Source organism: Anoxybacillus andreesenii, from assembly GCF_030813005.1.
In the GTDB taxonomy this organism is placed as follows: Bacteria; Bacillota; Bacilli; order Bacillales; family Cytobacillaceae; genus Robertmurraya; species Robertmurraya andreesenii.
Map to the genome: position 1 here is coordinate 173,015 of NZ_JAUSTU010000001.1, position 57,671 is coordinate 230,685.

Genomic DNA, 57,671 nt, shown 5'->3' on the forward strand with positions numbered 1-57,671 from the left:
TGACTTATTTATTTCCGACATATGCCCGCTGGGATGTAGAGCCTGCGTCTGCAGAAGGAAGCTATTTAACAGATGTTAATGGGAAAAAATATTTAGATTTTACCTCAGGAATTGGTGTGTGCAATCTAGGTCATAAGCCTAAAATGGTGCTAGAAGCGGTAAAAAAGCAATTGGATCAATTTTGGCATGTTTCCAACCTATTTACAATGGGGCAGCAGGAAAAAGCGGCGGAAATGCTTGCCAAGGCAGCTGGACTCGATGCTGTATTCTTTGCCAATAGTGGGGCCGAGGCAAATGAAGGTGCGATCAAGCTGGCGAGGAAGGCAACAGGGAAGGAGAAAATCATTACATTCGAACAATCCTTCCATGGTCGAACCTTTGCGACAATGGCTGCTACTGGTCAAGAAAAAATAAAACAGGGTTTTGGTCCAATGCTTGAAAAGTTTGTATATGTTCCATTCAATAACTTAGAAAGCTTAGAAGGTCAGATGGGTGAAGACGTGGCCGCTGTTATGCTTGAGATTGTGCAAGGAGAGGGCGGAGTGCATGCTGGTAACATTGAGTTCCTAAAAGGAGTAGAAAGGCTTTGCAAAAAGTGGGGAGCACTCTTCATGATTGATGAAATTCAAACCGGGATTGGAAGAACGGGAAAACCCTTTGCCTTCCAGCATTTTGATCTGCAGCCTGATATCGTCACATCAGCCAAAGGGCTGGGAAGCGGCTTACCTATTGGAGCTATGATTGGAAGGGCTGGATTGAAGCAATACTTTGGACCCGGAAGCCATGGTTCAACCTTCGGCGGCAATCCGGTTAGTATCGCAGCTGCTATTGAAACGATGGAAAATATTTTTGATCAGGGATTTCTTGAAGAGGTCTTAATTAAAAGTGAATTCTATATGTCACAGCTTTTAAAACAATTAGGTCATTTTGATGGGATCAAGGAAGTGAGGGGCCTCGGTTTAATGATCGGAATCGAATTCAGCTATCCCGTTCAAAATCTATTAGCAGAGTTGAGAAAGGAAGGTCTTCTTGCACTTCCAGCAGGGGAAAATGTCTTAAGGCTTTTGCCACCTTTAACAGTGACCATTCAGGAAATGGAGAAAAGCATTGAGATCATGAAGAAAACAATTGAAAAGATGAGTAAAATGGCCGTATAAGGCTCACATTTTTGCTCAATTATGAATAAAAATAAATCATTATTAATAAATATACACATTTTATTAAAGGAGGGACACTTCATGCCTAAGGATAGTACGATACAATCGGTCCTAGTTATTGGCTCTGGTCCCATTGTGATCGGTCAGGCGGCGGAATTTGATTATGCAGGTACACAAGCCTGTATCGCTCTCAAAGAAGAAGGATATAAAGTGATCCTCGTGAACAATAATCCAGCGACGATTATGACGGATTCAAATTTTGCAGATAGCATTTACTTTGAACCCCTTGCGGTAGATGTGCTCGAAAAGATCATTTCCAAGGAGCGCCCAGATGGAATTCTTGCAACTTTTGCAGGTCAAACCGGATTAAACCTCGCCTATCAGCTAAATGAATTAGGGATATTAAACAAATATGGCGTGAGGATTTTGGGAAGCTCCATTGAATCGATAAAGAAAGGCGAGGATCGAGAAGCATTTCGGGAGCTGATGAAGGCGTTAAATGAACCTATTCCCGAGAGTGAAATTGTTCACTCCGTTGAGGAAGCACTGGCGTTTGCTGAAAAAATTGATTTTCCTATCATCGTGAGACCGGCTTATACGCTAGGAGGAACGGGCGGTGGCATTGCGACAAACAAGCTGGAGCTCATTCAGTTAGTTCACGGAGGGCTCCAAGAAAGTCCCATTCATCAATGCCTAATTGAGAAAAGCATTGCCGGTTTAAAAGAAATTGAATTTGAAATGATGAGAGATTCAGCCAATACCTGCTTAGCGATTTGTGATATGGAAAACATCGATCCTGTCGGCATTCACACAGGAGATTCAATCGTAGTGGCACCTTCGCAAACGCTGACCATCCAGGAATATGAGATGCTAAAAGCAGCAGCAATTAAGATTATTTCTGCCCTAAATATTATCGGGGGCTGTAATATTCAATTTGCCTTGGATTCAAAAACGAAAAGCTACTATTTAATTGAGGTGAATCCAAGGGTTAGTCGCTCTTCGGCACTTGCATCAAAAGCAACGGGATATCCAATCGCAACCATCTCAGCAAAGCTAGCTGTCGGTTATAAATTAGAAGAAATTATTAATCAGAAAACCGGTGAAACATTTGCAAAGATCGAGCCCGCTTTGGATTATGTCGTGGTTAAAATGCCGAAGTGGCCCTTTGATAAATTTCCTTCCATTGAACGAAAGCTAGGTACACAGATGAAAGCAACAGGAGAAGTCATGGGGATTGATCGATGCTTGGAACGTGCCTGGCTAAAAGCAATCCATTCATTGGAAATAGAAGTATTAGACTTAAAGCTTTCCGGGATTACCCATTTCACAACGGAAACATTGATTGAGAAGCTTTTAGCTCAAGATGATGAACGTCTCTTTATCATGCTCGAGCTTCTTCGTAGAGGGGAAGGAATTGAAAAACTCCATGCTTTAACAAGTATTGACTTAGTATTTTTGTCAGCATTACAAGAGCTTATTAAGCTAGAAAAAATGATTGCCAATTCCTCACTTGAGACCGTGACAAAAGAAAGCTTGCAGCTTTTTAAGCAAAAGGGCTTTAGTGATGAATATTTAGCTGCTGAGTGGCAGACAACAGAGAAGGAAATACGTGCTAAAAGAAAGAGCCTAGGCATTATCCCTGCCTACCAAGCAGTGGATACTTTTACTGCAAACTCTAGTACAGTCTCCAATTACTTCTATTCAACATATAGTGGGCAAAACGAACAGGTCATAACGACTAAGAAAAAGGTTTTGATCATCGGTAGTGGACCAATACGAATGGGGCAAGGAATAGAATTTGATTATTGCTCTGTACACGGTGTTTTTGCATTAAAGGAAATGGGGATTGAAACGATTATGATGAATAACAATCCCGAAACGGTTAGTACGGACTTTGCCATTGCCGATAAGCTCTACTTTGAGGCACTCACCCTTGAGGATATCCTGAATGTCGCTGATGCAGAAGGGATAAAGGAATGTATCATTCAGCTGGGTGGGCAGACGGCTATCAATTTAGCAATACAACTGGAGGAAGCAGGACTTAAAATACTAGGCACAAAAGCTGATACTATCAATGTTTTAGAGGATCGAAAATTATTTTATCAATTACTAGAAGAGCTTCAAATTCCCCATCTAAAAGGGGATATGGTTAAAAATATCGAGGAGCTCCACGAGGCTGTTGAAAAAATTGGCTTTCCAGTACTTTTGAGGCCATCCTTTGTCATCGGAGGAAAAGGGATGGAAATTATTAAAAGTAAAAAAGAGCTCGAGCAATATATTGCTAAGGGTTCCGGTCGCTTCCCCTTTTTAGTGGATGAATTTCTACATGCGACAGAAGCAGAACTTGACTTGGTATCAGATGGGGAAGGTATCCTTGCACCTGCCATTATGGAACATGTGGAGAAGACGGGAGTGCACTCAGGGGATAGTATTTCCTTACTACCTGCTCAAAACCTATCCCTTTCCATACAAAATAAAATGCTCAATTTTGCGAAAAAAATATGCCGCCATCTTCAATATAAGGGACTCATGAACATCCAATTTATCGTAAAAAATGAAGGGGTATATATTTTAGAGGTGAATCCAAGAGCTAGTAGGACCGTTCCGATAGTTAGTAAAGTAACAGGCATCCCACTTGTGCAGCTTGCGACAAAAATATTGCTCGGGAAATATAAGCTGTCGAATGTTGACGATGGGAATAATTTGCTTCCTATTCCCTATGTCTGCGTGAAATACCCAGTATTTTCAAATTATGCATTAAAGGGACTGGATTCAAAAATCAGTGCTGAAATGCGGTCGACTGGAGAAGGAATTTCGATTGGCAGTACGGTTGAAGAGGCGTTAAGAAAAAGCTTCCATCAATGGGTGAAGCCTTCTGGAAGGATTGTCCTAAAAGAGCCGATTGATTTTGAACTGAAAAATAGCCATTTTGAGGTCGTATGTAGAGAGGACGAGGAAGTATTGGCTAATCCTACGATTGCTTATTACAACCCATTTGAGGAAGAAAAGGATAAAGAGCTAAGAGAATACGCGACGAAGAAAAGAATTTTGAATTTTACCGAAAAAGAAAGCCTGCAAGCCTTTTTCAAGGCATTAGAGGTGAAGGATTTTGATGTGAAAGCGATAGAGGAATGGCAACTGCTTTTAAGAAAGGATGTGTCGACGGTATGATGACCACACAAATAGAGGAGTCAATTATTGATATAAAGGGAAAGGATTTTCTGACATTAGCTGATTTTTCACCAGATGTTATTAAAGGATTATTGGAAAAGGCGCATGGGCTAAAGAAGGCGCATGTATCCGGGGAAGAAACCAATCTATTGAAGGGCAAGATTTTGGGTCTCATCTTTGAAAAGCCCTCTACTCGCACAAGGGTTTCCTTTGAAGCGGGGATGCTTCAGCTTGGCGGACAGGTCATTTACTTAAATGGTCAGGACATGCAATTGGGAAGAGGAGAGCCGATCTCAGATACAGCGAAGGTGCTTTCCCATTATGTTGATGCGATCATGATAAGAACATTTTCTCATCAGCGTGTGATGGAATTGGCGGAGCATGCTTCGATCCCCGTCATCAATGGATTAACGGATTTATTCCATCCGTGCCAAGCTTTAGCGGATCTACTCACGATTCAAGAAGTGAAGGGAAGTTTAGCAGGGATAAAAATGGCATTTGTTGGTGACGGCAATAATGTCACCCATTCGCTTATGATTGCAGCTGCCAAAACAGGGCTTCACTTAAATGTAGCAACCCCAATGGGCTATGAACCGAATGAAGAAGTGACAAAATTAGCGTTGGGCATAGCAAAAGAGACAGGGGCAGAGATCGCCATTATGAACAACCCCGTGGAAGCCGTTACAGAGGCGGATGTAATATATACGGATGTTTGGACCAGTATGGGACAGGAAGCTGAAAACGAGAAAAGGATGAAGGATTTTCAGGAATTTCAAGTAAATGATGGGTTAGTAAAAAATGCGAAAGCTGATTTTCTATTTCTCCATTGCCTTCCCGCACATAGAGGAGAAGAAGTTACATCAGATGTGATTGATGGGAAAAACTCCTATGTCTTTCAACAAGCTGGGAACCGTCTCCATGTCCAAAAGGCAATACTAGCTGAGATTTTAAAGTAAGGCTGTTTTCGCACAGATTGTGGTTCTGGAATGTAGCCTAAAGTAATTCATAGGGCTTAGATCGATTCATGAAAGCTCCTTTACTGGAAATACTAATGATACAACACAGAAAGGAGTGTAGATGAATGGGTCAGCAGCATCGTTTTCGGGCCGGACAAAAGGCACCGAATAATGGCATATATATGGAAATAGGCGAAGAAGGGGACGGGGTCATGAATCCCAAAAAGATCAAATTAAAAGCCGGTGACCGTTTCCCCGAAAACTCCAACCATAACCGACAATGGACATATAAAACAAAACCACGTGCCGCCAATAAAGGATCGTAAAAAAATCGGTACCTGGTACCGCCCGTGGACATTTATGCAAAATTGTCCGCCTGAGGTGGACAGTACACCGAAAATATACACTGTATTATTGAGCCATCCTAACCCTAGGATGGCTTTACATATGGGAAAAATAGTCTATAATAAAAGTAAAGGTCAAAAAAGGTCAAACAAGAATAGGAGGAGACAGCTCATGGATTTGAATAAAATGACAGAGCGGCTTCAAACAGCCTTTATGGAGGCTCAATCGATTGCAACAAGGAATGAGCACCAGGAGGTCGATGAGGTTCACTTGTTCCTCTCATTAATGGAGCAAGAGGATAGCCTCATTGCTAGGATTGTGGGGCAATTAAATTTCTCTACAAAGAGCTTTTTCGAAGAACTGAACCGATTGTTGCAGAAAAAACCACGGGTAACAGGAAGCGGTGCTGAGCAGGGAAGACTCTATATTACGAATCAGCTGCAGCGTTTGTTAGTTGAGGCGGAAGGTGAGATGAAGCTTTTTCACGACGAGTTTCTTTCGGTAGAGCATGTCTTGCTAGCTGCTGCAAAATTCAGACAGTCTAGCATCGGAGAAATCCTCTCTCAACGGCAAATCAGCTACGAAGCCTTATTACAGGTAATTAAAAGTATTAGGGGGAATCAGAGGGTGACGTCTCAAAATCCGGAAGCAACATATGATGCTTTGAAAAAATATGGACGAGATTTAGTAGCAGAGGTAAGAGCGGGAAAGCTTGACCCAGTGATTGGCCGCGATGCAGAAATTCGCAACGTGATTCGCATCCTTTCCCGGAAGACCAAGAATAATCCAGTCTTAATTGGTGAGCCAGGAGTGGGGAAAACAGCCATTGTTGAAGGGCTCGCCCAAAGGATCGTCAGAAGGGATGTTCCTGAAGGGCTGAAGGATAAAACAATTTTCTCCCTCGATATGAGCTCTCTCATTGCGGGAGCAAAGTTCCGAGGTGAATTTGAGGAACGGCTAAAGGCAGTCTTGAACGAAATCAAGAAAAGCGAAGGGAAAATTCTGCTCTTTATTGATGAGCTTCACACCATAGTTGGTGCCGGAAAAACGGAAGGAGCAATGGATGCAGGGAATATGCTAAAGCCCATGCTGGCACGAGGAGAGCTCCACTGTATTGGGGCAACGACCCTTGATGAGCATCGCAAGTATATCGAGAAGGATCCTGCTTTGGAACGCCGCTTTCAACAGGTGCTTGTTCAAGAGCCAAATGTAGAAGATACGATCTCCATCCTACGCGGTTTAAAGGAAAGGTTTGAAATCCATCATGGGGTTAACATTCATGATCGAGCCCTGGTCACAGCAGCTGTCCTGTCAGATCGTTATATTTCGGATCGTTTCCTGCCTGACAAAGCGATCGATCTTGTTGATGAGGCTTGTGCGATGATCCGTACGGAGATTGATTCGATGCCAACGGAGTTAGATGAAGTAACACGACGTGTCATGCAGCTGGAAATCGAAGAGGCCGCTCTTCAAAAGGAAGAGGATGAGCAAAGCAAAGCAAGGCTTGAAGCCCTGCAAAAAGAGCTAGCGGATATGCGCGATAAAGCGAACACGATGAAGGCGAAATGGCAGGCAGAAAAGGAAAGTATTCATAAGGTTCAGGAAAAGCGTGAACTGCTGGAGAAACTTCGTCGCGAGCTAGAGGAAGCCGAAAATAACTATGATCTGAACAAAGCGGCCGAGCTTCGCCATGGAAGAATCCCATCACTTGAAAAAGAACTGAGGGAATTAGAGGACGAAGTAAACAAACAGGCTGGTGAAAGATTGCTGAGGGAAGAGGTTACAGAGGAGGAGATTGCCAATATCGTCGCTAGATGGACAGGCATCCCTCTTGCCAAGCTGGTGGAAGGCGAAAGGGAGAAACTTCTGCGTCTGGAGAGCATTTTACAAGAAAGAGTCATCGGTCAGGACGAGGCGGTCGAATTAGTTGCTGATGCGGTCCTTCGAGCCCGAGCAGGAATCAAAGATCCAAACCGTCCCATTGGTTCCTTTATTTTCTTAGGTCCAACAGGAGTGGGAAAAACAGAACTGGCTAAGGCACTTTCCCAATCCCTGTTTGACAGTGAAGAGCAAATGATTCGAATTGATATGTCGGAATATATGGAAAAGCACTCTGTTTCAAGACTTGTCGGAGCCCCTCCTGGATATGTTGGGTATGAAGAAGGGGGACAATTAACGGAGGCTGTACGGAGAAAACCCTATTCCGTGATTTTGCTTGATGAAATTGAGAAGGCTCATCCAGAGGTGTTCAACATCCTTCTGCAAATGCTTGATGATGGAAGAGTAACGGATTCGCAGGGGCGGATAGTCGATTTCAAGAACACCGTCATCATTATGACCTCCAATATTGGTTCCCATTTCTTATTAGAGGGACAAGGAGAAGATGTGAGGAACAATGTCATGGCCCAGCTTCGGAATCACTTCCGACCAGAATTTTTGAATCGTGTCGATGAAATCATCATGTTCAAGCCGTTAACCCTTGATGACATTAAGGGAATTGTCATGAAGCTTATTAATGAACTTCAGGCAAGATTGAGAGAACAGCAAATTCAACTTTGCATAACAGAAGAAGCAAAGGAATATATTGCAACAAACGGGTTCGATCCCGTATATGGTGCAAGACCATTGAAGAGATTTATTCAACGCCATGTAGAAACTATGCTTGCGAGAGACATCATCGCAGGGAAAATTGGTGAAAATAGTTCTGTTCAGATCATTTTAGAGGACGATATAATCAAGCTTAGAAGCAAATAAACCCGATCAGAAACGAAAAAAAGTCATCCTAGCTATTTATAGGATGACTTTTTTCACCAGCAGTACATTACTGCAATCCTTCTTTTCCAGTCGGTTCATTTGGAATAATTGAAGATACAATCAAAATAAGAATGGTAGCAATCACTGCCAAGATACATGCAGCTGTGAAATTATACTCCGTACCAATCATAGAACTTCCAACATAGGCTGACATTTGAATTAGAGCGAATGTCCAGAAAAAAGTCCAAAAGAATTTCACCGTATTCACCTCTTACTATTTAACATCCTTTTTATTCTAACATAGCGTTTACATTTGGAAAAGAGAAACTTATTAGATAAGCTTTTCTGGAGTTTTTTCCACAAAAGAAATCTATCACAAATAGGCGAACTCCCTTACCCTTTCTAGGAAACTTCATACATTAATAGAAGATGTGCAAGTATTATCAATAAAGAGTTACAAAGCAAAAGGAGTTTTTACAATGGAGAACCGAAACTTTAAACTGGATACCGAATGGAATATGATTCATTATCCCGAAAAACCCACTGGTTTCGGTATCCTCATTATTGGTGATGAGAGAAATTTTGTCGATGAAAAAACGAGCTTCTGGTCGCAGAACGAAGGAAAGCTTTCTCTTATTAATAGTCTAAAAAAGGCTGGCTATACAGTCTTTTACTCCAATTTATATGGAAAGAACTGGGGAAGCAGCAGGGCCGTCCATCTAGCCAAAAGTTTATATGAATTTATTATTCGAACAGAAATCATCAATCAGAGAATTCATTTGTTGGCCGAAGGAATGGGGGCTTTAGTGGCACTCCAGCTCCTTAAGGAAATGAAGGGGAATATTCGCTCAGTCGTTCTAATTAATCCAGTGATGTCTTTGAGGCATCATTTAGAACAGGAGAAAGAGCATAAGTTTTTCTACAAGAAGCTTCTAAAAGAACTTTCGTCTTCTTATGAAGCAGAGAGTAATCAAATCATTGAAATCATTTGTCAAACCGAGAATGATTGGTCCAGTTTGCATTCGGATGTTCCAGTGAAAATTATCCATGTTCTCTCTGGAAATAGAGCTTATAAACAGTCTAATCTGTTAAAAGAGCTTTCAGTTAAATGGAGAAATGAAGACTCACCAATTACAATTACCTATCTTATGCCAGAAAAGAAAGTCCAACTTGGTTATTATATTATAAACTTCCTTCGAGCTCATGAAGAAATTCTGTGATGAAGGCTGTTCGTGCGGATCGTGTTTTTTATCCGATTATTTTTGTTCAATAGCGACATTGGTTGAGAAAGGATCTGTAATGAAATAATCAAGCCTCCCTTTGCATAGGATGAATTAGATCTTCTTATGCATGGGGAGGCTTTTATATGATGGAGCGAGCGGTAATTATTGGTGTCTTTGAAAATTTTGGATTCCAGCTGTGCAACCGAATTCTTGAGACAGGACTGGAGGTGGATGGAATCCATCTAGAGCAAGGAAAAGATAAGTCGAAAGCGGAAGAAAGACGCTTATACATCGGAAGGAATGCAAATTTTTCAGAGTCGGAGATGAAGAATTTTGACCTCGAATTGTTAAAAAAAGAAGGGACTTTTCTTTTTATCGATTTATGCGAACAATTTAGGGATGCGGCGAAACCAGCTACAGAGCTCGAAGCTCTAAATAATATCATTGCAAATTTTCGTAGCAAGAAGGGAAAAGTAATCTTTCTCCTTCCAATTTCACTGCTAGTTAATACCCGCATTGAGCCCCATCCTTGGCTGGAGAAGGTATTCGATCTTCTTAGGCATAAGGAGATTCCTTTCAAGCTATTTTATTTTCCTTCTTCATCCTGGGAATTTGAAGTTGAAAATGAGTCAAGCATTAGGGAAAACGAAATTACCCAAGAATATATAAACGATTTAATTCATGCAGTGATGAAGCTAGCAGATGCAACACATGGATAAACCCAATGTGGCCGATACAAGTGGTCCTCTAAAAAAGGCTTTCAAATTTTCATAGGGAAATGTAGAATAGAAGAGAACTGTGTCAATCATAATGGGAAAAAAGTAAGATGCCTTTTGAATATTTTTGGAGAGGCGGAAAAGGAATGAAAAAGCTCATAGTTCGTTTCGGTATAGTTCTTTTATGCCTTTTTACGCTGTCTGCTTGTGGACAACCTTTAAATACTGGGAAATTACAGAAAGTTGGATTGCTGGTTCCAGAGACAATAAATGATCAGGTGTGGGGGACAAAGGGTTATAAGGGCATGCTAAAAATCCAATCGCGCTTTGATGTAGATGTTTACTATAAAGAAGGTATGAACTCTCTTGCCGTTGTAGAGAGGGCTGTCAAAGAGTTTGAACAAAAGGGCGTAAATCTAATTTTTGGCCATGGTAATGAGTACGCCGAATATTTTAACCTTCTAGCCAAGGAATATCCAAAGATTCATTTTGTTTGTTTTAATGGAGATGCGGCTGAAAAAAACACAACGAGTCTAAACTTTGATGCCTATGCGATGGGTTTTTTTGGAGGGATGGTCGCAGGGCATATGACGAAGACAAACCGTGTTGGAATGATTGCCGCCTATGAATGGCAGCCGGAAATCGAAGGCTTTTATGAAGGAGCCCTTTATGAGAACGAGGATGTTAAGGTTGACATCCAGTATGTGTTGCATTGGGACGATGATAAAGGTGCATTAGCCATTTTTGAGGATATGCTTGCCGATGGTGTAGATGTTTTTTATCCAGCTGGAGATGGATATAATGTTCCAGTCATTGAGAAGGTCAAAGAAAATGGCCTATTTGCGATCGGATATATTTCCGACCAATCGGATTTAGGAGAATCGACGGTTCTTACGAGCACAATCCAGCATGTAGATACCCTTTATGAATTGGTTGCCGATGAATTTAATAGGGGGAGGCTGGAATCAGGAAATCTAACCTTCGATTTTCAAGATGATGTGATTACGCTTGGCCAATTTAGTCCACTGGTTGACAAAGCATTTGAGAAAAAAATCAACGAACTCATTAATACATATAAGAAAGATGGAAAGCTCCCAATTAAGGGCAAATAAAACGAAAACTACCGTTCAGGATTGATTGGTAGTTTTTTTGATCAAGGAAATCATTTTTTAGTAAAAAAAGCTCCAATGAAGGGCTTTGCCATTTTTAACAAAGGCTTTAATTCATTGGCAGAGGTCAATATTGTATCGACATGCTGCATGACTTCATCATAGTCAACATTTTGCAGGACCCGATCCAATGAGAAATTCTTTGGTAGGGAATGAGCTTGTTTCTTTGGCACGTGAGCTGGCACTCTTCCCCCCAATAACCAGTCCCATTCTTTTTGTTCACTGCTTTCCTCCTTAGATGTAACATCCTGTCCCTTCTCCAAATTTCGTTGCTCACCAAACATAAATTTTGAGAAGGGATCAGAATGAACTTGCTGTTTTTCCTCCATTTTTGTCACCCCACAATTTTCCACTTCCTGTTAATACAATCTATGCCTACATGAGGAAAAGGTATGGACACTAGTGGAAATAATAATGGAATCCAGCCAATTATATTGACGTCTATAGATTAGTCAGAAGATTGTTTTCAAGAAAAAAAGTTGCAGATACTGTGATCTGTTGCTAATATTATTAGTACCAAGTCATAATAATTAGTAATAGAATAAAATAGATGAAAACTTAAAGGAGATGGATATATGAACGCAGGAGTTATCGGTATTGGTAGATATCTTCCCGAAAAGGTTGTCACAAACGCTGATTTAGAAAAGATGATGGATACATCTGATGAATGGATAAGAACAAGAACAGGAATTGAAGAAAGAAGAATTGCAGAGGATGGAATGGATACCTCTGAAATGGCCTATCGCGCTGCCCAAAATGCGATTGCAAATGCAGGGATCACAGCGGAGGAAATCGGGCTTATTTTAGTAGCGACGGTGACACCGGATACACCCTTCCCATCCGTCTCTTGTATGATTCAGGAGAAATTAGGGGCAATGAATGCCGCCGCCATGGATATTAGTGCTGCATGCGCTGGTTTCATGTACGGTATGGTGACCGCCAAGCATTTCATTGAAGGTGGTGCCTATAAGTATGTGTTGGTAGTAGGTGTGGAGAAATTATCGAAAATTACGGATTGGGATGATCGCGGTACTGCTGTGCTGTTTGGAGATGGTGCTGGAGCCGTCATCATGGGTCAGGTATCTGATCATCGAGGAATCCTCGCATTTGAATTAGGTGCAGACGGAACAGGAGGAAAACACCTCTATCAGGACGAATATATTATTATGAATGGACGGGAGGTTTTTAAATTTGCCGTTCGTCAAATGGGTGAAAGCAGTGTCAATGTCTTGGAGAAAGCAGGCTTAACAAAGCAGGATGTCGATATGCTTATCCCTCACCAAGCCAATATCCGGATCATGGAAGCATCCAGACAAAGATTGGACCTTCCGCTTGAGAAGATGTCCAAAACCGTGCATAAATATGGGAATACATCCGCAGCTTCGATTCCTATCTCAATTGTTGAGGAGCTAGAGGCAGGAAGAATTAAGGATGATGATGTTCTTGTAATGGTTGGCTTCGGTGGAGGTTTAACCTGGGGGGCAATTGCCTTAAGATGGGGAAAATAAGTAGCTATTTTCAAAGGCATTGTTGTTTTTTGAAGTATGGGATTTCTAAAGTTAGGAGTTGGGTAAGATGACAAAGCGAAGAGTTGTTGTAACAGGAGTCGGTGCGGTTACACCACTTGGAAAAGATATTGAAACGACCTGGAAAAATATTAAAGAAGGGGTTTCGGGAGTCGGTTTTTTAACGAGGCTAAATCCTGATGACTATCCAGTAAAAGTAGTTGCAGAAGTAAAGGATTTTAATGTTGAAGATTTTATTGACAAGAAAGATGCTAGAAAAATGGACCGCTTCACCCATTATGCCGTCGCTGCTTCCTTGATGGCGGTAAAGGATGCAGCCTTGCAGATTACAGAAGAGAATTCGCATCGGGTAGGCGTATGGATAGGCTCTGGAATTGGCGGGATGGAAACCTTTGAAAACCAGTTTGAGACCTTTCTCAATAAAGGCTATCGCCGCGTAAGTCCATTTTTTGTCCCGATGATGATTCCCGATATGGCGACAGGCCAGGTATCGATTACATTAGGGGCAAGGGGATTTAATTCCTGTACAGTAACGGCATGTGCAACGGGCACCAATTCAATTGGTGATGCATTTAAAGTGATTCAACGTGGCGACGCCGATGCGATGATTACAGGAGGTACGGAAGCCCCGATTTCAAAAATGTCGATGGCGGGCTTTTGTGCAAATAAAGCACTTTCGACGAATCCGGATCCAGAGAAGGCGAGCCGCCCATTTGACTTAAATCGAGACGGATTTGTCATGGGGGAAGGGGCAGGAATTGTTGTCTTAGAGGAGCTTGAGCATGCACTTGCTAGAGGAGCAAAAATTTATGCGGAAATCGTCGGTTATGGGGCCACGGGAGATGCCTACCATATCACAGCACCGGCCCCTGGAGGAGAAGGTGGAGCCCGTGCCATGAAGATGGCCATTGCGGATGCTGGCCTAAAGCCAGAAGATATTGCGTATATCAATGCTCATGGGACCAGCACGGACTATAATGACAAATATGAAACCATGGCGATCAAGGAAGTGTTCGGGGATCATGCCTACAAGCTTGCTATCAGCTCAACAAAATCAATGACCGGCCATTTGCTTGGTGCTGCCGGGGGAATTGAAGCGATCTTTACTGTGCTAGCGATGAAGGAATCGATATTACCACCAACGATTAACTATGAAACACCTGATCCAGAATGTGATCTTGACTATGTACCGAACAAAGCAAGACAGCAGGAAATTAAGACGGCTATAAGCAACTCCTTAGGCTTTGGTGGACATAATGCGACCATCGCATTCCGAAAATATGAATGACTGTAAAGAACAGGGCCACCTGTTCTTTTTTTGCTTGCTAACACACTACTTCTGTTATCTCATCATAGAATGAAAAAAAATGGAGGTCGAACATTTTGGGGTAATTCGTACGGATGAATGGCTGGAAGAGGATTTTAAAGATCCAAAGAAAATATGTGGGCGTATTTCTGGTGATGCGAGCCGTTTCTATTCTTATTTACAACAATTCGGCATGTATAAGCCCAATTTGAGAAGCTGGAGCTGCTTTCAGCAGCTGAAGAAGGAAATGGTTTGGGAGCAGGTGGCACAGCTCCATGAAAAATATCAGAAGAAATGGAACGGACCAGACGTGGATATTTATATATTCCCGATTAGCAGTGGGAGCTTTCTAATGGGAACCTCACAGCAAAAAGGGGGTGTTTCCTTTAAAGGTAAATTATTTCTATTTTTGTCTCCCTTCGAGGATAAGAATGAATTAGAGGCACTGTTTATTCATGAGTATCACCATGTTTGTCGGATTCATAAGCAGAAAAAGGACATAAAGGAATTCTCCTTGCTGGATTCTATCGTATTAGAGGGGCTAGCTGAACATGCTGTAGAGTATTATTGCGGAAGTAAGTATAAGGCAGCTTGGTGTGATTCCTATTCAGAGGAGGAATTAAAAAAGTACTGGAAGAAGCTGAAGAAAGAAACTCGTCAGATTAAAAGAGAGAATCCTCTTCATGATCGAATTCTTTTTGGACGAGGAGGATATCCAAGATTATTGGGTTATGCCCTAGGTTACTATATTACGAAAGACAATTCAGAAAATAGAAACTTTTCCAGAAAAATAAATTTTTATTCGACGTCCGAAAATTTCATAAATTGAAACAATATTATATGTGAATTTTCCTTGAAAAAGCCTGCTATTAAAGGCTTTTTGCTTTTTTTAAAAAAGGGAATTTTATTAACTATTAAAAATATCTTGCTTTTTTAATAAAATTGTAATAATATTTTAATCATCCAATCGAATTAACTGAATAATTCAAATAACTTAAATTTAATAAGAAAACAAGCCTTCAAGTTATATTCTCTCAGTGTTGAATCAGCATAAAAGGATTCAGTGCATGTATGAGATTCACGCTCCGGAGGGGTTAGGAGGATTACTTTGAGTGAGCCAGTATTAAAAATAAACCATTTGAAAACTTCCTTTCGAATTAAGGACGAGTATTTTGCAGCGGTTGACGACGTTTCACTTACAGTGAATAAGAACGAGTTATTAGCGATCGTGGGAGAGTCAGGATGTGGAAAAAGCGCTCTGGCATTCTCCATTATGAATCTGCACACTCGTGCAAAAATTGAAGGGGAAATTACATTTAAGGGCCAGAATTTAGTCAATTTATCTACAGCTGAATTAAATAAGCTGCGTGGGAAGAACATGGGGATGATCTTCCAGGATCCCCTTACTGCTCTTAATCCATTGATGATTATTGGCGATCAAATTGGCGAAATTTTGTTAATTCATAACAAAAATATGGCCGTGAATGAGCGAAAGCAGCGTGTTGTTGAGTTATTAACAAAGGTTGGTATTCCTCGTCCAGAACATGTGTATACACAATATCCACATGAACTATCGGGTGGGATGAGACAACGGGTAGTTATTGCGATGGCGATTGCTAATAATCCTGAGCTGTTAATAGCGGATGAGCCAACAACCGCACTTGATGTAACGATTCAGTCACAAATTCTTGATCTTATTAAGGACTTAAAAGAGGAGTCGCATGCAGGAGTCATTCTCATTACCCATGACTTAGGGGTTGTCGCAGAAATGGCTGACCGTGTAGCGGTCATGTATGCAGGACAAATCGTTGAAATTGCTGATGTGTATACATTATTTGAGAACCCATTGCATCCTTATACAAGATCATTACTGAACTCAGTACCAACGACCAATGAGGAGCAAAGCAAGCTTCATGTGATTCAAGGGGTTGTTCCAGCACTGCAAAATTTACCAAGGGAAGGCTGTCGTTTCGGTCCGAGAATCCCTTGGATTAAGGAATCAGCGCATGAGAAGAATCCAGTCCTGCATGAAGTAAGTCCTGGACACTTCGTTCGTTGTACCTGCTACAAGGATTTTCATTTCCCTCACGAAGACAAGGAGGAAAAGCAGCATGTCATTTCTTGAAATTGATGATCTAAAGGTTCACTTTCCCATTCGAGGGGGATTTTTTGGAAGAACTCTTGCTCATGTAAAAGCTGTTGATGGGGTATCATTTTCGATTGAAAAAGGAAAAACATACGGTTTGGTTGGGGAATCCGGTTCAGGGAAAACAACAACGGGCCGTGCCATCATCGGATTAAATAAGATCACGTCAGGAAGGGTTACCTTTGAAGGAAAGGAAATTACCGACTTACGTCGAGCGAGTAAGGATTTACGCAGAGATATTCAAATGATTTTTCAGGACCCGTACTCTTCTTTGAATCCGAAGAAGCGAGTCATTGATATTATCGCTGAGCCTCTTCGAAACTATGAAAAGCTTTCAAAGGCAGAGGAAACGAAGAGAGTTCAGGAGCTCTTAGAGCTTGTTGGATTAAGTCCGGAAAGTATTCTTAAGTACCCGCATGAATTCTCAGGTGGACAGCGCCAAAGAATCGGAATTGCCCGAGCCATTGCCTTAAAACCAAAGCTAATCATTGCGGACGAGCCTGTTTCAGCACTAGATGTATCCGTACAGGCACAAGTATTGAATTTTATGCAGGAGATCCAAAAGGAATTAGGACTTACTTATCTATTTATTAGCCATGATCTTGGTGTTATCAAACATATGTGTGACCATATCGGGATTATGTATAAGGGTAGACATGTTGAATCTGGAACAACAAAGGATATTTTTGAGAACCCGCAGCATATTTACACAAAGCGACTTGTTGCAGCCATTCCAGATATCAATCCTAGAAACCGCAATGAACAGCTTAAATTCCGTCAAGATGTAAAACAAGAGTATGAGCAGGCATTTGATCAATACTTTGATGACGAGGGCTTGGCCTATCCGTTGCAGCCCGTATCTGATACACATCTAGTGGCTTTGCCTGAGAGAGGTTGATTGCAATGTGGAAATTTTCTTTACGTCGAATCATTACGATGATTCCGCAAATTATATTGCTTAGTATCGTCGTGTTTATATTAGCAAAGATGATGCCTGGGGATGCTTTAACAGGATTGATTGATCCGAATATTGACCCAAGTACCATCGAAGAAAAGCGGGAAGCCCTTGGTCTAAATGACCCGTGGTACGAGCAATATGCCAATTGGATAAGCGGTGTATTGCACGGGGATTTGGGGCAATCCTTTAAATTTAAGATGCCTGTAAGCGAGCTTGTTTGGCAAAGACTTGTTAATACGTTTTGGCTATCCGTATTGACCTTAATCATTACTTATTTAATTGCAGTTCCTCTTGGAATTACGAGTGGGCGCTTTCACGACACATGGGCAGACCGAATCATTACAGGATACACCTATATCGGTTTTGCTGCACCATTATTTATCTTTGCGCTCGTTATGCTTTGGATATTTGGTTTTTATTTAGATTGGTTCCCAACAGGTGGAAGTGTTAAGCCAGGGATAGAGCCTGGAACGCTCGATTATTTTATGAGCAAGGTTTATCACATGTTGTTACCAGCCTTGTCTATGGCATTGATTTCTACTGTATCAACAGTTCAATACTTGCGAAGTGAAATCATCGATACGAAGCAGAAGGACTTTATTTTGACTGCAAGAGCAAAAGGGGCTTCTGAATCAAGAGTTTATAATCGCCATATTTTGAGAAATTCACTGTTACCGATTGCTGCTTTTTTCGGATATGAAATTTCAGGTTTAATCGGGGGCTCGATTTTCATTGAAAATATCTTCGGTTATCCTGGGATGGGGCAACTATTCTTAAATTCGATTCTTCTTCGTGACTACAGTGTTGTGACAGCGTTAGTATTATTATTCGGAATATTTACTATTCTAGGATCTCTACTATCAGATATTGTCTTAAGTATCGTTGACCCGCGTATACGGATTAAATAAGCATCCACAGTGAGGTGATTCAAAATGGAAGAAAAGGTTCAATTAGATAAAAATATTGTAACTACGAAAGATGCACCAAAAAGTCCTCCAGGCTGGAAAATCGTGTGGCGGGAAATTGTTCGGGATAAAGTTGCATTTATCTCTTTGATTTTTCTAGTCTTATTGATTGTTTCGGTGTATGGCGTTTCTTTTTTCCTCGATCAAGAGGAAATTGTAAAGGTTGATTTATTCTCTATTCACCAGCCGCCATCAGAGGAATTTCTGCTTGGAACAGATTACGGTGGACGGGATGTATTCGGTCAATTAATTATCGGTACACGAAATTCACTCTCCATTGGTATATTAGTCACTTTGATGACCGGTGTGATTGGGATTATTTATGGATTAATCGCTGGTTACTTTGGTGGAACGATTGATAATATTATGATGCGAATCGTTGATTTCTTCATGGTATTGCCGTTCGTGATGATTGTTATCGTCTTCGTGGCGATTGTACCGAAGTATAGTATCCTATCATTTTCATTAATTATGACGGCATTTTTGTGGATGGGAAAAGCAAGGTTAATCCGTTCAAAAGCCTTACAGGAAAAGGAACTGGATTATGTACAAGCATCCAAAACACTTGGTTCTTCTAACTTGAAGATTATTTTTACCCAAGTGCTGCCAAATTTAAGTTCGATCATCATCGTCTCGATGACATTGAATTTGGCTGCAAACATTGGCTTAGAATCTGGTTTATCCTTCTTGGGCTTTGGATTCCCAGAAAGCACGCCAAGCTTAGGAACTTTAGTTTCTTATGCGAGAAACCCACAAACTCTTGAATTTAGGTGGTGGATTTGGGTACCTGCATCATTACTAATTCTAGTATTGATGTTAAGTATAAATAATGTCGGACAAGCGTTAAAGCGTGCGACCGACGCAAAACAAAGAAGAGGCTAAAAGGGAGGAATAGCAGAATGAAAAAGGCAACATTCAGCAAGCTTCTGTTGGCGTTCTTGCTTGTCTTTTCACTAGTGTTAACCGCTTGTTCTAAAGATGGGGACAAGGCGAAAGACTCTGGCGACAAAGGCGACAAGAAGACAGAAGAAAAAGAAGATGGATTATACTCCATCGAAGATTTCAGCAATACAAAGACAAACGAAGGAAAAGCCATTGAAGGCGGAAACTTCAACTATGGATTAGTATCAGATACTGCATTTGAAGGAACTCTTAACTGGAACTTCTATGATGGAAACCCTGATGCACAAATTCTTACTTGGTTTGACGAACCTCTATTAACATGGGATGTCAACTATGTGTACACAAATGATGGAGCAGCAACCTATGAAACAGATGCAGAGGTTTCACCAGCAGTTCTTGAGAAGCTTCCAGCTGACCAAGCTGCAGAAGTAAAAGAAAATGGTGTAACCATTACTTTCAAAATCAGAGACAATGTTAACTGGCACGATGGCAAGCCTGTAACGGCTGAGGACTGGGCATTTGCTCATGAAGTAATTGCTAATCCAAAGTATGATGGTGTTCGCTATGGAGATATTACAAATGTTGTCGGTGTGGAAGAATACCATGACGGAAAAGCAGATTCTATTACTGGTATTGAATTGATTGACGAGAAAACATTAAAAATCACTTACAAGCAACAATCTCCATCTCTACTAACTGGTGGAATTTGGACATATCCACTTGCTAAGCATATTTTTGGTGATATGCCTGTAGATAAAATCTCTTCTTCAAAAGAAGTTCGTGAAAAGCCAATCGGTTTTGGACCATTCATCGTTGATTCAATCGTACCTGGTGAATCTGTAGTTATGAAGAAAAACGCTGACTACTGGCGCGGTGAGCCAAAGCTTGATTCTGTAACAATTAAAGTGGTTAACCCGACTGTTGTTGTTCAAGCGCTTGAAAAAGGTGAAATTGATACGGTTAGCGAATTCCCAGTTGATCAATTTCCAGCTAATGCGAAAATGTCAAACGTGGAATACTTAGGGGCTATTGACCGTGCCTATACGTATATTGGTTTCAAATTAGGTTCATATGATAAAGAAAACAAATCGATTAAGCCAGATCCAAATGCAAAAATGGCTGATGTGAAATTACGCCAAGCAATGTGGCATGCGGTTGATAATGACACTGTTGGTAAGAAGTTCTACCATGGATTACGTTGGAATGCGACAACATTAATTCCTCCATCCCATCCAGAATTCCATGATGCAACAAACGAAGGTCGTAAGTACGATCCTGAAAAAGCAAAGCAATTGCTTGATGAAGCTGGCTACAAAGATGTTGATGGTGACGGAATCCGTGAAGATAAGAACGGTAAACCTTTCGTAATCAACTTTGCTTCTATGTCAGGTGGCGACACTGCTGAGCCATTAGCAAAATACTATATCCAAGCTTGGAAAGAAGTAGGACTTAATGTAGAATTATTAGATGGCCGTTTACAAGAGTTTAACACGTTCTACGATCGTGTTGGACAAGCTGGTGATGACGATCCTGCTGTAGATATTTACCAAGGTGCATGGGGCGTGGGAATTGACGTTGACCCAACAGGCCTATATGGTAATGTAATGTTCAACTTTACTCGTTGGCAAAATGACAAAAACGATGAGCTTCTTGCAAAAGGAATTTCAAAAGACGCATTTGATGTAGACTATCGTAAAAAAGTATACAATGAGTGGCAACAATTAATGGTAGATGAAGTTCCAGTATTCCCAACTCTATATCGTGCAATTTTAGTTCCGGTCAACAACCGTGTTCAAAACTATTCGATCGAAGAAGGATGGAATGAAAAACAAAACATCGCTGTAACTGCAGAAGAAGCTCCAAAAGCAAAATAATCATCTAAAGAAAAGACTCGTTTTTAACGGGTCTTTTCTTATGTCGTTTTCATTCAGATGGTAATAATGGAACTGGTTATGTTCAAAAACATCAATGTTTGAGAAAATCGTATTCCTTCTCCATTATTGGATATTTTGGTGGATGATGGGATTTCTGGGAATAAAATTTTTCCTCACTGACAATACTTAGTGACAAACAGGTTAATGAAGTGAGGGGTAGATTCATGTTATATCTTCATGATGTTTGGGTGAATTGGTTTGAAGGTGAAGAGAATGGATACAATGTTTGTCACTTCCACGAATGGCGTAAGGATGATGGAGTCGAACTTCTGGATCAGGTTCCTTTGTTAAAAATATCATCTGTCCTTTTCAATTACATAGAGAATGACTTATCAGAATTACCGCAGCAGCTATTAGATGACATCTATCAAAAGGCGTATTTACGGAAAAATCATGAGAGAATCCAGCTCGAATATTGTTTTGTGGCAACGGATGGGGTCGGGATCATTGTGGTCGATACAATTGGCTATAATATTCCGATTCGAAAAAGCAGACTCATTCCTCGGCAAGAGCAGCTAGTCTATGAAATGATTGAAAGTCATGATCCTATTGATTATGAGTTTAATGGTCACTCTCCTATGAAGGAATTTCATATTCTATCACCTGCACCGGAATTAATGCATGGGCTGACGAGGAAGGAGAGGCAGTTAAAGCAATTATTGTTTATGGCCTTGGACCAGCTAAGGGCCTGCAATAATGCTGCGGAGATCCGTTATTGGTATACAGAATGGAGTCCGGAGCGCTATAAGGAAATTCAGGATTTGAATTTTGACCATGCATGGCAACAGCTGTACGAGGAAACGAAATTTGGATGGTCGGGCAAGCATGAACAGTTTTGTGAGAATCTCATTAAGGGCCAGCCCTTTTTTGAAAAGCTATGGGAAATGGAGCATGGTTCGAAGGTGAATTGAACTAGGAAGAACACCTGGTTTGATTGGTACCCAGATAATAGAATAATCAAGCAAAAAGGTAACCTTGCAATGTTGGTTACCTTTTTTCCGCCGTATTATCTCTTCTTTCTGCCTAATCCCATCGCATTTTCCATCTTTTTCAACATCTTATTCGCGACGGCACTAGCTTTTTCAGCTCCACGGTCGAGAATCTCGTCTAACTCTGGTGAATCGAGCAGCTCATAATATTTCTTCTGGATTGGCTCGATCGCCTCTACAACGACCTTAGCTAAATCACCTTTGAAATCTCCGTAGCCTTTGCCCTCATATTCCTTCTCTAGTTCTGCGATGGATTTATTTGCAAAAATCGAATAGATCGTGAGTAAATTTGATATGCCTGGTTTATTTTCCTTATCATACTTCACAATCCCTTCGGAATCGGTTACGGCGCTCTTAATTTTCTTTTCAATTTGCTTTGGTTCATCAAGTAAAGAGATGAACGCCTTTTGGTTCGGATCGGATTTACTCATCTTCTTTGTCGGCTCCTGAAGGGACATAATTCGTGCCCCTTCTTTAGCGATGCGAACCTCTGGAATCGTAAAAATGTCATTGTATTTTTTATTAAATCTTTCTGCAATATCCCTTGTTAATTCTAGGTGCTGCTTTTGATCTTCCCCAACAGGCACAAGATCGGTGTTATACAAGAGGATGTCTCCAACCATTAATGGTGGATAGGTTAAAAGACCTGCCACAACAGCTTCCTTCCCAGCAGATTTATCCTTAAATTGTGTCATCCTCTCCAACTCACCAATATAGGTTACGCATTGGAGCATCCAACCGGCCTGAGCATGTGCTGGAACCTCTGATTGAATGAAAAGCGTCGCCTTGTTGGGATCAATCCCTACAGCTATGTAAAGTGCGGCCAGGCTTCTTATATTTTTTCTCAACTGAATGGGGTCTTGCGGGACGGTGATCGCATGCTCGTCCACGATGCAAAAATAGCAATTATACTCATCCTGTAACTCCACAAATTGCTTCATCGCCCCAATGTAATTTCCAAGTGTTATCGTACCACTTGGTTGAATTCCAGAAAAAATCGTTTGCATCTTATTTCCTCCTATTCTCTAATAAATTATACCATTTCCGAAATAAAATTTAAAATCCATAAATGGATAAGGCGACAAGCATAGTGAGGATAATCAGCAGCCCATTCACCAAGTAGGGAAAAATGTTAAATGAAATCATTTCAGAAGGGAGAAGCATTTCCTGCACATCTTTTTTTGCTGCATTTTTGCGTGCAAATACGTCTCGAAAGGATTTTGTCACCGCATCAAAGAACCCGCTTTTGACTGTGAAAAATAATAAAGACACAAAAATGAATAAAGAGCCTATATAGAAAGAGATATTAATATAGGAAAGCAGTGACATCTCATTGAAAAAAATAAAAGAGAAAATGATTGCCTCGGAAAAGAGAAATAGAATGAATGTTTGAATAAAATATTTTTTCAAAATATCATCTCCAAATTAAAATATTATTTCAAAATTAAATAATAAATAACGATAATTTTCAAAGAAAAAATAAATATAGAGAAACACTGATTTATCAACGTTTAAGATAGTTATCTATTTGCACAAAATAATAATACCTGACATTTCCGTAAAATAAAATTTTTTCAATAAAATAATTTACAAAATAATTATTATCTGTATAATAATCATTGTAACAATTTTTCAGAAAATAATAAGGGGGTTTACTCGTGAAAAAGTCAAAATATTTATTACTTTTGTCTTTGTCGCTCGTGGTGAGCATGTTCCTAGCAGCCTGCGGTGGAGGAGATAAAGGGAAAGATGATGACAAGGCTGCTGATAAAGGTGGAAAATCAGCGCAGGAAATTAGAATGTTGGAGTCAACAGCTATTCCAGCGATGGATTCCGTCAAGGCCTCCGATACTGTAAGCTTTACGACGATGAACAATGTAATGGAAGGACTATATCGTCTTGATCCAAATCAAGAGGTGGTCCCAGGTATGGCTGATGGAGAACCAACAGTCAGTGATGATGGCTTAACCTACACTTTTAAAATTCGCGATGCAAAATGGTCAAATGGTGATCCTGTAACAGCGAATGATTTCGTATATGCATGGAAAAAGGCGATGGACCCAGCTACTGCATCTGAATATGGTCCATACATGATGGAAGGAAAAATCAAGGGAGCTGCAGAAATCATTGCTGCTGCAGCGGAAAAAAAAGATGTTGATCTAAACACGCTAGGTGTAAAAGCTCTTGATGAGAAGACACTTGAGGTTGCTTTAGAGAAACCGATTCCTTATATTAAATCACTGATGGCATTCCCTACGTTCTATCCGCAAAATCAAAAATTTGTGGAGGAACAGGGAGATAAATATGCTCAAAAAGCTGAAAATTTGATCTTCAATGGTCCTTTCGTTTTATCCGATTGGGATGGTAGCACAGATTCTGAATGGTCCTATATAAAAAACAAAGATTATTGGGATGCGGATACCGTTAAGCTTGAAAAGGTTCAATGGAATGTCTTAAAGGATCCACAAGCTCAAGCGAATGCGTTTGAAACCGGTGAAGTTGATATCACTGGTAAGCTTTCATCCGATGTTGTACCACAGTACGAGGGTGATGAAAGATTAGTAAAATGGTTAGAGCCAACCTTGGCTTGGTTAAAAATGAATCAAAAAGATAATAAAGCATTACAAAATCCAGATATTCGTAAGGCAATTGCTCAAGCGATTAACAAGCAAGATTATGTGGATGGAGTTTTGAATAACGGTTCAATTGTGGCAAACTATGCGGTTCCAAATGAATTTGTAAAAAATGAGGAAACAGGCAAGGATTTCCGAGATATTAATGGAAACAAATTACTACCTTACAACGTAGATGCAGCAAAGAAGGCATGGAAAAAAGGCCTAGCAGCGCTTGGTACCGATACGGTTGAATTAAGATACTTAACCGATGATACTGAAACGGCGAAGAAAACGGCTGAGTATATTAAGAGCCAATTGGAAACAAACCTAAAAGGTATAAAAATTTCTGTTGAAAGTGTACCATTCAGCGTTCGTATTGACCGCCAAAACAAGCAGGATTATGACTTACAGCTCGCTCTTTGGGGGCCGGATTACCTCGACCCAATGACATTCTCTGACCTTTGGGTTACAGGTAGTGGAAATAACAAAATGAGCTATTCCAATCCAAAGTATGACAAGCTTATTAAAGATGCACAAACAACTTTAGCTCAATCTCCAGTTGAACGTTACAAGGCACTTGCAGAAGCAGAACGAATTCTTCTAGAGGAAGATGCTGCCATTGCACCAATTTATCAACGATCCTCCAACGTATTAGTAAGTGAAAAGGTCAAAAATTTCACCTACCATTTAGTTGGACCAGAATATAGCTTTAAATGGACTTCTGTAAAATAATACCTATTTAAGACATGGCTTGGTTTGACTACAATGATTAACATCGTTGTAAGGGAGAGTATATTGTTATTCAATATACTCTCTTTTCCCTTTTTAAAGAAAAACTATCTAACTTTTTCGAGATTTAGAAAAATATTAGGAGGTGCACACTGGTGGCAAAATATGTGACTCAGCGTATCATCTATATGATCATCACTCTATTCTTAATTGCCTCGTTTACCTTTTTCCTTATGAAAATTATTCCAGGTACACCTTTTACGAAAGCTGATAAGTTATCTGAAACCCAGCTTGCGATTATGAAAGAGAAGTATGGGCTAGATGATCCAGTACCTGTTCAATATGCGAACTATATGATGAATTTGGTAAAGGGAGATTTAGGTGTTTCCTTTCAGTTTGATAATGTTGGTGTAACAGAAATTATTGTCAAGAGCTTTGGCCCTTCAGCCCAGCTCGGTTTTCAGGCGATCATCTTTGGGACTATCTTTGGAATTATTCTTGGGGTTCTTGCAGCGCTGAAGCAAAACACATGGGTGGATTACGGATCGACATTTATTGCGGTTCTTGGCAAATCGATCCCATCCTTTGTCTTTGCAGGACTCATGCAATATTATCTTGGTGTGAAGCTGGGCTGGTTCCCGGTTGCGTTCTGGAGAGGACCTGAGTATACGATCCTCCCAACGATTGCACTTGCGATGTTCCCACTAGCAACTGCGGCTCGGTTTGTACGTACGGAAATGATCGAGGTATTAGAATCAGATTATATTGTGCTTGCTAAAGCGAAGGGTGCAAGCTGGTTTGATATCGCCTTTAAGCATGCGCTAAGAAATGCTCTTATTCCAGTTGTTACTGTATTGGGGCCGTTAGTCGTCAGTTTAATGACGGGATCATTAGTTATTGAAAAAATCTTTGGTATTCCCGGAATTGGAGAGCAATTTGTCAAATCCATTCAGGTCAATGATTACCCTGTTATCATGGGAACGACATTATTATTTGCTGCCTTGTTTGTAGTCGTCATTCTAATTGTCGATCTCCTCTATGGTGTGATCGATCCGAGAATTCGTTTAGCGGGAGGGAAAAAATAATGGAAAATGAAAAAATTCCACAAGAAATGTTTTCGCCCGTTGAAATGGATGCGACAAAAAGTGAGCAAATTTCAAAGCCTAGCTTGAATTATTGGCAGGACGCATGGCTTCGTGTAAGGAAGAACAAAGGTGCGATCGTGAGCATCATTATTCTTGCGATATTAATCATTATGGCTATCGTTGGACCGAATATTACAGGCCATGGCTATGCCGACCAAAATTTAAAGCATAACAATTTGCCACCGCGTATTCCTGTGTTAGAAAACATCAGCTGGCTTCCGTTTGATGGGGAATTAACAAGGAAGAATGGAGATACGTACAACGCTTACAAGGTAAAGCATGTCGATGAATATTATTGGTTAGGTACGGATAGCTTAGGTCGTGATATTTTTACACGGCTTTGGAAGGGAACTCAGGTTTCTTTATATATTGCATTTCTGGCAGCAGCCATTGATATGATTATTGGTGTTCTATACGGGGCGATCTCTGGCTTTGTCGGGGGTAGAACCGATAATTTTATGCAGCGTATTACCGAGATCTTGATAGGGATTCCGAACCTGGTGGTCGTTATCCTCATGATTATCGTCCTCAAGCCTGGGATTCTCTCCATTACCATTGCCTTAACGATAACGGGCTGGGTGGGAATGGCTAGGGTCGTGCGGGCGCAGGTTCTGAAGCTGAAGAGTCAGGAATATGTCCTCGCTGCTAGAACCCTTGGACTATCTAATGGAAAGATTATTGGCAAGCATCTTGTTCCAAACTTAGCTGGAGTGATTATTATCAATACCATGTTTACCATTCCGAATGCGATTTTCTTTGAAGCTTTCTTAAGTTTTATTGGGTTAGGATTACAGCCTCCACATGCCTCATTGGGAACATTAATTGATGATGGATTTAAGGTGCTGCAGCTATATCCTTACCAAATGATCATCCCAGCCATTGTCATCAGCTTGATTATGATCTGTTTTAACATGGTGGCTGATGGACTGAGGGATGCTCTAGATCCGAAGATGCGCGACTAGAAAAGGCAGGTGAATTGAAGTGGAAAAAATATTAGAAGTGAAGGATTTGCATATCTCCTTCCATACTTTTTCTGGAGAGGTACAAGCTATCCGTGGCGTGAATTTTGATTTGCATAAAGGGGAAACACTCGCTATTGTCGGTGAATCAGGCTCAGGGAAATCAGTCACGTCCAAAGCGATTATGCATCTGTTACCTGAATCAAACTCAGAGATTAAACAGGGACAAATCCTTTTTGAAGGGAAAGATCTCGCAAAGCTTTCTGATAAGGCGATGCAGAAGATTCGTGGCAAAGACATTTCGATGATTTTTCAGGATCCGATGACATCTTTGAATCCAACGATGAAGGTTGGAAGGCAAATTATTGAACCGATTATGAAGCATCAAAAATTAAGTAAGGGAGCCGCTAAAAAGAGAGCGATTGAAATTCTTGATCTAGTTGGAATTCCCAATCCCGAGGTACGCTTTGAGCAATATCCTCATCAATTCTCAGGCGGAATGAGGCAGCGTGTCGTCATCGCGATTGCATTGGCTTGCAACCCTAAGGTGTTAATTGCAGATGAACCGACGACCGCTCTTGATGTAACGATTCAAGCCCAAATCCTTGAACTGATGAAGGCCTTACAGAAAAAGATTGACACGTCGATTATCTTTATTACCCACGATCTAGGTGTAGTAGCCAATGTGGCGGATCGAGTAGCTGTCATGTATGGAGGAAAAATTGTTGAGGTCGGAACTGTCGATGAGGTGTTCTATAACCCACAGCACCCGTACACCTGGGGCTTGATTAGCTCGATGCCGACACTCGATACGGAAGATGAAGAGCTTTATGCGATTCCTGGGACGCCGCCAGATTTGCTTCATCCACCGAAAGGAGATGCCTTTGCACCTCGTAACCGCTATGCAATGAAAATAGACCTTGAAAAACAGCCGCCAATGTTCAAGGTTTCCGATACGCATTATGCGGCGACATGGCTCTTGCATCCAGAAGCACCAAAGGTCGAACCGCCAGAGGCTGTTCAAAAACGCAAGCGCCAATTCCTTGGCTTGAAGGAGGGGAATTAAATGGCGAGCACGGAGAAACTATTGGAGATAAAGAATTTAAAGCAATACTTCAATGTTGGAAAGGCAAATGAAGTGAGAGCCGTCGATGACATCTCCTTTGACATATTCAAAGGTGAAACCTTAGGGCTTGTTGGCGAATCAGGCTGTGGAAAATCAACGACAGGCCGGACGATCATACGCTTATACGATGCAACTGGTGGCGAAGTACTCTATAATGGCGTCAATGTCCATGGGAAAAAATCAAAGGCTGAACTAAAAGAGTTTAACCGTAAAATGCAAATGATTTTCCAGGATCCGCAAGCATCCTTAAATCCGCGAATGAAGGTGTCTGATATCATTGCGGAAGGAATTGATATTCACGGACTTGCATCTTCAAAGGAAGACAGAATGAATCGTGTCATTGAGCTACTAGAAACGGTCGGCTTAAACAAAGAGCATGCCAATCGATATCCCCATGAGTTCTCAGGGGGTCAAAGACAACGGATTGGCATTGCTCGAGCACTTGCAGTAGAGCCGGAATTCATCATTGCTGATGAACCAATTTCCGCCCTCGATGTTTCCATTCAGGCTCAGGTTGTCAATCTCATGAAAAAGCTGCAAAAGGAAAAAGGCTTAACCTACCTTTTCATCGCTCATGATCTGTCCATGGTGAAATACATCAGTGACCGGATTGGTGTCATGTACTTCGGGAAGCTAGTCGAGCTAGCACCAGCGGACGATTTGTACAATAACCCGATCCATCCATATACCCAATCCCTTTTGTCTGCGATTCCATTGCCAGATCCAAATTATGAACGTAATCGCAAGCGGAAAACCTATAATCCGAAGGTTCATAATTACAGCAGTGATGATGAGGTGAAGCTTCGTGAGATAAAGCCAGGTCACTTCGTTCAATGCTCTCAAAAAGAATTTGAACAATATAAGGCGCAATATGCAAAATAACAAAAACGATCTCAAAACCGAGATCGTTTTCTTTATTTGCCATGTAGATTATTGTCAATTTTAAGGGTAAAATGTAGAAGAATGATAATCTAATAATCTCATATACATAAGATAAAATAGAAAAGGGGGACATAATGAAATCTTTTCGTGTCGTAAGTTTGTTGGCTTTGTTTTTTTTGCTATTGTTTGGAGGAAGTATTGCTCTAGCAAAACAAAAGCAGGATGGATTAGCAAAATCATTACCAGTGCGGGAGGACCTTTTGATCAAAAATCTGCCCGATGTGCTGACACGTTTTAAGTATGATAGCGGGCTTAAATTTGACTACCCAGATGCTGTGAGAGGAATTTATGTGACCGGTCATTCCGCAGGAGGAGAAAAATTCCCCCAATTAATTCATTTAATTGAGAATACGGATCTGAATGCGATGGTCATTGATGTGAAGGATGATTGGGGCAATATTACTTACATACCTGATGAGACCTCACCCTATAAGGCAATTGGGAAGCCATATATTAAGAATCCAAAAGAAATGCTAAAAACGCTGGAACAAAAGAAGATCTATCCGATTGCTAGAGTGGTAGTATTCAAGGATACCGCATTAGCTAACATGAAGCCGGAGCTTTCCTTTAAAAATGGTTCAACCGTCTGGAAAAACGGTCGAGGAGAGTCATTTGTGAACCCTTTTCTGAAGGAAGTTTGGGATTATAATGTTGGCATAGCCATTGAGGCTGCCAAAATGGGCTTTCAGGAAATCCAGTTTGACTATGTGCGTTTTCCAGAGGGCTTCGAGAAAAGAGATAATGCTTTAACATATACCATGGGAGAATACGAGCAAATGGATATGGACAATGTTCAAAAGCGGGTGCAGGCCGTAACGGATTTTGTTGCCTATGCGAAGAAAAAGCTTGAACCATATGGAGCCAAGGTTTCAGTTGACATCTTTGGCTATACAGCAACACTTCCTGAAGCACCTGGAATTGGCCAAAATTTCTCGAAAATAAGCGAGCAGATTGATGTTATTTCATCGATGATCTACCCAAGTCATTGGACCTCCTATTTCGGAATCAGTAAGCCTGATTTGGATCCTTATCGGCTGGTGACGGAATATGCAAAGGTGGAGAATTCCATTCTCTCAAAGCTTGAGCACCGTCCAATCTCAAGACCCTGGCTTCAAGACTTCACAGCATCCTGGCTTGGTAGCGGAAATTACAAGCGCTATGGAAAGCAGGAGGTAGAAGCACAAATTAAAGCTTTAAATGAACAAGGGATTAAGGAATTCTTGCTTTGGAATGCAGGGAATAGCTATACAAAGAATGTGGACTATACCCCTTAATAGAAAAAAACTGAGACCATGCGAGTCTCAGTTTTTTTCTATTTTTTGAAGCCACCTACGCTTTTCCAGCCTGTTTGCATTCTTTCCGATTTATCTACAAATAGATTTCGATTCTTTCCGCCGAAAATTTTCGTTCCGATGCCATTTGTAATGACACCCATTGTTGCTGTGATTGCAATAATGAGCACTGCGACAATGGCCAGATCGGTTATGTAAGGTACCATGATATAACCCCCATCTTTCTATTGTTTATCCCCTACCCCTATTGTAAAAGAAGTTCAATTATTATGAAAGGGGAAAAATGAATTCAGTCTCATTAAATTCATTAATATTTTTTTTCATTTTCATGACATTAATTGAAAATGACCGCTAGAAATGACACAATAGAACAGAAGCCAGCTTTTTTAGAAACAAAATAAAAAAATGCAGAAATACATGAAACTTTTAGGTGACAAATACGTCTTATATAGAGAGAACTTTCATGAAAGCAATTTTTTGAAACAGTTGGCTGCATGCTCAAAAATCTATACCTTTTTGATTTATATTGGTGTATAATAATTAATATACATTACTTGTTTAAAGTTATTTTAATTTAAGTGATTTTTGATAAACATGGTTAATATATATTTTTGTATCTTGAATTTAAGGAGTGTGAATTGATTTGGTTACTTTATACACTTCACCTAGTTGCACATCTTGCCGCAAAGCGAAGATTTGGCTTGAAGAGCATGAAATACCTTATCAAGAGCGTAATGTTTTTTCTGATCCTTTAACAGTAGAGGAAATTAAGGAAATTCTTCGAATGACTGAGGACGGAACAGATGAGATCATTTCAACAAGATCTAAGACCTTTCAGAAACTGAATGTGAATCTTGAAACGATGCCGCTCCAGGATTTGCTTGTGCTTATTAAGGACAATCCCGGTTTGCTACGTCGTCCAATTATTATTGATGAAAAGCGCCTTCAGGTGGGTTATAACGAGGATGAAATCCGCCGTTTCCTTCCAAGAAAGGTACGTACATTCCAGCTTCAAGAAGCGAGACGTCTTGTAAACTAATGGGAAAACCTTCGATCCTTTGTATCGGGGGTTTTTTGTATTTATGGAACTTCCGAACTTGAAAAGCCCACTTCTTCAGGTGTGGGAGTATCAGGGAGAAATAATTTGTGAGTAGGAATGTTTTTTGATAAGATACTACAAATAAGATTTTGCACGAGCTTTTTTGTGTTGAGTAGGCATATAATGGTTTTTAAGAAACCGTGTTATTTTATTTCCCTTTATCTCCTTTTTATCATAAAATAAGAGTACAAGGTAATAACACTTTTTATTATTATAGTGCTTTACATCCTTCTATGTGATTAAAAGTAATGGGTAAAGGTACATGTATTTTGCATGGGGGTATTTATTCCCTTCCAAATAATGCAAGAAGGGAGAGGTTACTTGATGGATATTGAACGGATCAATGAACATACGGTAAAGTTTTACATTTCATATGTCGATATAGAAGAGCGGGGCTTTGACCGCGAGGAAATCTGGTACAACCGGGAGCGAAGTGAAGAGCTATTTTGGGAAATGATGGATGAAGTTCATCAGGAGGAGGAATTTATCCTAGAAGGACCTCTTTGGATTCAAGTACAAGCTTTGGATAAAGGGCTGGAGATCCTTGTGACAAGAGCACAAATTTCCAAGGATGGACAGAAGTTCGAGCTGCCAATTCCAGATGAAAAGCTAAAGGATTTACCTGTGGACGACAGAATAGAAGAACTGTTGGATCAACATTTTAATCCAAAAGATGGTGAAGAAATTGCTCCTGAAGGAACATTGGAATTCTTAATCGCTTTTAACGATTTTGAGGACTTAATATCGCTATCGAATCGTAATATTCTTGATTCATTGGTGACTAAGCTATATTCCTTTGAAAATAACTATTATTTATATGTGGAATTCCCTGAGGAAGAATTTGATGAAGATGAAATCGATGATTGCCTAAGTATTCTGCTTGAATACGGAGCTGAAACACAGGTAACCATCCATCGTGTGGAAGAATACGGGCATCTCATTATTTCTGAACATGTCTTTTCAGAGTTGAGGAAATATTTTCATTAACAATGATTTTTTCAAAAATATGTCCGATTTACGTAACAATGCCTTATAAAAATACCGATTTCATTGATGAAATCGGTATTTTTTAATAAGATCAATAGGGTTAAGTTCTTGTACTCTGAACAGTGCTTAGCTCCTGCGCTTTTCTAATGAACCGAGGTGATGATCGCTTGAAGAATACAGTGAGAGTCCTTTTATTTATTGGTATATTAGCTGTGCTTTATTATTTGCTTGGAGATTATATTAAAGGCGGTTTATTGGGCTATATAAGCATTATCACTACTTTGTCCGTCATCTTTATTGGGTTTATTATCTTCCTGGAAAATCGCCATCCCACTCAAACCCTAACCTGGTTGGTGGTGCTGGGGAGCTTTCCTCTTGTTGGTTTTATTTTCTATTTACTATTTGGACGGAACTATCGCAGAGAAAAGATGTTTAGGAAAAAATACATATTCGATAAACAAGCTTTCCTTCAAATTGAAGGGGATGTGGATTATCCAAGTGTTGAGCGAATTGAGGAAATGGATCCTGACCAGCGCAAGCTTTTTCACCTTGCCCATAAGCTGGGAAACAGTCCCATTTCCTTTCGAACGGAGACCAAGGTATTGAACAATGGTGACGAAACGTTCATGGAAATCATACATGCCCTAAAGGAGGCAACACATCATATTCACATTGAGTACTACATTGTTCGCAGTGATAAATTAGGTAACAAAATTAAGGATATCCTTATTACGAAAGCGAAGGAGGGTGTCAAAGTTCGATTCCTCTATGATGCTGTAGGTTCATGGATGCTTTCAAAGAAATATATCCGGGAAATGCGTGAAGCAGGGATTGAGATTATCCCGTTCGGCCCAGTAAGGCTTCCTTTCCTAAATAGTAAATTTAATTTTCGCAACCACCGAAAAATCATTGTCATCGATGGAAGCATTGGCTTTGTCGGGGGTCTAAACATTGGTGATGAATATTTGGGACGCAATGAGCACTTTGGCCATTGGAGGGACACACATCTATGGTTAAAAGGAGAGGCTGTCCGTACATTGCAGCTGATTTTTCTCCAGGATTGGTATTACATGACAAATCAAGGTTTGCTTACTGCGGAATATCTCTCACCCGTACAAATGGAAAATAGTCGTGAGGGCGTGCAGCTGATTGCTGGAGGGCCTGATAATGAATGGAGTGTGATAAAAAGTATTTTCTTTTCGATGATCACCTCCGCAAAGATGTCGGTTTGGATTGCCTCCCCATACTTCATTCCAGATGAGGATATCTTTAGTGCTTTGAAAATTGCAGCCCTGAGTGGAATTGATGTAAGGCTTCTTGTTCCGAGTAAGCCAGACAAACGGATCGTGTTTCATGCCTCTCGCTCCTATTTTCCTGATCTGCTTGAAGCAGGAGTAAAAATCTATGCCTACAAAAAAGGGTTTATGCATAGTAAAATTATTATTGTCGATGACACCCTAGCGTCGATTGGAACCTCCAATATGGATATGCGTAGCTTCCACTTGAATTTTGAAGTAAATGCGTTTCTCTATAATACGAGGAGCACGGACAAGCTTGTAAGAGAATTCATCCATGACCTAAAAGATTCAGAGGAGCTTCGTCTAGAGGATTTCAAAAAGCGCCATCTTGGATATCGACTCATGGAATCATTATCACGGCTTCTCTCCCCGTTCTTATAGAATCCTGAAGTTTCAGGGTTCTTTTTTCAAAAAAGGATTTACTACACGTTTGGAGAATAGTTAAGAAGAAAGGAGAGGATGATTTGTTAACGGCAAAATTAAGAAATGGTGAGGTTATTTCTCTAATAGACAATTACAGTCGGAGTCAGCTTCAAGAGCTCAGAAACAAGGAAAGCTTCTACTGCAGAACCTGCTCCGCAAAAGTGATTCTAAAGCTAGGTACGAAGAAAATCTTTCATTTTGCCCATGAATCCGGGACAGAATGTACCGAATATTATGAGCGTGAGTCAGAATACCATATGACGGGAAAAATTCACTTGTATGAGTGGCTCAAGAGTAAGCATGTAAATCCCGAATTAGAATACTACTTCCCCACAATCAAACAGCGAGCCGATATTGTCTTTATTTTTGAGGGAAAAACCTACTGTATCGAGTTCCAATGCTCGACGATTTCAGAAGAGACTTTCAAAAAGCGGACAGAGGGCTATCTGAAATTATCTCATATCCCCATTTGGATCTTGGGTGGCAAGAATATCAATCGCTTAGGGCCCCACAAAACAACCCTCTCAAGCTTCCACTATCTTTTCCTAAGAGAAAGCTCAGCAGGCTTAGGCTATCTTCTTTCCTATTGCCCACAAGCCCATCAGTTTATTTCATTAGAATCAATTATTCCAGTATCGGTGAAAAAGGCATACTGCCGCTTTTCTCTAAAACCTCCACATGCTCTAGCGATTCAAGATATAGTAGAGCCGAATATTAGCCTGTTAAAGAACTTGGATGATTGGCGAACGGATCTTTCTCGATTTAAGACTACCTTTTTAACTAATGCAAACCCCATTACAGACCCATTTCTCAATGAATTATACTGCTGCTCCCTCAATCCATATCTTATTCCACCCTTTGTAGGAATTCCCTTAAGAATGAATTACGCAATAGAGACGCCTCCATTTGTATGGCAAGCCTATATTTTTCTCGATCATATCTTCGGACAGAAGGAAGGAACGGAGGTTCACTTTCATCATGTGTATGTAGAGTTCCTAAGAAGGGTGAAAAGACTCGAAATCCAGATACGCAATCTGCCTTGCCTTAAAAGAAATCCATTGCCATTTGCCATTGAGGAATATTTAGCGGTTTTAACAAAGGTAGGTGTTCTAAAAAAAATGAAAAATAAGAAGTATTTAATCGATAAATCAATTAAAATTGCAAACAATATCGAGGAATGGCAGCAGCAGGAAATCGCTTGTTATGAGAAAATATTTGGAGGATTTCGCATATTAAGATAAAATAAGGTAGTAATGTATTTTTCGCATATCGAAATAAATAAGGAGGATTACCTATGGGAAATGAAACAGCAGTAAAGAAACTTCCAACTAGAAGTGAAATAAAAGTAGAGGATACGTGGAGACTTGAAGATATTTTTCCTACTGATGAGGAGTGGGATAAGGAATTCCAAGCGGTCAAAGACTTACTTCCTGGAATTTCTGAATACCAAGGAAAACTAGCGGACAGCGCTGATGTTTTATATGAAGCACTGCAAAAGCAAGACCAGATACTAGAGCGTATCGGGAAGCTCTATACATATGCTCATATGCGCTATGATCAGGATACAACCAATTCCTTCTATCAGGGGTTGGACGCACGAATTAAATCCTTGTATTCCCAAGTAGCAAGCTCCTTAGCGTATATCGTTCCAGAAATTTTATCCATTGATGAAGAAAAGGTCAAATCCTTCTTAAATGAAAAAGAAGAGTTAAAACTGTATGAGCATGCATTAGAAGAAATCAACCTGCAGCGTCCATATGTGCTATCTGCTGAGCAGGAGGCCTTATTAGCGGAAGCCTCAGAGGTTATGAATTCTTCAAGCAATACATTTGGGATGCTAAACAATGCAGACCTTGAATTCCCTAGCATTAAGGATGAGAATGGGGAGGAAGTCGAGGTCACCCACGGACGCTATATTCGCTTCCTTGAAAGCACAGACCGACGTGTTCGTGAGGATGCATTCAAGGCTGTGTACGGAACCTATGGCAAATTCACCAATACGTTCTCGAGCACATTAAGCGGACAGGTGAAACAGGATAATTTTAACGCAAAGGTTCGCAATTACGATTCTGCAAGGCATGCGGCTTTATCAGCGAACAATATTCCTGAGACTGTCTATGAGAATCTTGTGAATACGATTAATGAGCATCTTCCATTGCTGCACCGTTATATTAAGCTTAGAAAGAAGGTTCTCGGGCTTGATGAACTTCATATGTACGATTTGTTCACGCCCCTTGTTCCAGATGTGAAGATGGAGGTTACTTACGATGAAGCGAAGCACATCATTCTAAAAGGGCTTGCACCACTTGGTGAGGACTACTTAAATGTTCTGAAGGAGGGCTTCGAAAATCGTTGGGTGGACGTTCATGAAAATAAAGGAAAGCGATCCGGTGCTTATTCCTCTGGCTCCTATGGGACAAACCCATATATCCTAATGAACTGGCAGGATAATGTGAATAATCTCTTTACATTGGCACATGAATTTGGTCATTCTGTTCATAGCTATTACACAAGGAAAACTCAGCCTTTCCCATATGGTGACTATTCTATTTTTGTGGCAGAGGTGGCATCAACCTGTAATGAAGCATTGCTCAACGATTATCTTCTCAAGACCATTGATGATGAGAAGAAGAGATTATATTTGTTGAATCATTATTTAGAGGGCTTCAGAGGTACGGTCTTCCGTCAAACGATGTTTGCAGAGTTTGAGCACTTAATTCATCAGAAGGCGCAAAATCATGAGGCATTGACTGCCGAATTATTCACGAAGGAATATTACGATTTGAATGTGAAATATTTTGGTAAAGAAAATATGGTCATTGACGAGGAAATCGGCTTAGAATGGGCGAGAATTCCTCACTTCTACTATAATTACTATGTGTACCAGTATGCGACTGGTTTCAGTGCTGCGACGGCATTAAGCAAGCAGATATTAGAAGAGGGACAGCCAGCGGTGGAGCGCTATCTTGAGTTCTTGAAGTCAGGAAGCTCCGATTATCCGATTGAGGTCTTGAAAAAGGCAGGAGTGGACATGACAAGCTCTAAGCCAATTGCTGATGCTTGCAAGGTGTTTGAAGAAAGACTGAACGAGATGGAAAGCTTATTGTCTTAATTAACGGGGGAGATGCGAAAGCATCTCCTTTTGGCGTTTGACCGATATGTTGTGCGATTTGACCGATATCTTGAAAAAATGACCGATATATCCTTTTTTTTTACCGATATATCCCAAAGAATGACCGATATCCCAAAACTTGCTGAAGCTAGAACCCTCTAAATCGGTTGCGATCATTTAAATAATGGACAAAAATGAGGATTGCAAGGAATAATAAGGGGGAAGTGATGAAAATTGAAACTAAATGCATGAGCCCAAGTAGGTTAAAGAGAAAGGTAATGATGATGAAGAGCAGCATCAGCCCAATTGGTAGTTTTTTCATTGCTCATCCTCCTAGTCGAATATATTAGGCTAGTATCATCATATTCAATTGTGGAAAGGGTCATTCCCTGATTAGAATTTGACAATATTGTGAAATCAGGCACATACCAGTTGTCAGATATCTGAAAGCATGATATATTTATATCGTGAAGTTAATCACAAGCAAACATACCCCTTTGTTTGACCGTGAAAAATTTCTCCCATCCCCTTTGTTCGTATTATAGAAAAAGGCCATGCAAACAGACAGGTTTGCATGGCCTTTTTCATTATGCTCATATCTCAAGCATTAATCCGTTCGAAAACAACCCTCATTTAAAAGGAGAGGGCAGAATGACTGCCCTTCAAGATTTTTCAAGCGGGTTCGACCACTGCGGACTTAATTGTCCGCAAACGGCCACCCCTACCTCTCGTTATAACGCCAGAATACTCCGTATTTTGCTGGAAGCTGTTCTACCAATTGTTTGAGCTGTAGCTTTTTCATTTCTCTTTCCACTTCACTAACCGACATATTGTATACAACGGAAATTTCCTTGGAAGCGACAAGCTTAAAATATTTCAAAAAAGCCTCAATCGAAGGTGGAATTGCTTTTTCAGGAATGAAGGGAAGCATTTCCGTTAATATTTGCTCATACACCTCGTATGGATACATCCCAGTGATCTTAATTCCTTCCTCCTCAATATTTTCATTAAAGAAAACAAGGGTAGGAATTTCCTGGACCTCCATTTCCGATGTAATCTTTAAATCACATTGAAAGGCTTTGGCCGCACTATCGGAATGAATGTCAGAAATGAATTCCTCCACGTCTAGTCCTGCTTCCTTTGCACATTCTTTCAATACGGTGAGTTCGGAAATATTCTGCTTATCGAGAAAGAGCATTTCCTGTATTTTGCGTAGAAAACGGATGCCCGCTCTTCTTCCCTGTAGTTCCGCAGCCTTAATAGCGACAGACACAATATGGGGGGAGGAGATAGGGTTCTCAAACCAAAGGGAACCGTCACAGGACATGCCTGTGCGTGAAGCTGTTCTTTCCCATAGTTCAGCAATATTTTCATAATGTTGTTTTTTTGATAGATTGAGCATCGCAATTCTTCCGCTTAAGACATGCTTGAGCGAGAAATAACGTCCGTACTCAATTTGCAGCTTTTTTAGAATTGGTTCAAGTGCCCAGCATTCTGGACATAAGGGATCAATGAAAAGATAGATTTCAATCGGCTTTTTCTCAGAACCATGACAATGATGAGAAGTGGATGTGTTAAAGATTCTTTCACTCACAAGTCTTCACCTTTCATGTCTTCTTTTTCAGGTTGGTTAATCATATGCTGGGCTGTAAGTACAAGTCGTGAGAAGAATGCTTCTCGAATGGTCTCATCTAGTTCAACCTCGTCCATGGCTTTATTCATACAGGAAAGCCAAGCTCTTGCTCGTGTTTCAGTGATTTCAAATGGCAAATGACGTGCTCGTAGCATCGGGTGTCCATGTTCCTCTGTGTAAATTGGTGGTCCACCTAAGAACTGAGTCATAAATTGCTTTTGCTTCCTTACTGTTTCCGTAAGATCCTCAGGAAAAATAGGGATGAGATCGGGATGCTGATGAACATGGCTATAGAATGTATCGATTAATTGATGTAATTTTTCTTCACCTATGGCTTCAAAAGGTGTCATTATTTTCTCCATAGTGAAATCTCCTTTAATTTTGCTCCAAACATGCTTCTGATAATTTTCCTCTATTTTATCAATGAGGCAAATATATCTCAAACAATTGGCTTAAGATCGGAAGTCAAGAACTAGTTCGTTGTACCTGCTCCCTGGTACTCAATTGCAAAAAAACCTGTCTGTTCGGCGTGAACAGACAGGTTTTGTGACAATCATATTAGGCTAAATTACTTGTAATTTTTCTAACGTAGTTCTGTGTTTCTTTAAATGGAGGAATGCCCCCGTATTTATCCACATTTCCAGGACCTGCATTGTAAGCAGCTAATGCAAGCTCCATGTTGTTGTTGTATTTATCAAGCATTTGTCTTAAGTACTTGCTTCCGCCATAGATATTTTCCTTCGGATCAAAGACGTTTGCTACTCCTAAATGTTTGGCTGTTCCGGGCATGAGCTGCATAAGTCCGGAAGCGCCTACAGAGCTCACTGCATTTGGATTGAAGTTGGACTCCTGCTTAATGACCGCTTTAATTAAGGCAACCGGTAAATTGAACTTGCTTGCGGCCTCTTCAATAATCTCGTCAAAATTCGATTTTTCTCCCGCTGTTAGCTTCGTTAATTGAATTGGGGGGAGAGTCGGCTGCAGTGGTAAATTGCTAACTGCATCTTCTGTTGGGCTCTCGACATTTAATAAAGAATTTTGGCTGTTTACAAGCAATTCATTCATCATTTCTTGAAAAAATGAATTTCCGGTAGAAGCTGATGTTGTATTAAAATTTTGCAGCGCTTGTAATTGCAGCATTACTTTTAACTGGTCGACATTCATAATGATTCTCCTAGAAAAAGTATTAGCGATGATTTTCTTTGGCTAAGTAAAAACGGCGAATTTTATTATCTGTTTTCCTAATTGGAATATAAAGCTCTTTTAATAGATGATTGAAATGGCTTTTTCCTACCTCAAAGTTTTCTACTTCATATTCTACCTCAAAATCAGATTGATTTAAATAGAAACTATGATCCAGTACAATCAAGCCACCATTGTACTCTTTTTCAGCTCGTAGCGTAGTCAATGAACCAAAATAGGTGAGCTCCTCTAAGGGAATCTTCAGTTGTTGAAGCGCATTCTTGACAGGACCATCAATGAGAACATTTTTCTCAAGAAAGGCTGTCGCATCATCATGTGAAAGCATTTGGTTCGTTTCCAGTAATCCTTCCGTATGAGGCTGTTTCAATGTAAGCTCATAGCATCCCTCTTTGTAGCGGGTCCTTAGGGCGCAGCCGAGCTCTTTTAAAGCAAATGAAGCTGTATCAAAATAGTGATTTTCCTGCTTCACAAAGAGGGACTCGTCCATGTTTAAGAAGGTCTTCATGCGGGTAAATTCTTCTTCGGTCAAAAGGTTCTTAAATTCAATTTCGATATGCTGAGACAAAGATTTCATTCCTTTCGCAATATGATCCACCTATATGTTTATGTTAAAATAAAAAACGTATAGGGGTGAAGTAATGAGAAAAAAGATTATGATTAATGGGTTTGCAAGCATGAGCGACAATGAATGTCTTCTTCAAGTCGGTCCTGAAATCAACTTAGATGGCATCATAGCCACAGGACAAATGCTCGTGGATTCAGATGAATGTGCATTCGTGTACTTACTAGAAAAAGAGCAAGATTATACATATGTTATCATACAAGAGCCTGTTTGGACTGACCTAAAGAGAGTACTCGCAGGGAATTTACGCGTGTTTTTGGGAAATGAAGAGGAGCGGATCGAGCTTGTCAATTTCTTGGATGAGTTAGCATATCTCATTGAAAATATTAAAGGAAATAGCAATTATGGCGAGATAATGGTTGCGAAGGTGGAAGAGATTTTTTAATCGGATTCTGCCGTTCATCCGTCGAATAGAAAGAGAAAAATAATGTCCAAATAGAAGATACCAATGGCGATAAGGATTTGACAACGAGAAGCATCTTCTAAAAAGGCAAATAATCGGATGAGGTGAAGAGCAGTGCAGAACTGGGAGCAATTTTTGGCACCGTATAAGCAAGCGGTTGATGAGTTGAAAATTAAATTAAAGGGGATGCGCGGGCAATATGAACTGGAATCCAATCATTCTCCAATTGAATTTGTCACTGGGCGTGTGAAGCCGATTGCAAGTATCCTAGATAAAGCAAATCAAAAAGGAATTCCTTTAGATAAATTAGAAACGGAAATGCAGGATATTGCAGGGCTGCGAATGATGTGCCAATTTGTTGATGACATAAAGCCTGTCGTGGAATTATTGAGAAAACGAAATGATTTTGAAATCGTCGAGGAGAGGAATTATATTTCTCACAAGAAAGCAAGTGGATATCGGTCGTATCATGTGGTGGTTCGTTATCCTGTTCAAATGATTTCCGGAGAAAAGAAAATTCTCGTCGAAATTCAAATCCGCACACTTGCTATGAATTTTTGGGCAACGATTGAGCATTCCTTGAATTATAAATATAAAGGCCAATTTCCAGAGGATATCCGTTTGCGATTGCAAAGAGCCGCTGAAGCCGCGTTTCGATTAGATGAAGAAATGTCATTAATTCGTGGAGAAATTCAAGAAGCGCAGGCCTTTTTTGCAAGAATGAAAGAGCTGCAGCAGGATGGGAACAGTTAAATCAAAGCTCTTTTCTCAAACATTATTGTTTTGCGAGACAACTTAAATCAAAACTATGTTCGATAGAGGAGACAGTAGCCATGAATTTCGCGATAACTTCAAAAGGGGATTCCAAATCCAATACTCTTATGCATAAAATCCGGTCCTATTTACTCGATTTCAATCTCGTCTATGACGAGGATAAGCCGGATATCGTCATTTCGGTAGGAGGAGATGGAACCTTGCTCTATGCCTTTCATCGCTACAAAAGTCGGTTGCATAAGACCGCTTTTGTCGGGGTGCATACCGGGCATTTAGGCTTTTATGCTGATTGGCTGCCTGAAGAGATTGAGAAGCTCGTCATAGCGATCGCCAAGACTCCTTTTCAGGTCGTGGAATATCCCCTTCTCGAAGTCATTATTCGCTATTCCCATGGCGGGAAGGAAAACCGCTATTTAGCTCTAAATGAATCAACGGTCAAAAGTGTTGATTCCACGTTGGTTATGGACGTGGAAATTAGAGGGCAGTTTTTCGAACGGTTTCGTGGGGATGGGCTATGTATTTCAACTCCTTCTGGAAGCACGGCTTATAATAAGGCGCTTGGAGGGGCGATTCTCCATCCATCGATCCCTGCCATTCAGCTTGCGGAGATGGCATCCATCAATAACCGGGTGTTTCGTACAGTTGGTTCGCCACTAGTGCTGCCAGCCCATCATACATGCATGCTAAAGCCTGTGAATAGCCCTGACTTTCATATTACGATTGATCATTTGACCTTGCTTCATAAGGATGTTAAGTCCATTCAGTTCAGAGTAGCGGATGAAAAGATTCGCTTTGCTAGGTTTAGACCTTTCCCATTCTGGAAGCGGGTAAAGGACTCATTTATTTCGGAATAGAAAGGCAACACTCCGCTTGTAAGGAGGCAGTAAGTTGACGAATTTTACGCTTGAATGGACGATCATGCCAGCTGATCATGGGAAGCTAGTGCGAGATTTTTTGCAGGAACAGGAAATTTCCAAGGCAGCCTTGACGGATATTAAGTTTGCCGGTGGGGCTATTCAATTGAATGGAGAGGAAGTGACCGTTAGGCGTGTGCTAACGGCAGGAGATCGGCTGAAGGTGACGTTCCCAGAGGAATTGAAGAGTGAATCGATGGATGGTGAGGAGCTGCCGCTTGAAATTTTATATGAAGACGCCTATTTATTAGTTCTGAATAAGCCTTCTGGCATGAACACAATCCCATCAAGAGAACATCCATATGGTAGCTTAGCTAATGGTGTGGTCGGTTATTATGAAAAAATCAACCTTGCGGCTACCGTGCATATTGTGACAAGGCTTGATCGGGATACATCTGGCCTTGTCTTGATTGCAAAGCATCGCCATATCCATCATTTATTCAGTAAGCAGCAACAGGAAGGCCAGGTCAAGCGAGAATATGAGGCGTTTTGTGAGGGCTTTTTTCCACAATTGGAGGGAACGATTGAAAAGCCGATTGGGAGAAAAAAAGATAGCATTATTGAAAGAGAAGTTCAGATTGGAGGGCAATATGCTTGTACGCATTATCAGGTCGTTAAGCAGTACCCAGCATTTGCCCATGTACGGTTAAGATTGGAGACAGGAAGGACTCATCAAATCAGGGTTCATCTATCCCATATGGGACATCCGTTATTAGGAGACGATTTATACGGTGGTAATCGAATAAAAATTCAAAGGCAGGCACTCCATTGTAGTCAGCTCTCCTTTAACCACCCGATAGATAAGGAAATTCTTTGGTTTGAAAGCCCATTACCTCCGGATATGCGACAGCTTTTAGCGTCTTCTTCAATCTAGTCGATTTCTTTGAATTTTTCTGCCACAAAAGGCATGGAAGAAGGAACACTGGCGGTCGTTAGCTCCGGATAGCGTAAAGCGGTAAGCTTTCCACCAAAAACGGCACCCGTATCAATATTATATGTGTTGCGAACGATCCTAGGCTCGGCCACTGGAGTATGACCGTAGACAATGGTTGCTTTGCCCCGATAGTCCTTTGCCCAATCACGTCGAACAGGGGAGCCGTCGGGGTGTTTCTGCCCTGTAATATCACCATAAAGAACAAAGGTCTTGACCTTTGAATGATTCTTGCCAATATAATCCTCACGAATCCCAGCATGAGCGATGACAAGTCTCCCCTGATCCAGAATCTGATATAAAGGATTTTGTTCATATAATTCGATGAACTTGTTTCGAATCCGGTGCTGTTCATCTTTTGAAAGAGCCATATACTCGGCTACTGTCGTTTCTAAACCATGGGTAACCTGTACTTTATTTCCCAAAAAATAGCGGTAGAGCTTGTTGCAGTGATTACCAGGGGAGTAGAAGGCCATTTTTTTATTCATCACGAGCTCCCACACGACCTCAATGACCTTGAGAGACTGTGGACCCCGATCTGTTAAATCACCAACAAAAGCAAGCTTCCTTTTTTGTGGATGAATGGGGATCCCCGTTTCCCAGCTATAATCGAGTTTTTTTGTAAGCTCCTCGAATTCGGCAAAGCATCCATGAATATCTCCAATGATATCAATTTGCATAATCTGTACTCCTTTTAAAAGCAATCTTTATAAAGATGGGAGGAATGTGAATGGAAGAACACGGTGTATCCGTCGCATCCTTAGTTATTGTAATCGTAATTGCCTTTTTAACTCCAATTTTACTCCATCGATTTCGATTAAATTTCATTCCCGTTGTCGTCGCTGAAATCCTGATGGGATTAATCATTGGCAAGAGTGGTTTTGATCTTGTCCGCGAGGATATGTGGTTAGAGACCCTCTCCACCCTCGGATTCATTTTCTTAATGTTTCTTAGCGGCCTGGAAATTGACTTTTCCGCCTTCTCGAAACAGAAAAAGGGCTCACGCTCTAGCACAAAATCCGAGCCAAATAGCTTTTTTGTTGCTACGACTGTCTTTATCGGGATTTTCATTGTGTCCTATGGGCTCTCCTATTTATTTGTTTTGGCGGGATTCATCGATAATGCGTTGCTTATGACATTGATTATTTCGACGATTTCTTTAGGTGTCGTAGTTCCAACCTTAAAGGAATCCCATTTAATGAAAACAAACATTGGTCAGATCATTCTTTTGATTGCAGTCATTGCTGATTTAGTCACCATGATTTTACTTGCAGTCTTTGTTTCATTATATGACGGTGGGGAAGGAAATACTTGGTTATTGCTCGTTCTTTTTGCGGCAGGGATTTTGTTGTATTTCGTTGGCAGAAGATACAAGCGGAATAAATTTATCGAAGCGATGTCCACAGGCACCATCCAGATTGGAACCCGCGCTGTTTTTACGTTAATCATTGTCTTAGTTGCCATCTCGGAAACAGTCGGTGCAGAAAATATTCTTGGTGCCTTTATGGCAGGCGTATTGGTTTCATTGCTTGCACCTGACCAGGAGCTCGTTCATAAGCTAGATTCATTTGGCTATGGATTCTTGATCCCGATCTTTTTTGTGATGGTCGGGGTTGACTTGGATATATGGAAGCTATTTGGGGATCCGAAATTGCTTCTGCTCATCCCTTTATTATTAGTAGCTCTTTTTATCTCAAAATTAATCCCAATTACCGTACTAAGATTTTGGTTTGATCTGCGGACTGTTTTGGCATCGGGAATTTTATTGACCTCGACCCTATCCTTAGTCATTGCTGCGGCGACCATCGGGGAGCGGATGGGAGTCATCTCCTCAGGGATGAGTGGGACAGTGATTCTAGTAGCTGTTATTACCTGTGTGGTCACTCCTGTCATATTTAAGAACTTGCTGCCTAAGGAAAATCTAGTAGAGAAGCAGGTCAAGATTGCGTTCGTAGGGGCCAATCAGTTAACATTGCCTCTGTCTAGAGAGCTGAAGTCTTCTCTCTATCAAACATCGATCTATCACACGAAACAATCGAAGGTAGACACGAGCTTTGCCGATTCCTTATTTGAAATACAGGAAATCGATCATTTTTCAATAGAGGCATTAGCTGACACTGAGGTTTTTTCATCTGATATTGTTGTCGTTTCTACAGGGGATGATGAGCAAAATGCAACCCTTGCCATTGCTGTGAAGGAAGAAGGGGTAGAACGGGTCATTGTGCGTATTGAAAGTCCGGATTTAGAGGAGGGCTTACGTGAGGAAGGGGTGGAGGTTTATTCCGTCTTTAATTCTTCAAAGGCGCTCCTTAGAGCTTTGATTGAGTCACCGAAGGTATTGAGTATCTTAACAAACCAGGAAAATGCCCTTTATGAAATTCTCCTATTGAATGATCATTTTGATGGAATGAAATTAAGGAATTTTCCGTTTACTGGAGATGTTATCTTTGTTCGGATTTTCCGTGGCAAGGATTCGATTGTACCCCATGGGGATACCGAGCTTCAGCTTAATGATCGCTTAATCGTCACTGGGACAAAGGAATATGTTGACGACCTAAAGCGGGAGCTTGAATTTTGTGAGTGGTGTTAAAGGCAGTAATGCGAGAGTGTTACTGCTTTTCTTTTTTCTAAAAATAAGGTAATATTAGTATCAGGTACTAATAACTTATAATAAATGTTGGAGGGAAACTATATGTCTCTTTCTTTAAAGGGAAAAAATATCGTCGTGATGGGTGTTGCCAACAAACGTAGTATTGCATGGGGGATTGCTCGTTCACTCCATCAAGCCGGTGCCCGCTTGATTTTCACATATGTTGGAGAAAGATTGGAAAAGAGTGTCCGTGAATTAGTGGAGTCTTTAGAGACGAATAATTCTCTCATACTCCCTTGTGATGTCACAAATGATGAAGAAATCGCCAAATGCTTCAGCAAGATTAAAAATGAGGTTGGTGTCATTCATGGAGTGGCTCATTGCATCGCATTCGCCAATAAAGAGGAGCTTCAAGGCGAATATATGAATACAACTCGTGATGGATTTCTTTTAGCTCATAATATTAGCTCATACTCGCTTACAGCTGTTGCGAAAGAGGCAAGAACCCTTATGACAGAAGGCGGCAGCATTGTGACACTTACGTATTTAGGTGGCGAAAGAGTAATTAAGAACTATAATATTATGGGAGTGGCAAAGGCTTCATTGGATGCGAGCGTGAAGTATTTGGCCAATGACCTTGGTCCAGAGGGAATTCGTGTCAACTCCATTTCAGCTGGTCCAATCCGCACCCTTTCAGCCAAGGGAGTGAGCGATTTTAACTCGATTTTGAAGGAAATTGAGGAACGCTCTCCACTAAGAAGAACAACGACACCTGAAGAGGTGGGCGATACAGCATTATTCTTATTCAGCGACCTATCAAGAGGAATGACTGGGGAAAATCTTCATGTCGATTCCGGCTTCCATATTCTATAATTTTCTTCTTGAATGCAATATCAATACCCCCTTCGCATGAAGGCGGGTATTTTTGTATAGCTAAGAATGTCTCATTATTGAAACGAATTCCTGCTTCTCGCATACATATAGATTGAACCAATTGTATGTGGAGGTGCAGCCCTATTGAGCAAGAAACAAATCAAACGTCAACCACTATTATATATTCACCAGCCAGAGTTCCAGGTTAACGTAGGGAAAATGCAGGAGACTTTTTCCATCAAGCAGGCTGAAAAAAGTAAGGAAGAAAAACCGAAAAGTGAGCCTAAAGCGGAAGTAGATCAAGAGCAAGACATCCCAGCGGCCGAAGAGGTTCAAGCAACAATAGAAGAATTTGAAGAGGAGCATTTGGAGAGAAACAAAAAAGGTCTGCGGAGGCTCAAGTCTTTTCGAGAGATGGATATTGAGGAGAGGCTCGATTATCTCGCCTATTTTCCAAAGAAGCTGCCTCCAGTCCCGTGCCTTTTTCAAACAAAGACGAAGGAGATTCGTGGAACCTTGATGGAAAAAACAGAGGAGCAAGTGGTTATCAAGCTATTTGATAAGACAGAGATAGCCCTTCCAATCAATGATTTGATAGCTATACGGATGATTGGTCTATGAAAGCTCCAAGAAAAAAGCCAGTCGTATGAGCGACTGGCCTTTCATTATAAGCGGTTAGTCTTCACAAATGTCTAGGTCAACATCAGCCACACATTGAATGGCACAGAAACAGCTAAGGTCAACCGTGACGCAGTCATTTGTTGCTTCGAAATCATGAACATGACATACCTTGCCTAAATCGATGCAGCAATCATTTGTTAAATCCAATGCATCTCCATCACGTTTCTTCGGTTTAATGACACGCAATGTTGCACAGCAATTATCGAACACCTCTTCAACACGGAAGAAAATGGATACGCAAGCACAATCATCTTCTCTAAAGAAAGCATGGAATGGAGAACCGTCAGCGGTTTTTAATACGAATACACGAGTATCTGCTCTTTGCCTTTTTCCTGGTTTAATTAAAGAACCTAGTGGTTCCTGGAAACAGCTTGTAGGACATTCACAAACTTCTTCGGCTGCATCTTGGATGTCTTTTATGGCGCGAACAACTTCGCAAACACAGTTTCCGCGTCTAGTGGCTAATACGTCGTCGTTCTTTTTTCCACAACCCATTCGTTATTCCTCCTTATATTTTGAACTCATATTACATTAATAACATATTGCTATAAGGGCTTTTGGGTAACGGACAATCGCCTTGTTTCCTAAAAATAGGCGGGTTGACTATAAGTAAAGGGATTGAATAAAATGGAGATTTCATGGCTGGAGTTTGTCATCCTTTCGTTGGCAAGCTTTCGTTTAACAAGGCTAATTGTATTTGACAAGATCACGGAATTCCTGAGGGCTCCCTTCTTTGAGGAGGAAATAGAAGTAGGACCTGATGGAGAAGAAGAAATTTATTATGTTCCCAAAAAAGGGCTGATTACGAATTTTCTTGGTGAATTGTTAAGCTGCTACTGGTGTACAGGTATATGGGTGACGCTTACACTTTGTCTGTTTTATCTGATGTGGCCTGTTCTTGCGACTCCTTTCATTCTTGTGCTTGCCGTTGCTGGATGTGCTGCCCTCATTGAGGTAATGGTCCAAAGATTGCTGTAACAACATAACTTTGAAAAAACTAGTTGTTACGCATATACCATGCTTCATATCCTTGCATATTTTATCATATCGATGGAGATTAGTTGGATTTAAAAAAGATTGGAGCGGAAAGCTATGCCAGATAAAGGGAAAAATACTGGAGGTAAACTCCAGAAGAAACGTCCTTCTAAAAAGAAAAAAGGCTGTGGCTGCGGGAAAAAGAAGACAAGATAATCGAAAATCATAAATGGATCTGCTTGTGCAAACGGGCAGGTCTTTTTTTCTAAATATTGGTAATGGTTAATTTGTGGGAAACATTCATAAATTGAGAAATGTGCTGGAAAAATAACTTTGATAGTGAATTTCTTAGAGGAAGGGAAGCCAATGAAGAATGCTCGACTTTTGATAGCTTTGCTAACGCTGGTTTTGGTTGGTGGTTGTAATAATGATGGTCCAAAGGAAAGTGGAATGGCGTTAATTCAAACGACAAACCCTTCCGCTGTCACCCTCAATAAGCATACGAGGGAAGAGAGTGATTTGATCGAGGCAATTGAAACGGACATCGAGGGTTTCAAGGAACTGTATGATGTTGCGGTCGTTAAAGGAAAGAAAGATATTTTGGTTGCCTATAAGGTTAAGCATTTGCAAAGATTTCGCATGAAGCAAATTGAAAAAAAAGTGATCAAGCACTTAGAAGACAAATACCCAAATGAGAATTTTACCGTCTCCAGTGACTATAAGATATTTCTTGAAGCTGTTGAATTAGAAAAGAATATGAAGAATCCAAATTATTCTCCCAAAAAAGCAGAGGATAAGCTACAGGAAATCATTAAGCTACAGAAAGAGTTAACTTGAAAGGAGCTCATCAATGGGGAATAACAACCGGACACAAAAGGAAAAACAATATCAATCACTGGAAAAGAAGTACGAAACGAAACGCCCCGTGCTTAAGAACTGTTTGAAAGCATTCCTAGTAGGTGGGCTCTTTTGTCTAGTAGGACAAGCGATTACATATTTCTATATTTATTTCTTTAATTTTACGGAGCAAACAGCTGGAAATCCAACAGTTGCGACGATGGTGTTTATTTCAATGCTCCTAACTGGGTTTGGTGTCTATGATCATATTGGTCAATTCGCAGGGGCAGGAAGTGCGGTTCCTGTGACAGGCTTCGGAAATGCGGTCATTTCGGCTGCCATTGAACATCGAACAGAAGGGTTTGTTCTTGGAGTCGGTGGCAATATGTTTAAGCTAGCAGGTTCTGTTATTCTCTTTGGGGTCTTTTCCGCCTTTATTGTCGCGCTGATTAAGACACTTCTCATTCAATGGGGGGTTATTTAATGCTGATTGGAAAGCAATCGTGGACGTTTCCTAATAAGCCTGTCATTACGGCTACTGGGGTATCAGGTGGTCCCTTCGAAGCAAAAGGGAAGCTGTCAAAGGATTTTGATATTCTTCACGAGGATTTATGGATGGGACAGGATTCATATGAAAAAGCCCAAAGGGTATTAATGGAAGAGGCAGCACAGACAGCATTGGAAAAAGCGAATATGAAAAAGGACGAAGTACAGTTTTTAATAGCAGGAGATTTAATCAATCAGATTACACCGACTACGTTCTCAGCGAAAACACTCGAAATGCCGTATGTAGGAATTTTTGGAGCCTGTTCCACCTCAATGGAAGGCCTCGCCCTTGCCTCCTTTATCGTTAATTATCAGGGAGCAAACTACATATTAACCGGTTCTTCGAGCCATAATGCAGCGAATGAAAAGCAATTCCGCTATCCAACTGAATATGGGGGACAGAAGCCTCCTACGGCTCAATGGTCTGTAACAGGAGCTGGTGCGGCGCTCGTTAAAGCAAATCAGAATGAAAAAGGGGTGCCCGTTACGACGTCCGCGACGATCGGAAAGGTGGTTGATCTGGGGTTAACAGACCCATTTAATATGGGGGGAGCGATGGCACCGGCTGCAGCCGATACGATTGTCGCCCATTTTAAAGATTTGAAATTGGAGCCTTCCTACTATGATTTGATTATCACAGGCGATCTCGCGAAGATCGGGCGGGACGTTACATATGAATTGCTGCAAAAGGAAGGGCTTCAAATCGAGCGGGAAAAATTCCAGGATTGTGGTCTCATGATTTATAATGATGACCAGCCTGTACAGGCAGGGGCCAGTGGTGCAGGATGCTCTGCGGCTGTGGTCTATGGTCATATTCTCAATCAAATGAAACAAGGGGTTTACAAGAGAATTCTCGTTGTGGCTACTGGTGCTCTACTATCGCCGTTGACTTACCAGCAGAAAGAGAGTATTCCTTGTATCGCTCACGCTGTTTCGATAGAAATGGTGTAGGAGGAAATATTCTTTCTATTTATTGTTAAATAGCAACAAAGTTTGAGAAGAGAGCTTCAATTTGAAGGAGTGAAATGGAATGCTACCGATGTTTTTTTGGGCCTTTGTTGTTGGGGGTGTAATTTGTGTGATTGGCCAGCTGCTCTTTGATGTGGCAAAATTGACACCTGGCCATACATTAAGCCTGCTTGTCGTTCTTGGGGCAGTCCTTGATGGATTTGGGTTGTACGAGCCATTAGCGGATTTTGCGGGTGCAGGTGCTACCGTACCGATAACAAACTTTGGGAATACACTTGTTCATGGTGCTTTACAGGAAGCCGATCAGCATGGTCTCATCGGTGTTCTAACTGGAATGTTTGAGGTAACGAGTTCGGGAATCTCTGCTGCTATAGTTTTTGCTTTCATCGGTGCGCTTCTTTTTAAGCCGAAAGGTTAGGAGCGTCGTCTAGTAGTTGTTTTCAGTTTGAGAAAAGAGCCTTAAGAAACGAGCTTATTATGTGCAATTGCGGAATCTAAAGTTGAGCCTATACAAATTTTGTCCAACCCTCATATGTTACTAGTGACACCATTAAAGTGAGGTGACATTGTATGGGCTGCGGATTTGGAGGCTATGGCGGTTACGGTTATGGCGGAGGCGGCGGTTATTATGGAGGTTCAACCTTTGTACTAATCGTTGTATTATTCATCCTGTTAATTATTGTCGGCGCTAGCTTCTATTATTAATACGAATTAACAGATGGAGGAAATGTCGTTTTCTGTTTGGAGAACGGCATTTCTTTTTTTTGGTGAATAATATTTTGTAGAATAATTAGAATTTTATGAATAGTGGTTGTATTTGTTAATCAAGGGAGTGTATACTGAAGAAGATAACATACTAACTGGTTAGTTAGTGGGAGGAGGATTGGCATGAATTTTTCTTATTCACCGAAGGTTCAAGAGCTTCAAGAGAGATTAAATGGGTTCATGGATAAATACATTTATCCGAATGAGAAGCTGTATGGGAAGCAGGTCGAGGAAAATAATCGCTGGAATGGTGTCCCCCCAATTATGGAAGAGCTTAAGCAGAAGGCGAAGGAGGAAGGGCTTTGGAATTTATTTTTACCTGATAGTGAATTTGGGGCAGGCTTAACAAATACGGAATATGCACCGTTATGTGAAATCATGGGACGTTCTTTAATTGCTCCGGAGGTGTTTAATTGTAGTGCACCGGATACAGGCAATATGGAAGTACTTGTTCGATACGGCTCCGAGAAGCAGAAGGAACAGTGGTTGAAGCCGTTACTGAACGGGGAAATTCGCTCCTGTTTTTCAATGACGGAACCGGATGTTGCTTCTTCAGATGCGACGAATATTGAAGCAAGCATAGTCAGAGACGGGGATGAATATGTCATTAATGGCCGCAAATGGTGGTCCTCTGGAGCTGGAGATCCGCGATGCAAAATTGCTATTGTCATGGGCAAGACCAATCCTGAAGCCCATCGTCATGAGCAGCAGGCGATGATTTTGGTTCCCCTTGATACTCTAGGTGTAACGATCGAGCGGATGCTCCCAGTCTTTGGTTATGACCATGCACCCCATGGACATGCGGAAATTACATATGATAATGTTCGTGTGCCTGTTGATAATATCATTTGGGGAGAAGGAAAAGGTTTTGCTATTGCACAGGGGCGCCTTGGGCCAGGAAGAATCCATCATTGTATGAGATTAATCGGAGCAGCAGAGAGAGCACTTGAGGAATTATGTAAGCGTGTTCAAACGAGGGTTGCATTTGGAAAGCCGCTTTCAAATCAAGGGGTTGTAATGGAATGGATAGCAGATTCACGAATTGAAATTGAGCAAGCAAGACTTCTGACATTAAAAGCAGCCTATATGATGGACACGGTTGGTAATAAGGAAGCGAAGTCGGAAATTGCCATGATTAAAGTGGTGGCTCCAAATATGGCGCTGCGAGTCATTGACCGAGCGATCCAAGCATTTGGTGGAGCAGGAGTCAGTGATGATTTTACGCTGGCGGCACAATGGGCGAATTCTCGTACATTAAGGCTTGCTGACGGACCGGATGAGGTTCATCGGGCGCAGGTGGCGAAGTTAGAATTAAGGAAATACCGCTGAGTTTGGGTTTCGCAAATAAGCGCAAAAAACGATCAATTTTTCTAGAAAAAAGTGAACAAAAGGATGGATGAAGGATGCACGTTCATGAACTTTTCGACTTAAAGGGGAAAACAGCCATCGTAACAGGTGGCGGAAGAGGCCTTGGAGAGCAAATTGCGGCAGGTTTTGCGGAAGCGGGGGCCAATGTCGTCTTATGCTCTCGGAAGGTGGAGGCTTGTCAGGAGGTTGCAGCGAAATTAGAGGAGCTTGGGGTTCAAACACTCGCCCTCAAATGTGATATTTCAAAGCCTGAGGAAATACAAAATGTCGTTGACGAAACGATTAAGCATTTTGGACAAATTGATATTCTTGTAAACAATAGCGGTGCAACTTGGGGAGCGCCAGTCGTTGATATGCCGCTTGAGGCGTGGCAAAAGGTCATCGATGTCAACGTAACGGGAACCTTCCTTATGAGCCAGGCTGTAGGGAAGCAGATGATCAAGCAGAAATCAGGAAAAATCATTAACATTGCCTCAGTTGCTGGATTAGGCGGTACCGATCCACGTGTTATGGACACGATTGGCTACAACACAAGCAAAGGAGCAGTGCTTACTTTTACAAAGGATTTGGCAGTGAAATGGGGTCCCTATAATATTCATGTTAATGCGATTGCCCCGGGCTTTTTCCCAACAAAAATGTCGAAGGTGCTGATTGAAAGAGGAAAAGACCCACTTCTAGATGGAACGCCTTTACGTAGATTTGGTAGTGATAATGATCTTAAAGGTGTGGCTCTATTTCTTGCGTCAAAGGCTTCTGACTTTGTAACCGGGGATGTCATTATCGTTGATGGTGGAACCCATGCAAGATAGAAAGAGATTACAGGATAAGGTGGCAATTGTTACAGGTGGTGGTAGCGGCATCGGACGCGCAACGGCAATGCTTTTTTCTGAGAATGGTGCCAAGGTTGTCGTGGCAGATGTCGATGTCGAGGGTGGAGAGGAAACCGTTCGCCAACTGAATAACCAAGCGCTCTTTGTCAAAACAAATGTCGCAAGCTCAGATGAGATGAAGCTGCTTATTCAGAAGACTATCAATCAGTTTGGTACAATCGATATTCTCGTCAATAATGCAGGAATTGGCAACTCAGAAGTCAGGAGCATGGATTTAAGCGAGGAGGAATGGGATCGGGTCATCGATGTCAATTTAAAAAGTGTATTTCTTGGCATGAAATTTGCGGCACCAGAAATGATCAAGAAGGGCTCCGGCGCTATCGTTAACACTGCTAGTTTACTAGGGTTAAAGGGTCAAAAATATACCTCAGCCTATAATGCTTCTAAGGGAGGTGTCGTCATCCTCACGAAAAATGCCGCCTTAGAATACGGCAAATTTGGAATCCGTGTTAACGCTGTAGCACCAGGGGTTATTGATACGAAAATCATCGAGGGCTGGAGGCAAAATGAGCGAAAATGGCCGATTATATCTCGCGCAAATGCATTAGGTAGAATCGGGACTCCAATGGAAGTGGCGCAGGCTATTCTATTTCTAGCATCAGATGAAGCATCTTTCATAACAGGTGCAACCCTTTCTGTTGATGGTGGAGGTCATACGTTTTAAATTTCACATGAATCAACCATTTCATGAAGGAACTGTCCGAATATTTTTATCAATTTGGAGGGATTTGTATGAGTTCAAAGAAAACTTGGTTAGCCCATTACCCAGATTCGATTGCAAAAGAAATTGAAATTCCCAATAAGTCATTACCACAAATGCTTCTAGAGACTACTACAAATTATCCTCAAAATAACGCATTATCCTTTTTTGGCAGAAAATTCACCTACCAGGAACTAACAAAAGCAGCTCATGGATTTGCCTCGGTCCTCCAAAAGAAAGGGGTTCAAAAGGGAGATAGAGTGGCGATAATGTTGCCGAACTGTCCACAATATGTCATCGCTTACTACGGAATTCTAATCGCAGGTGGCATTGTCACCCAGGTCAATCCAATGTTAGTGGAGAGGGAAATCGAGCATATTCTCAATGACTCCGGTGCTGAGACCCTGATCGTATTTGATGCAGTGTACCCACGTGTGAAGAGTGTCCAAGCGAACTCAAGCTTAAGCACCATCGTTGTGGTGAGCCTTCAGCCATCCGAGCAAACGATGGAAGACTATTCGTTTGAGGTATTCATGGCAGAGGCTACTGGAGCACCAATTCCGGTGGAAATTGATCCAGAGCATGATGTTGCGGTGCTCCAATATACTGGTGGGACAACAGGGCGCTCAAAAGGGGCGATGCTTACCCATCGAAACCTGTACGCCAATGTGTTACAGTCCTACGAATTTTTCAAGGAAAAAACGAACTTTGGAAAGGATAAATTCTTAACAGTTATTCCATTGTTCCACGTGTTTGGCATGACGGCTTGTATGAATTTGGGGATTTTTACTGCGGCGGAGTCCATTCTGCTTCCACGCTTCGAGCTGGAGGAGGTTTTACAGACGATAAAAAATGAACAGCCTACCCATTTCCCAGGGGTACCAACGATGTATGTCGCCATCACCAATCATCCAAAGGCAGAGGAATATGGAATTAATTCGATCAAAACCTGTAACAGCGGTAGTGCACCAATGCCGGTTGAGCTGATGAGACAATTTGAAGGGAAAACAGGGGCAAAGATTCTCGAAGGCTATGGATTATCTGAAGCGGCGCCAGTTACTCATTGTAATCCTATTTTTGCTGAGAGAAAGCCAGGAAGTGTTGGAATTGGTTATCCTTCAACAGACTATAAGATCGTCGACTTAGGTAACGGTACTGAAGAGGTTCCTGTTGGTGAGCTAGGTGAACTCATCATCAAAGGGCCACAGGTGATGAAGGGCTACTGGAATATGCCAGAAGAAACCGCAATTACCCTTCGTGATGGTTGGCTCTATACAGGGGATATTGCCAGAGTCGACGAGGATGGTTATCTGTATATCGTCGATCGGAAAAAGGATTTAATCATTGCGAGCGGCTATAACATTTATCCGCGTGATGTTGAAGAGGTCATCTATGAGCATCCAGCTGTACAGGAAGCGGTTGTCATTGGGGTACCGGATCCATATCGTGGGGAAACGGTAAAGGCTTATGTGGTTCTAAAGGCTGGCAAGGAAATATCCGAAGAGGAACTGATTGAATACTGCCGCAAAAATATGGCGGCCTATAAGGTGCCAAGAATGATTGAATTTAGAGATGAACTGCCTAAGACAAATGTTGGAAAAATCCTCCGTCGTGCATTAAGAGAGGAAGCAGCCAATTTAAGCTAGTTTGCAAGAAAGGAGGGAGCACTTTCCTCCTTTCTTACTCACATCATTTTTACAACATTAGCAGGATTGCGAGGATTGACAGGTGAAGGAAAAAATTACTGCGGTTGGCATCAGCTTATTCGAGAAAAAGGGTTTTACCGAAACATCCATCCAGGATATTGTAGATGCCCTCGGCGTGACGAAGGGCACCTTTTATTATTATTTTTCCAGTAAAGAAGAGCTCTTAATGGACATTCATCTTCAATATATTGATGACATTTTAGCGATTCAAGAAAAAATCCTGGCAGATAAAAATAAAGATAATAAAACAAAGCTATTCGATATTGTCTATATGCTAATTAGCCATATCAAAAGCAAGCGTTCAAGTGCGAAGATTTTCTTTCGTGAAATGCAAAATTTGAGTGAG

59 protein-coding genes (3 of these 59 only partly in view) are annotated in these 57,671 nt (G+C 41.0%); 47 read left to right on the forward strand and 12 right to left on the reverse strand.

Features of this window, described 5'->3' with window-relative positions; all coding sequences use genetic code 11:
* Positions 1 to 3 carry the end of an acetylglutamate kinase gene (argB, locus tag J2S07_RS00855; RefSeq protein ID WP_307148499.1) on the forward strand. It extends 771 nt beyond the left edge of the window, so the window shows 3 of its 774 coding nt (coding positions 772-774); the start codon falls outside the window, past its left edge; it ends in the stop codon at positions 1 to 3.
* Positions 1 to 1,157: the 3' portion of an acetylornithine transaminase gene (gene argD / locus J2S07_RS00860; protein ID WP_307148500.1), read on the forward strand. 1 nt of this gene lie to the left of the window's left edge; only the last 1,157 of its 1,158 coding nucleotides appear in the window; its start codon straddles the left edge of the window (only 2 of its three bases are visible, at positions 1 to 2); the stop codon is at positions 1,155 to 1,157. The genes argB and argD overlap by 4 nt, the downstream gene beginning before the upstream one ends.
* Positions 1,158 to 1,238: 81 nt before the next feature.
* The gene (gene carB / locus J2S07_RS00865; RefSeq protein WP_307148501.1) at positions 1,239 to 4,328 is read left to right on the forward strand and encodes a carbamoyl-phosphate synthase (glutamine-hydrolyzing) large subunit; all 3,090 of its coding nucleotides are present in this window, start codon (positions 1,239 to 1,241) and stop codon (positions 4,326 to 4,328) included.
* Complete coding sequence (argF, locus tag J2S07_RS00870; protein WP_307148502.1) at positions 4,325 to 5,284, forward strand: ornithine carbamoyltransferase; 960 nt, start codon at positions 4,325 to 4,327, stop codon at positions 5,282 to 5,284. Before carB ends, argF begins: the two co-directional genes overlap by 4 nt.
* A 125-nt stretch (positions 5,285 to 5,409) precedes the next feature.
* Positions 5,410 to 5,610 carry a YjzC family protein gene (locus J2S07_RS00875; protein WP_307148503.1) on the forward strand — a complete coding sequence of 67 codons (201 nt, stop codon included), beginning with the start codon at positions 5,410 to 5,412 and terminating at the stop codon, positions 5,608 to 5,610.
* Positions 5,611 to 5,800: 190 nt separating this feature from the next.
* Positions 5,801 to 8,383: an ATP-dependent chaperone ClpB gene (clpB, locus tag J2S07_RS00880; protein WP_307148504.1), complete on the forward strand. Its 2,583-nt coding sequence runs from the start codon at positions 5,801 to 5,803 to the stop codon at positions 8,381 to 8,383.
* A 67-nt stretch (positions 8,384 to 8,450) separates the two neighbouring features.
* Here the strand turns inward: clpB and J2S07_RS00885 are convergent, their stop codons facing one another.
* A complete protein-coding gene (locus tag J2S07_RS00885; protein WP_307148505.1) occupies positions 8,451 to 8,642 on the reverse strand; it encodes a DUF2929 family protein in 192 nt (63 codons plus the stop codon).
* 220 nt (positions 8,643 to 8,862) lie between these two features.
* Between J2S07_RS00885 and J2S07_RS00890 the strand changes: the two genes are divergently transcribed.
* The 3 genes from J2S07_RS00890 to J2S07_RS00900 all read left to right on the forward strand — a co-directional run bounded on the left by J2S07_RS00890 (position 8,863) and on the right by J2S07_RS00900 (position 11,434).
* On the forward strand, positions 8,863 to 9,603 hold the full coding sequence (locus tag J2S07_RS00890) for an alpha/beta fold hydrolase (RefSeq protein WP_307148506.1): 741 nt from the start codon (positions 8,863 to 8,865) through the stop codon (positions 9,601 to 9,603).
* A 146-nt stretch (positions 9,604 to 9,749) separates the two neighbouring features.
* Entirely contained in the window at positions 9,750 to 10,325 is a 576-nt protein-coding gene (locus J2S07_RS00895) for a hypothetical protein (protein WP_307148507.1), read from the forward strand.
* 143 nt (positions 10,326 to 10,468) lie between these two features.
* Positions 10,469 to 11,434 (forward strand): BMP family ABC transporter substrate-binding protein, encoded by a 966-nt coding sequence (locus tag J2S07_RS00900; protein WP_307148508.1) that lies wholly within the window; start codon positions 10,469 to 10,471, stop codon positions 11,432 to 11,434.
* A gap of 50 nt (positions 11,435 to 11,484) precedes the next feature.
* Here J2S07_RS00900 and J2S07_RS00905 read toward each other — a convergent pair whose 3' ends face one another.
* Complete coding sequence (locus tag J2S07_RS00905) at positions 11,485 to 11,820, reverse strand: hypothetical protein (RefSeq protein WP_307148509.1); 336 nt, start codon at positions 11,818 to 11,820, stop codon at positions 11,485 to 11,487.
* A 246-nt stretch (positions 11,821 to 12,066) separates the two neighbouring features.
* Between J2S07_RS00905 and J2S07_RS00910 the strand changes: the two genes are divergently transcribed.
* The 9 genes from J2S07_RS00910 (at position 12,067) to J2S07_RS00950 (ending at position 22,140) form a co-directional block, all read left to right on the forward strand.
* The gene (locus tag J2S07_RS00910) at positions 12,067 to 12,999 is read left to right on the forward strand and encodes a beta-ketoacyl-ACP synthase III (RefSeq protein ID WP_307148510.1); all 933 of its coding nucleotides are present in this window, start codon (positions 12,067 to 12,069) and stop codon (positions 12,997 to 12,999) included.
* Positions 13,000 to 13,066: 67 nt separating this feature from the next.
* The gene (gene fabF / locus J2S07_RS00915; RefSeq protein ID WP_307148511.1) at positions 13,067 to 14,305 is read left to right on the forward strand and encodes a beta-ketoacyl-ACP synthase II; all 1,239 of its coding nucleotides are present in this window, start codon (positions 13,067 to 13,069) and stop codon (positions 14,303 to 14,305) included.
* A 79-nt stretch (positions 14,306 to 14,384) separates the two neighbouring features.
* A complete protein-coding gene (locus tag J2S07_RS00920) occupies positions 14,385 to 15,152 on the forward strand; it encodes a DUF2268 domain-containing putative Zn-dependent protease (RefSeq protein WP_307148512.1) in 768 nt (255 codons plus the stop codon).
* Positions 15,153 to 15,431: 279 nt separating this feature from the next.
* On the forward strand, positions 15,432 to 16,448 hold the full coding sequence (locus J2S07_RS00925) for an ABC transporter ATP-binding protein (RefSeq protein ID WP_307148513.1): 1,017 nt from the start codon (positions 15,432 to 15,434) through the stop codon (positions 16,446 to 16,448).
* The gene (locus tag J2S07_RS00930) at positions 16,435 to 17,367 is read left to right on the forward strand and encodes an ABC transporter ATP-binding protein (RefSeq protein WP_307148514.1); all 933 of its coding nucleotides are present in this window, start codon (positions 16,435 to 16,437) and stop codon (positions 17,365 to 17,367) included. Before J2S07_RS00925 ends, J2S07_RS00930 begins: the two co-directional genes overlap by 14 nt.
* Before the next feature lie 5 nt (positions 17,368 to 17,372).
* The gene (gene opp4B, locus J2S07_RS00935) at positions 17,373 to 18,335 is read left to right on the forward strand and encodes an oligopeptide ABC transporter permease (protein WP_307148515.1); all 963 of its coding nucleotides are present in this window, start codon (positions 17,373 to 17,375) and stop codon (positions 18,333 to 18,335) included.
* A gap of 24 nt (positions 18,336 to 18,359) precedes the next feature.
* Positions 18,360 to 19,274, forward strand: a complete 915-nt coding sequence (locus J2S07_RS00940) for an ABC transporter permease (protein WP_307148516.1) — start codon at positions 18,360 to 18,362, stop codon at positions 19,272 to 19,274.
* A 17-nt stretch (positions 19,275 to 19,291) separates the two neighbouring features.
* Complete coding sequence (opp4A, locus tag J2S07_RS00945) at positions 19,292 to 21,169, forward strand: oligopeptide ABC transporter substrate-binding protein (protein WP_307148517.1); 1,878 nt, start codon at positions 19,292 to 19,294, stop codon at positions 21,167 to 21,169.
* A 224-nt stretch (positions 21,170 to 21,393) separates the two neighbouring features.
* Complete coding sequence (locus tag J2S07_RS00950; RefSeq protein WP_307148518.1) at positions 21,394 to 22,140, forward strand: YjbA family protein; 747 nt, start codon at positions 21,394 to 21,396, stop codon at positions 22,138 to 22,140.
* A gap of 95 nt (positions 22,141 to 22,235) precedes the next feature.
* Here the strand turns inward: J2S07_RS00950 and trpS are convergent, their stop codons facing one another.
* Positions 22,236 to 23,225 carry a tryptophan--tRNA ligase gene (gene trpS, locus J2S07_RS00955; RefSeq protein ID WP_307148519.1) on the reverse strand — a complete coding sequence of 330 codons (990 nt, stop codon included), beginning with the start codon at positions 23,223 to 23,225 and terminating at the stop codon, positions 22,236 to 22,238.
* Between the two features lie 49 nt (positions 23,226 to 23,274).
* A complete protein-coding gene (locus tag J2S07_RS00960) occupies positions 23,275 to 23,628 on the reverse strand; it encodes a DUF3899 domain-containing protein (protein ID WP_307148520.1) in 354 nt (117 codons plus the stop codon).
* Between the two features lie 248 nt (positions 23,629 to 23,876).
* On the opposite strand from J2S07_RS00960, the gene J2S07_RS00965 reads away from it, so the two are divergent.
* The 6 genes from J2S07_RS00965 to J2S07_RS00990 all read left to right on the forward strand — a co-directional run bounded on the left by J2S07_RS00965 (position 23,877) and on the right by J2S07_RS00990 (position 31,008).
* Positions 23,877 to 25,565 carry a peptide ABC transporter substrate-binding protein gene (locus J2S07_RS00965; RefSeq protein WP_307148521.1) on the forward strand — a complete coding sequence of 563 codons (1,689 nt, stop codon included), beginning with the start codon at positions 23,877 to 23,879 and terminating at the stop codon, positions 25,563 to 25,565.
* A gap of 152 nt (positions 25,566 to 25,717) precedes the next feature.
* A complete protein-coding gene (gene opp3b, locus J2S07_RS00970) occupies positions 25,718 to 26,647 on the forward strand; it encodes an oligopeptide ABC transporter permease (protein WP_307148522.1) in 930 nt (309 codons plus the stop codon).
* Positions 26,647 to 27,669 (forward strand): oligopeptide ABC transporter permease, encoded by a 1,023-nt coding sequence (opp3C, locus tag J2S07_RS00975; RefSeq protein ID WP_307148523.1) that lies wholly within the window; start codon positions 26,647 to 26,649, stop codon positions 27,667 to 27,669. The genes opp3b and opp3C overlap by 1 nt, the downstream gene beginning before the upstream one ends.
* Before the next feature lie 19 nt (positions 27,670 to 27,688).
* Positions 27,689 to 28,732, forward strand: coding sequence for an ABC transporter ATP-binding protein (locus J2S07_RS00980; RefSeq protein ID WP_307148524.1), 1,044 nt, complete (start codon positions 27,689 to 27,691; stop codon positions 28,730 to 28,732).
* Positions 28,733 to 29,674: an oligopeptide ABC transporter ATP-binding protein OppF gene (oppF, locus tag J2S07_RS00985; protein WP_307148525.1), complete on the forward strand. Its 942-nt coding sequence runs from the start codon at positions 28,733 to 28,735 to the stop codon at positions 29,672 to 29,674. It abuts the gene before it with no gap.
* 134 nt (positions 29,675 to 29,808) lie between these two features.
* Positions 29,809 to 31,008, forward strand: coding sequence for a putative glycoside hydrolase (locus J2S07_RS00990; protein WP_307148526.1), 1,200 nt, complete (start codon positions 29,809 to 29,811; stop codon positions 31,006 to 31,008).
* 38 nt (positions 31,009 to 31,046) lie between these two features.
* Here the strand turns inward: J2S07_RS00990 and J2S07_RS00995 are convergent, their stop codons facing one another.
* Complete coding sequence (locus J2S07_RS00995) at positions 31,047 to 31,232, reverse strand: hypothetical protein (RefSeq protein WP_307148527.1); 186 nt, start codon at positions 31,230 to 31,232, stop codon at positions 31,047 to 31,049.
* A 437-nt stretch (positions 31,233 to 31,669) separates the two neighbouring features.
* Here J2S07_RS00995 and spxA point away from each other — a divergent pair, with 437 nt between their 5' ends.
* The 5 genes from spxA to pepF all read left to right on the forward strand — a co-directional run bounded on the left by spxA (position 31,670) and on the right by pepF (position 37,945).
* A complete protein-coding gene (gene spxA / locus J2S07_RS01000; RefSeq protein ID WP_307148528.1) occupies positions 31,670 to 32,065 on the forward strand; it encodes a transcriptional regulator SpxA in 396 nt (131 codons plus the stop codon).
* 384 nt (positions 32,066 to 32,449) lie between these two features.
* Positions 32,450 to 33,112 carry an adaptor protein MecA gene (gene mecA / locus J2S07_RS01005; protein ID WP_307148529.1) on the forward strand — a complete coding sequence of 221 codons (663 nt, stop codon included), beginning with the start codon at positions 32,450 to 32,452 and terminating at the stop codon, positions 33,110 to 33,112.
* A gap of 167 nt (positions 33,113 to 33,279) precedes the next feature.
* Positions 33,280 to 34,791: a cardiolipin synthase gene (gene cls, locus J2S07_RS01010; protein WP_307148530.1), complete on the forward strand. Its 1,512-nt coding sequence runs from the start codon at positions 33,280 to 33,282 to the stop codon at positions 34,789 to 34,791.
* Between the two features lie 83 nt (positions 34,792 to 34,874).
* The gene (locus J2S07_RS01015; protein WP_307148531.1) at positions 34,875 to 36,074 is read left to right on the forward strand and encodes a competence protein CoiA; all 1,200 of its coding nucleotides are present in this window, start codon (positions 34,875 to 34,877) and stop codon (positions 36,072 to 36,074) included.
* A 53-nt stretch (positions 36,075 to 36,127) separates the two neighbouring features.
* The gene (gene pepF / locus J2S07_RS01020) at positions 36,128 to 37,945 is read left to right on the forward strand and encodes an oligoendopeptidase F (RefSeq protein WP_307148532.1); all 1,818 of its coding nucleotides are present in this window, start codon (positions 36,128 to 36,130) and stop codon (positions 37,943 to 37,945) included.
* Positions 37,946 to 38,093: 148 nt separating this feature from the next.
* Here the strand turns inward: pepF and J2S07_RS01025 are convergent, their stop codons facing one another.
* The 5 genes from J2S07_RS01025 to J2S07_RS01045 all read right to left on the reverse strand — a co-directional run bounded on the left by J2S07_RS01025 (position 38,094) and on the right by J2S07_RS01045 (position 41,346).
* Positions 38,094 to 38,267, reverse strand: coding sequence for a hypothetical protein (locus tag J2S07_RS01025; protein ID WP_307148533.1), 174 nt, complete (start codon positions 38,265 to 38,267; stop codon positions 38,094 to 38,096).
* 399 nt (positions 38,268 to 38,666) lie between these two features.
* Positions 38,667 to 39,539 (reverse strand): ClpXP adapter SpxH family protein, encoded by an 873-nt coding sequence (locus tag J2S07_RS01030; RefSeq protein WP_307148534.1) that lies wholly within the window; start codon positions 39,537 to 39,539, stop codon positions 38,667 to 38,669.
* A complete protein-coding gene (locus J2S07_RS01035; RefSeq protein WP_307148535.1) occupies positions 39,536 to 39,940 on the reverse strand; it encodes a globin domain-containing protein in 405 nt (134 codons plus the stop codon). Before J2S07_RS01035 ends, J2S07_RS01030 begins: the two co-directional genes overlap by 4 nt.
* A gap of 196 nt (positions 39,941 to 40,136) precedes the next feature.
* Positions 40,137 to 40,742, reverse strand: a complete 606-nt coding sequence (locus tag J2S07_RS01040) for a lytic transglycosylase domain-containing protein (RefSeq protein WP_307148536.1) — start codon at positions 40,740 to 40,742, stop codon at positions 40,137 to 40,139.
* Between the two features lie 22 nt (positions 40,743 to 40,764).
* The gene (locus J2S07_RS01045; RefSeq protein ID WP_307148537.1) at positions 40,765 to 41,346 is read right to left on the reverse strand and encodes a CYTH domain-containing protein; all 582 of its coding nucleotides are present in this window, start codon (positions 41,344 to 41,346) and stop codon (positions 40,765 to 40,767) included.
* 73 nt (positions 41,347 to 41,419) lie between these two features.
* Between J2S07_RS01045 and J2S07_RS01050 the strand changes: the two genes are divergently transcribed.
* The 4 genes from J2S07_RS01050 (at position 41,420) to J2S07_RS01065 (ending at position 44,368) form a co-directional block, all read left to right on the forward strand.
* Positions 41,420 to 41,788 (forward strand): UPF0738 family protein, encoded by a 369-nt coding sequence (locus J2S07_RS01050; protein ID WP_307148538.1) that lies wholly within the window; start codon positions 41,420 to 41,422, stop codon positions 41,786 to 41,788.
* A 132-nt stretch (positions 41,789 to 41,920) separates the two neighbouring features.
* Positions 41,921 to 42,559 (forward strand): GTP diphosphokinase, encoded by a 639-nt coding sequence (gene yjbM / locus J2S07_RS01055; protein ID WP_307148539.1) that lies wholly within the window; start codon positions 41,921 to 41,923, stop codon positions 42,557 to 42,559.
* Between the two features lie 80 nt (positions 42,560 to 42,639).
* Positions 42,640 to 43,434: an NAD kinase gene (locus J2S07_RS01060; RefSeq protein WP_307148540.1), complete on the forward strand. Its 795-nt coding sequence runs from the start codon at positions 42,640 to 42,642 to the stop codon at positions 43,432 to 43,434.
* 64 nt (positions 43,435 to 43,498) lie between these two features.
* A complete protein-coding gene (locus J2S07_RS01065) occupies positions 43,499 to 44,368 on the forward strand; it encodes an RluA family pseudouridine synthase (RefSeq protein ID WP_307148737.1) in 870 nt (289 codons plus the stop codon).
* On the opposite strand, the gene prpE is transcribed toward J2S07_RS01065, so the two are convergent.
* Positions 44,365 to 45,105 carry a bis(5'-nucleosyl)-tetraphosphatase PrpE gene (prpE, locus tag J2S07_RS01070; protein ID WP_307148541.1) on the reverse strand — a complete coding sequence of 247 codons (741 nt, stop codon included), beginning with the start codon at positions 45,103 to 45,105 and terminating at the stop codon, positions 44,365 to 44,367. The two genes, J2S07_RS01065 and prpE, sit on opposite strands and share 4 nt — an antisense overlap.
* Positions 45,106 to 45,155: 50 nt before the next feature.
* On the opposite strand from prpE, the gene J2S07_RS01075 reads away from it, so the two are divergent.
* The 3 genes from J2S07_RS01075 (at position 45,156) to J2S07_RS01085 (ending at position 48,509) form a co-directional block, all read left to right on the forward strand.
* Complete coding sequence (locus J2S07_RS01075) at positions 45,156 to 47,015, forward strand: monovalent cation:proton antiporter family protein (protein ID WP_307148542.1); 1,860 nt, start codon at positions 45,156 to 45,158, stop codon at positions 47,013 to 47,015.
* A 102-nt stretch (positions 47,016 to 47,117) separates the two neighbouring features.
* A complete protein-coding gene (fabI, locus tag J2S07_RS01080; protein WP_307148543.1) occupies positions 47,118 to 47,888 on the forward strand; it encodes an enoyl-ACP reductase FabI in 771 nt (256 codons plus the stop codon).
* A gap of 144 nt (positions 47,889 to 48,032) precedes the next feature.
* The gene (locus J2S07_RS01085; RefSeq protein WP_307148544.1) at positions 48,033 to 48,509 is read left to right on the forward strand and encodes a CotO family spore coat protein; all 477 of its coding nucleotides are present in this window, start codon (positions 48,033 to 48,035) and stop codon (positions 48,507 to 48,509) included.
* A 54-nt stretch (positions 48,510 to 48,563) separates the two neighbouring features.
* On the opposite strand, the gene J2S07_RS01090 is transcribed toward J2S07_RS01085, so the two are convergent.
* Entirely contained in the window at positions 48,564 to 49,064 is a 501-nt protein-coding gene (locus J2S07_RS01090; protein ID WP_307148545.1) for a CotY/CotZ family spore coat protein, read from the reverse strand.
* A gap of 132 nt (positions 49,065 to 49,196) precedes the next feature.
* On the opposite strand from J2S07_RS01090, the gene J2S07_RS01095 reads away from it, so the two are divergent.
* The 11 genes from J2S07_RS01095 to J2S07_RS01145 form a co-directional block, all read left to right on the forward strand.
* A complete protein-coding gene (locus tag J2S07_RS01095; RefSeq protein ID WP_307148546.1) occupies positions 49,197 to 49,547 on the forward strand; it encodes a DUF1360 domain-containing protein in 351 nt (116 codons plus the stop codon).
* A 363-nt stretch (positions 49,548 to 49,910) separates the two neighbouring features.
* Entirely contained in the window at positions 49,911 to 50,381 is a 471-nt protein-coding gene (locus J2S07_RS01100) for a YhcN/YlaJ family sporulation lipoprotein (RefSeq protein WP_307148547.1), read from the forward strand.
* 13 nt (positions 50,382 to 50,394) lie between these two features.
* The gene (gene spoVAC / locus J2S07_RS01105; protein ID WP_307148548.1) at positions 50,395 to 50,865 is read left to right on the forward strand and encodes a stage V sporulation protein AC; all 471 of its coding nucleotides are present in this window, start codon (positions 50,395 to 50,397) and stop codon (positions 50,863 to 50,865) included.
* On the forward strand, positions 50,865 to 51,878 hold the full coding sequence (spoVAD, locus tag J2S07_RS01110) for a stage V sporulation protein AD (RefSeq protein WP_307148549.1): 1,014 nt from the start codon (positions 50,865 to 50,867) through the stop codon (positions 51,876 to 51,878). Before spoVAC ends, spoVAD begins: the two co-directional genes overlap by 1 nt.
* Positions 51,879 to 51,957: 79 nt before the next feature.
* On the forward strand, positions 51,958 to 52,314 hold the full coding sequence (spoVAE, locus tag J2S07_RS01115) for a stage V sporulation protein AE (protein WP_307148550.1): 357 nt from the start codon (positions 51,958 to 51,960) through the stop codon (positions 52,312 to 52,314).
* A 152-nt stretch (positions 52,315 to 52,466) separates the two neighbouring features.
* Positions 52,467 to 52,601 (forward strand): YjcZ family sporulation protein, encoded by a 135-nt coding sequence (locus J2S07_RS01120; protein ID WP_307148551.1) that lies wholly within the window; start codon positions 52,467 to 52,469, stop codon positions 52,599 to 52,601.
* A gap of 183 nt (positions 52,602 to 52,784) precedes the next feature.
* Positions 52,785 to 53,990: an acyl-CoA dehydrogenase gene (locus J2S07_RS01125; protein WP_307148552.1), complete on the forward strand. Its 1,206-nt coding sequence runs from the start codon at positions 52,785 to 52,787 to the stop codon at positions 53,988 to 53,990.
* Positions 53,991 to 54,064: 74 nt separating this feature from the next.
* Positions 54,065 to 54,838, forward strand: coding sequence for an SDR family oxidoreductase (locus J2S07_RS01130; protein ID WP_307148553.1), 774 nt, complete (start codon positions 54,065 to 54,067; stop codon positions 54,836 to 54,838).
* Complete coding sequence (locus J2S07_RS01135; protein WP_307148554.1) at positions 54,828 to 55,583, forward strand: SDR family NAD(P)-dependent oxidoreductase; 756 nt, start codon at positions 54,828 to 54,830, stop codon at positions 55,581 to 55,583. The genes J2S07_RS01130 and J2S07_RS01135 overlap by 11 nt, the downstream gene beginning before the upstream one ends.
* Before the next feature lie 68 nt (positions 55,584 to 55,651).
* Positions 55,652 to 57,265 carry a long-chain-fatty-acid--CoA ligase gene (locus J2S07_RS01140; RefSeq protein WP_307148555.1) on the forward strand — a complete coding sequence of 538 codons (1,614 nt, stop codon included), beginning with the start codon at positions 55,652 to 55,654 and terminating at the stop codon, positions 57,263 to 57,265.
* Positions 57,266 to 57,347: 82 nt separating this feature from the next.
* Positions 57,348 to 57,671, forward strand: partial view of a TetR/AcrR family transcriptional regulator gene (locus J2S07_RS01145; protein ID WP_307148556.1) — the 5' portion only. Its footprint extends 237 nt past the window's final position; the window shows 324 of its 561 coding nt (coding positions 1-324); its start codon is at positions 57,348 to 57,350; its stop codon lies off the right edge, out of view.

What these genes read in the sequence shown, in the direction of transcription:
- carB (WP_307148501.1), top strand. Translation starts at nt 1,239, where the DNA reads ATGCCTAAGGATAGTACGATACAATCGGTCCTAGTTATTGGCTCTGGT.
- argF (WP_307148502.1), top strand. Translation starts at nt 4,325, where the DNA reads ATGATGACCACACAAATAGAGGAGTCAATTATTGATATAAAGGGAAAG.
- J2S07_RS00875 (WP_307148503.1), top strand. Translation starts at nt 5,410, where the DNA reads ATGGGTCAGCAGCATCGTTTTCGGGCCGGACAAAAGGCACCGAATAAT.
- clpB (WP_307148504.1), top strand. Translation starts at nt 5,801, where the DNA reads ATGGATTTGAATAAAATGACAGAGCGGCTTCAAACAGCCTTTATGGAG.
- J2S07_RS00890 (WP_307148506.1), top strand. Translation starts at nt 8,863, where the DNA reads ATGGAGAACCGAAACTTTAAACTGGATACCGAATGGAATATGATTCAT.
- J2S07_RS00895 (WP_307148507.1), top strand. Translation starts at nt 9,750, where the DNA reads ATGATGGAGCGAGCGGTAATTATTGGTGTCTTTGAAAATTTTGGATTC.
- J2S07_RS00900 (WP_307148508.1), top strand. Translation starts at nt 10,469, where the DNA reads ATGAAAAAGCTCATAGTTCGTTTCGGTATAGTTCTTTTATGCCTTTTT.
- J2S07_RS00905 (WP_307148509.1), bottom strand. Translation starts at nt 11,820, where the DNA reads ATGGAGGAAAAACAGCAAGTTCATTCTGATCCCTTCTCAAAATTTATG.
- J2S07_RS00910 (WP_307148510.1), top strand. Translation starts at nt 12,067, where the DNA reads ATGAACGCAGGAGTTATCGGTATTGGTAGATATCTTCCCGAAAAGGTT.
- fabF (WP_307148511.1), top strand. Translation starts at nt 13,067, where the DNA reads ATGACAAAGCGAAGAGTTGTTGTAACAGGAGTCGGTGCGGTTACACCA.
- J2S07_RS00920 (WP_307148512.1), top strand. Translation starts at nt 14,385, where the DNA reads ATGGAGGTCGAACATTTTGGGGTAATTCGTACGGATGAATGGCTGGAA.
- J2S07_RS00930 (WP_307148514.1), top strand. Translation starts at nt 16,435, where the DNA reads ATGTCATTTCTTGAAATTGATGATCTAAAGGTTCACTTTCCCATTCGA.
- opp4B (WP_307148515.1), top strand. Translation starts at nt 17,373, where the DNA reads ATGTGGAAATTTTCTTTACGTCGAATCATTACGATGATTCCGCAAATT.
- J2S07_RS00940 (WP_307148516.1), top strand. Translation starts at nt 18,360, where the DNA reads ATGGAAGAAAAGGTTCAATTAGATAAAAATATTGTAACTACGAAAGAT.
- opp4A (WP_307148517.1), top strand. Translation starts at nt 19,292, where the DNA reads ATGAAAAAGGCAACATTCAGCAAGCTTCTGTTGGCGTTCTTGCTTGTC.
- J2S07_RS00950 (WP_307148518.1), top strand. Translation starts at nt 21,394, where the DNA reads ATGTTATATCTTCATGATGTTTGGGTGAATTGGTTTGAAGGTGAAGAG.
- trpS (WP_307148519.1), bottom strand. Translation starts at nt 23,225, where the DNA reads ATGCAAACGATTTTTTCTGGAATTCAACCAAGTGGTACGATAACACTT.
- opp3C (WP_307148523.1), top strand. Translation starts at nt 26,647, where the DNA reads ATGGAAAATGAAAAAATTCCACAAGAAATGTTTTCGCCCGTTGAAATG.
- oppF (WP_307148525.1), top strand. Translation starts at nt 28,733, where the DNA reads ATGGCGAGCACGGAGAAACTATTGGAGATAAAGAATTTAAAGCAATAC.
- J2S07_RS00990 (WP_307148526.1), top strand. Translation starts at nt 29,809, where the DNA reads ATGAAATCTTTTCGTGTCGTAAGTTTGTTGGCTTTGTTTTTTTTGCTA.
- J2S07_RS00995 (WP_307148527.1), bottom strand. Translation starts at nt 31,232, where the DNA reads ATGGTACCTTACATAACCGATCTGGCCATTGTCGCAGTGCTCATTATT.
- mecA (WP_307148529.1), top strand. Translation starts at nt 32,450, where the DNA reads ATGGATATTGAACGGATCAATGAACATACGGTAAAGTTTTACATTTCA.
- pepF (WP_307148532.1), top strand. Translation starts at nt 36,128, where the DNA reads ATGGGAAATGAAACAGCAGTAAAGAAACTTCCAACTAGAAGTGAAATA.
- J2S07_RS01025 (WP_307148533.1), bottom strand. Translation starts at nt 38,267, where the DNA reads ATGAAAAAACTACCAATTGGGCTGATGCTGCTCTTCATCATCATTACC.
- J2S07_RS01035 (WP_307148535.1), bottom strand. Translation starts at nt 39,940, where the DNA reads ATGGAGAAAATAATGACACCTTTTGAAGCCATAGGTGAAGAAAAATTA.
- J2S07_RS01040 (WP_307148536.1), bottom strand. Translation starts at nt 40,742, where the DNA reads ATGAATGTCGACCAGTTAAAAGTAATGCTGCAATTACAAGCGCTGCAA.
- J2S07_RS01050 (WP_307148538.1), top strand. Translation starts at nt 41,420, where the DNA reads ATGAGAAAAAAGATTATGATTAATGGGTTTGCAAGCATGAGCGACAAT.
- J2S07_RS01060 (WP_307148540.1), top strand. Translation starts at nt 42,640, where the DNA reads ATGAATTTCGCGATAACTTCAAAAGGGGATTCCAAATCCAATACTCTT.
- J2S07_RS01065 (WP_307148737.1), top strand. Translation starts at nt 43,499, where the DNA reads ATGCCAGCTGATCATGGGAAGCTAGTGCGAGATTTTTTGCAGGAACAG.
- prpE (WP_307148541.1), bottom strand. Translation starts at nt 45,105, where the DNA reads ATGCAAATTGATATCATTGGAGATATTCATGGATGCTTTGCCGAATTC.
- J2S07_RS01075 (WP_307148542.1), top strand. Translation starts at nt 45,156, where the DNA reads ATGGAAGAACACGGTGTATCCGTCGCATCCTTAGTTATTGTAATCGTA.
- fabI (WP_307148543.1), top strand. Translation starts at nt 47,118, where the DNA reads ATGTCTCTTTCTTTAAAGGGAAAAAATATCGTCGTGATGGGTGTTGCC.
- J2S07_RS01090 (WP_307148545.1), bottom strand. Translation starts at nt 49,064, where the DNA reads ATGGGTTGTGGAAAAAAGAACGACGACGTATTAGCCACTAGACGCGGA.
- J2S07_RS01095 (WP_307148546.1), top strand. Translation starts at nt 49,197, where the DNA reads ATGGAGATTTCATGGCTGGAGTTTGTCATCCTTTCGTTGGCAAGCTTT.
- J2S07_RS01100 (WP_307148547.1), top strand. Translation starts at nt 49,911, where the DNA reads ATGAAGAATGCTCGACTTTTGATAGCTTTGCTAACGCTGGTTTTGGTT.
- spoVAC (WP_307148548.1), top strand. Translation starts at nt 50,395, where the DNA reads ATGGGGAATAACAACCGGACACAAAAGGAAAAACAATATCAATCACTG.
- spoVAD (WP_307148549.1), top strand. Translation starts at nt 50,865, where the DNA reads ATGCTGATTGGAAAGCAATCGTGGACGTTTCCTAATAAGCCTGTCATT.
- spoVAE (WP_307148550.1), top strand. Translation starts at nt 51,958, where the DNA reads ATGCTACCGATGTTTTTTTGGGCCTTTGTTGTTGGGGGTGTAATTTGT.
- J2S07_RS01120 (WP_307148551.1), top strand. Translation starts at nt 52,467, where the DNA reads ATGGGCTGCGGATTTGGAGGCTATGGCGGTTACGGTTATGGCGGAGGC.
- J2S07_RS01125 (WP_307148552.1), top strand. Translation starts at nt 52,785, where the DNA reads ATGAATTTTTCTTATTCACCGAAGGTTCAAGAGCTTCAAGAGAGATTA.
- J2S07_RS01130 (WP_307148553.1), top strand. Translation starts at nt 54,065, where the DNA reads ATGCACGTTCATGAACTTTTCGACTTAAAGGGGAAAACAGCCATCGTA.
- J2S07_RS01135 (WP_307148554.1), top strand. Translation starts at nt 54,828, where the DNA reads ATGCAAGATAGAAAGAGATTACAGGATAAGGTGGCAATTGTTACAGGT.
- J2S07_RS01140 (WP_307148555.1), top strand. Translation starts at nt 55,652, where the DNA reads ATGAGTTCAAAGAAAACTTGGTTAGCCCATTACCCAGATTCGATTGCA.